This is a genomic window from Nocardia anocheti, from assembly GCF_029675105.1.
In the GTDB taxonomy this organism is placed as follows: Bacteria; Actinomycetota; Actinomycetes; order Mycobacteriales; family Mycobacteriaceae; genus Nocardia.
Genome location: NZ_JAQQFV010000014.1, coordinates 1 through 56,494, shown reverse-complemented (window position 1 = coordinate 56,494; position 56,494 = coordinate 1). Strand labels below are relative to the sequence as shown.

Genomic DNA, 56,494 nt, shown 5'->3' with positions numbered 1-56,494 from the left:
GTGAGGGTGTAGCCCGCCAGCATGCCGTTCATCTGGTCGATATTGGACTTGCGCGCCTCGCCGTTGACGATCAGCTTCGACTTGTCGTCGGTGGACACCGCCGGGTCGCCGAACTTCACCAGCGTCTCCTTCAGCGTCTCGGCCGTCGGCGCCCCGGCGGTCTGGCCGGACGGGGCCGGAGTTGCCGAATCGCTGGACGGAGCGGCCGCGATACTGGTACTGCTGCTGGTGGTCTTCGTCGAGGAATCATCGGAGTCGCCGCAACCGGTCAGCCCGATGGTCACGGCGAGTGCCGCAGCGGCGGTAGCTACGGTGACACGGACTGTACGGGGAGGAAGGAGCATGCTCAGCAACCTTTCGGCTCGATGGCGAGCGCACTCGCCTGGTGCCCCGGCATCGGGGTGTTAGGGGAGCCTAACATGTGGGGAGACGGGGGCGGATAGGCTCGTCACCGTACAAGATGTGATCACGACGAAACCATGTCGGAAAGCGAGAACGGACCGCGCCCGGTAGCGTTGAAAGACCGGGACTGGGAGGAGCAGCATCATGAGCCCCAACGAGAATTCGGATTCGGCGGCCTGGCGAGAGCTCGAGGCGGTACGCGCCGAGGCGGCTGCTCTTCGCAGACAACTCGCCGACTCGCCGGATCGCGCACGCGAATTGGAAGCACGGATCGATTCGCTGACCATCCGCAACGGCAAGTTGATGGACACGCTCAAGGAAGCGCGTCAACAGCTGATCGCCCTGCGTGAGGAAGTCGATCGCCTCGGACAGCCGCCCAGCGGCTACGGCATCGTCATCCACACCTACGAGGATCAGACCGTCGACGTCTTCACCTCCGGTCGCAAGATGCGCCTGACCTGCTCGCCCAACATCGACGTCGCCACGCTCGAATACGGCCAGACGGTCCGCCTGAACGAGGCGCTCACCGTGGTCGAGGCGGGCAACTTCGACGCCATCGGCGAAATCGGCACGCTGCGTGAGATTCTCGACGACGGCCGCCGCGCGCTGGTGGTCGGTCACGCCGACGAGGAACGCGTGGTGTGGCTGTCGGGCCCGCTGTCCAAGATCGCCGAGTACGACGACATGGACGACCCCGATTCCCCCATTCGCAAACTGCGCCCGGGTGATTCGCTGCTGGTCGACACCAAGGCGGGCTTCGCCTTCGAGCGGGTGCCCAAGGCCGAGGTGGAAGACCTTGTCCTGGAAGAGGTTCCCGACGTCGACTACACCGACATCGGTGGCCTCGGCCGACAGATCGAGCAGATCCGCGACGCGGTGGAACTGCCCTTCCTGCACAAGGATCTGTTCCGCGAGTACGCGCTGCGCCCGCCGAAGGGCGTGCTGCTCTACGGTCCGCCCGGCTGCGGTAAGACCCTGATCGCCAAGGCCGTGGCCAACTCGCTGGCCAAGAAGATCGCCGAAGCCCGCGGTGAGGACGCCAAGGAGGCCAAGTCCTTCTTCCTCAACATCAAGGGCCCCGAGCTGCTCAACAAGTTCGTCGGCGAGACCGAGCGTCACATCCGGATCATCTTCCAGCGGGCGCGCGAGAAGGCCTCCGAGGGCACCCCGGTGATCGTGTTCTTCGACGAGATGGACTCGATCTTCCGCACCCGTGGTTCGGGTGTCTCCTCCGATGTGGAGACCACCGTTGTGCCCCAGCTGCTTTCGGAGATCGACGGTGTCGAGGGCCTGGAGAACGTCATCGTCATCGGCGCCTCCAACCGCGAGGACATGATCGACCCCGCGATCCTGCGGCCGGGCCGCCTGGACGTGAAGATCAAGATCGAGCGGCCGGACGCGGAGTCGGCGCAGGACATCTTCTCGAAGTACCTCACCGAGACGCTGCCCCTGCACGTCGACGACGTGCGCGAGTTCGACGGCGACAAGGCCGCCTGCGTGGACGCGATGATCGAGAAGGTCGTCGACCGGATGTACGCCGAGAGCGACGACAACCGCTTCCTGGAGGTCACCTACGCCAACGGTGACAAGGAGGTCCTGTACTTCAAGGACTTCAACTCCGGCGCCATGATCCAGAACATCGTGGACCGGGCCAAGAAGTACGCGATCAAGTCGGTGCTCGACACGGGCAACCCGGGTCTGCGCATCCAGCACCTGTTCGACTCGATCGTCGACGAGTTCGCCGAGAACGAGGACCTGCCCAACACCACCAACCCCGACGACTGGGCACGGATCTCGGGCAAGAAGGGCGAGCGGATCGTCTACATCCGCACCCTGGTCACCGGCAAGAACGCCTCGGCCAGCCGGGCGATCGACACCGAGTCCAACACGGGTCAGTACCTGTAACCTCTACCGACCAGGCAGGCCGTGTTCCGCACCGGAACACGGCCTGCCGTCGTTTCGTTCGTTTATTTTCCGGAAAACGCTGCGCTCCCAAGTGTGGATAGGACATGCTTCACATGTTCGTCCCACCTGATGAGGACTCGTACCCGAGGAGTGTTGCCATGACCGGTTCGGCCGCCGATTTCCTGACCGAAGTGATCCTGCTGACCATCCAGAACCTGTTCAGCTCGATCAGCGCGGGCTGATCCCGCCCCAGCCACGACGAGGGCCGCGACTCCCAGCCGGGAGTCGCGGCCCTCGTCGTTCTTCTCAGCCCTGGGTGGTGGTCACCGCGTCGAAGACCACGTCGGCGACCGGGGTGCCGTCCGGTCCGCCGCCGACCACACCGGCGTCGGCGATGGTGGTGAGCGCGTCCAGGCCGCCCGTCACGCGGCCGAACGGGGTGTAGTTCGGGGGCAGCTGGGTGTCGCGGTAGACCAGGAAGAACTGGCTGCCGTTGGTGCCGGGGCCCGCGTTGGCCATGGCGACGGTGCCCGCCGGGTAGACCGCCCCCGCGAGGTTCTCATCACCGAACTGGTAGCCCGGTCCGCCCCGGCCGGTCGCGGTGGGATCGCCGCACTGCAGCACGTAGATGCCGTCGGTGGTGAGTCGGTGGCAGCGGGTGTGGTCGAAGTAGCCCTCACCAGCCAGGAAGACGAACGAGTTGACCGTGCGCGGGGCGGACGCGGCGTCGAGGTCGACGGTCACGGGGCCGCAGGTGGTGTTCAGGGTGGCGGTGTAGGCGGCCGCCGGGTCGATGGTGAGCGGGGGCTCGACGGGCCACTGCTTGCCGTTGGGCTGGCCCGCGGCGGCGGGGACGCACCCGGGGATCACCGTCTGCTGGACGGGCGCGGTGTGGGCGGCCGGTGCCACGGCCACCAGGGTCGCCACGGCGGCGGCGAGGCCGAAGACGGCGCGGCGGAGGGATCGGGCCTGCGATGGGGTGCTCACCTGGACGGTGTCTCCTCGGGCTGGGGTGGAACCGGACGATGTACCGCGCATCCTGCCAGTAGCCGCCGTCACACGCGCGCGGACCGTCGGATCGTCACGAGGCCGCAGCACGACGGGCCACTACGCTGGGGCCCATGACGTCTGGGCACACCGAGATCTGGCACAACCCGCGCTGCTCCAAGAGCCGCAACGCCGCCGCGCACCTCGACGCGACCGGCGTGGACTACACCGTGCGCCGCTATCTCGACGATCCGCCGACCGTCGAGGAACTGCGCGCGGTGCTCGCGCGGCTGGGCGCCGAACCCTGGGAGATCACGCGCACCGGCGAGGACGTCGCCAAGGAACTCGGCCTGAGCGGCTGGGGCCGCACCGAGGCCGATCGGGAGCGGTGGCTGGCCGCGCTGGCCGAGCATCCGAAGCTGATCCAGCGCCCGATCGTGCTCACCGCCGACGGCGGCGCGGTGGTCGCCAGGGACGAGGAAACCCTGCGCGGCCTGGACCGATAGGGGATTTCCCGGCGGGTTTCACGTGGTGAGTCCGTCGTGTCGGTCGCTGTGGTCGGCCAGCAGGTCGGTCAGCAGCAGGCGGGTGTCGGGGACGAACGGCCACGTCGGATCCCGCAGCAGCGCACGGAGTTCGGCGATCTCGCACCACCAGCCCGCGGCGATCTCGGTGGGCTGGTGGTGGATCGGCCCGTCATAGCGCACCTCGTAACCGAACAGGTGACAGCGCAGCGCGCGGCCCGCCCAGTCGCCGTCCCAGGACACGCTGGCGCGCAACGGCAGTCGGGTGTGCGCGGGCAGGGTGATACCGAGTTCCTCGCGCAGTTCGCGCACGGCGGTGTCGGCCGGGTCCTCCCCGGCGTCCACCACGCCACCGGCCAGGCAGTCGTGCAGCCCGGCGAACACGAGTTTGCTGTCGGTCCGCCGGTGGACGTACACGCGGCGGCCGTCACCGGACCGGACGAGCACCCCGGCGCTGGCGTGCCAGAGTCCGTCGCGGTAGACGGTGCCGCGCTCGGCGGCACCGATCACCGTCCCGGCGGCGTCGTAGACGGCGAGCAGTTCCGATTCCGGGTGCGCGGACACCGCCCGAGGGTAACGCCGTTCACCGACGGCGCGGTTTTGCTCCCGGTCGCGGCGCGCTGGCCCGGGCCGCTGCGGTGGCGGCGACCGCCGCGGCGGTGGCCTCCGCGGCGAGCACCCGCCGGATGACGTACTGCTGCGCGCACGTCCACACGGCATTGGTGGCGAAATACACCAGCACGACCACCGGCATGATCGCCCCGCTCACCAGCGCGCCCGCCGGGAACACCCACAGCGAGAGCACCCGCATCACGGCGGCCGTGCCGTCGGTGCCGACCGGCGCGAGCCGGGCCGTGAGATGGGTGGCCACCGCCGCGAGCAACGCCAGCGGGACGGCCAGCGCGGCCACCGAGAACAGCAGATCGCCCGCGCTGGAGACGGTCGCCGACAGGGGAGCGCCGAAGAGATGGGCGTCGAGGAAGGCGCGGACCTCGGGAGCGCCGAACAGGTAGTTGGCGGTGGCGCGATTGGCCTCGTCGGTCAGCGGACTGCTGGTCGAGGCGAAGGGGCCGAGGGCGGAGGCGTGAGTGCGGTCGAAGGAGCGCAGGACGTGGAACAGCCCGAGGAACACCAGGGCCTGGCCGAGCAGCGGGAGCAACCCGGCGAACAAGCGCACGCCGTGCTCACGGTGCAGGGCGCGGATACTGGTGGCCTGCGCGCGGGGGTCGTCGCGGTGGGCGGCGCGCAGGCGCTCCACGCGTGGTTGCAGTGCGCGCAGGGTGGCCTGGGACCGGGCCTGACGTAGCGCCGGGACGATCAGCAGCGCGCGCACGGTGACCAAGAGTGCCACCACGGCCAGCAGCCAGGCGAGCCCGTCGGCCGGGCCGAAGGGGAGGGCGAAGAGCCGGTGCCAGCACCACAGGAGGGCGGAGACCGGGATGTAGACGATATCGAGCATGACGCAACGACCTGTCCGGACGGCGTGCGGGAACGCACGGAAGAGGGAGGGATCACGAATCCGACAGGGACGCCGTAGCGGCCTGTCAGCGGTGATCGGCTCCCGGGGCCCGTGGTCGGGGACGGCCGGGGGAGTCCGGATTGCTCTGCGGCAGGAAGGATCCGCGCAGTCTGCGCTGGGCGGAACGGGGTGGACCGGCGGTGGCGACCCGCAGCGGCAGGTGGCGGTAGGTGGTGATCGCGGCGAGCGCGCAGACCATGGCCGCGGCGACAGCACCGACGGCCAGCGCGCGGGCGGCCTCCCCGCCCGGTACGGTGAGCAGCACGAAGGCGGGCAGCAGGCACGCGAGTACCGCGTACGCCATCACCATCGCCCGGGTCCGCATGTCGCCGAGCATACCCGGCCGCGACCGACGCCCCGGTTTGCTGGAACACGATGTCACGGGCACCGGCCGTCCGCGTATCGTGGGGGCTGTGACTGCACCTTCCGCCCATGCCGAGCAGCCCGTCGGCGACGGGCGCGCCACCCGCTGGCACGGGCACAAGGCCCGCCGCCGCGCGGAGATGATCGACGCCGCGGTCGAGGTGATCGAACAGCACGGCGTGGAGATCTCGGTGCAGCTGATCGCCGAGCACCTCGCGCTGCCCCGGCCGGTGGTGTACCGCCACATCGGTGGTCGCGCCGAACTCGACGCGCTCGCCCGCAGGCGCATCCTCGAACTCCTGCTCGCCGAGTTGCTGCCCGCGCTGCAGCCCAACGGCACCCTCAAGGACGCGGTGCGCGGCGCCATCGGCACCTACCTCGACTGGATCGAGCTGCATCCGAACCTGCACCGCTTCCTCGGCGACGCGCCCCAGGAGGGCGGTGCGAGCCTGTCCGGCGCGGGTCGCGAGGTCGGCGGTCAGCTGGCCGACATGTTCGCCGCCACCCTGGCCCGCTTCGGCATCGATCCGGCCAGGGCCCGGCCGATGGCCTTCGGGATGGTCGGGCTCGTCGACGGAGTCGTCGCGAGCTGGCGGGCGGAGCCGGAACCGGTGCTGGGCGCCGAGCAGATCCAGGGCATTCTCACCGAGTCGGTGCTCTCGCTGTTCGAGGGCAACGCACGCAGTCTCGGCGTTCCGCTGCAACGGGATTCGCTGGTCGCCGATCTGCTGGTGGCCCCGGACGCGGCCCCGCCGCCCGAGGCCCGCCTGCGCTGATCAGCCCGCCGGTGCCACCAGGCGATAGGTGCGGTGCCACAGCCATTCCACCGGCCCGCGCTCGAAGCGGCGCAGCCACAGGTGGGCGAAGGCGGTGATCGCCAGGATGACCACCAGGTAGATCGCGAGGGTGAACGGCACCCGCGCGTCGACGGACACTCGCGCGGCGAGCCCGAAACCCCAGCCGTAGCACAGGATTCCGGCGATCAGATTCTGCAGGATGTAGCAGCTCAGCGCGGTGCGGCCGACCTCGCTCAGGCGCGTGCCCGCGAAACCCAGCCGTGGCCTGCGCAGATAGAAGGCCGCGACCGCGGCGAGGATGCCCAGCGAGACCAGCGGCGCGGTGCCGTAGCGGGTGAACAGGACCAGATCGCCGCCCACGAAGACACCGACCACGAAGTCGATCGGGGCCGCGATGCCGAAGCCGACGATCATGAGCCACCGGCGGATTCGCGCGCCCTCGGGACGGAAGACCCCGGCGCGGAAGAGCCGGGCGCCGATCAGGAACAGGGCCACCGACATCGGGAAGATGAAGATCGCCTCCACCCGGAACGCGGCGGCGTGGTGGAGGCGGAACAGCACCAGATCCCAGAACGAGCCGTCCGCATAGGGATTCGGGTCGGGCACCGACGAGGCGCCGCTCTGTCCGGCCGGTTCGAAGGCCAGGGCCACGGCGATGAGGGTGAGCAGCGTGAGATGGATCGAGGTCGCGACGATCACCCAGCGGCGCTGGGCGCGTTCGCTCGTCGCCAGCAGGTAGGCCACCACCAGGCCGGTGACCGCGTAGCCCATGAGCACGTCGAACTCCGCGACCAGCAGGAAGTTCAGCAGACCGTCGAGGAACAGCAGCGCCGCGCGCCACGGGTAACCGCCCGGCCACCGCCTGCCCGCCCGCTGGGCCGAGGACTGCTGGATGGCCAACCCGATGCCGAACATCACCGTGAGCAGTCCGAGGAACTTGCCCTGCACGAGCTGCTGGAGCACCCGCTCCGACCACATCCAGCCGTTCTCCGCGGTCGCGCCGAGCCCGTCGATGTAGCCGAGGAGTCCGCCCGGGTCGGTGAAGATCCAGATATTGGTCCCGAGGGTGCCCAGAATCGCGATGCCGCGCAGGACATCCAGGGCGAGCAGGCGGCCGGGCCGGTCCGGGCGGACGGCGGCGAGGCGGGGCGCGGTCTCGGTCATGGATCGAGTATCGCGACGGCTCGAGCGGGCCGGATCGCCCGCGAGGACCACCGCGGGGTCCCCCCAGCGGCGGACACCGGATCGATCGATCTGCCGAGTGCGCCGGGCTGAGCTGGGCGGGGAGGGCGCTCGGAGCGAGATGCGGGTGCGGGCCGGGCGCGTCGCCTAGGCTCGACAGCATGCAGCGCATCATCGGAATCGAGGTCGAGTACGGCATCTCGACCCCCACGGAGCCGACGGCCAACCCGATCCTCACCTCCACCCAGGCCGTGCTCGCCTACGCGGCCGCCGAAGGGGTGCCGCGAGCCAAGCGGACCCGCTGGGACTACGAGGTGGAATCCCCGCTGCGTGACGCGCGTGGTTTCGACCTGAGCCGGATGAGCGGACCCGCTCCCGTGATCGACGCCGACGAGGTCGGCGCCGCCAACATGATCCTCACCAACGGCGCCCGGCTCTACGTCGACCACGCCCACCCCGAGTACTCCGCGCCCGAGGTCGTCGACCCGCTCGACGCGGTGATCTGGGACAAGGCCGGTGAGCGGGTGATGGAGGCCGCCGCCCGGCACGCCTCGAGCGTGCCCGGCGCCCCTCGGCTGCAGCTGTACAAGAACAACGTCGACGGCAAGGGCGCCTCCTACGGCACCCACGAGAACTACCTGATGAGCCGTGACACCCCGTTCAGCCACATCATCGCCGGTCTGACCCCGTTCTTCGTCTCCCGGCAGGTCATCTGCGGGTCCGGCCGGGTCGGTATCGGGCAGTCCGGTGACCACGCGGGCTTCCAGCTGTCCCAGCGCGCCGACTACATCGAGGTCGAGGTCGGCCTGGAGACCACGCTCAAGCGCGGCATCATCAACACCCGCGACGAGCCGCACGCCGACGCCGACAAGTACCGGCGCCTGCACGTGATCATCGGCGACGCCAACCTGGCCGAGATGTCGACCTATCTCAAGGTCGGCACCACCGCGCTGGTGCTGGATCTGATCGAGGCGGGCGAGGACCTCTCGGAGTTCCAGCTGGCCCGCCCGGTCACCGCCGTGCACCAGATCAGCCACGACCCGAGCCTGCGCGCCACCGTGGCGCTGGCCGACGGCCGCGAGCTGACCGGCCTTGCGCTGCAACGGCTCTACCACGAGCGGGTGGCCAAGTTCGTCGACCGCGAGGGCAACGACGACCCGCGCGTGCGCGACATCGTCGACAACTGGGCGATGGTCTTGGACCTGCTCGAGCGCGACCCGATGGAGTGCGCCAACCTGCTCGACTGGCCCGCCAAGCTGCGCCTGCTCGAGGGCATGCGCAGCCGCGAGGGGCTGGGCTGGGCCGCGCCGAAACTGCACCTGATGGACCTGCAGTACTCCGATGTGCGCCTGGACAAGGGTCTCTACAACCGTCTGGTCGCCCGGGGCTCGATGAAGCGCCTGGTCAGCGAGCAGCAGGTGCTCGACGCCATGACCAAGCCGCCCACCGACACCCGCGCCTACTTCCGCGGTGAGTGTCTGCGCCGTTTCGGCGCCGATATCGCCGCCGCCAGTTGGGATTCGGTGATCTTCGATCTCGGGGGCGATTCGCTGGTGCGCATCCCCACCCTGGAGCCGCGCCGGGGCACGAAAGCCCACGTCGGCAAGCTGCTCGACGCCGCGGAATCGGCCGCCGAGCTCGTCGAACAGCTCACCCACTGAGGCGATTCCCGGCACGGTAGGGCGACAATCCGATCGCTAATAGACCACCTTGTCGGATCCGCTCGGTAGGGTTGAGGGACTGGCACGAACATCGTGATGAGGAAGAGGAGGTCGGCGGCCATGGCACAAGAGCAGACCAAGCGCGCCGGGGGTGGCGACGAGGACGAGGGCCCCGAGGGCGTCGACGCGGCCGGGCAGGAGCGCCGCGAGAAGCTGGCGGAGGAGACCGACGACCTGCTCGACGAGATCGATGACGTGCTCGAGGAGAACGCCGAGGACTTCGTGCGGGCATATGTGCAGAAGGGCGGCCAGTGACCTCAGGTGATCCGTTGCGCCTCCACGCGGGGCAGGCTCTCTCCTCGTTCACCGAACATCTGCGCATGCACGCACCGGACCTGTTGCCCGGCAACAGGTTCGGTGCGTCCGACATGACCGCCTCGGCGGATTTCGCGCCGCACGGCACCACCATCGTCGCGGTCAGCTACCGCGGCGGCGTGCTGATCGCGGGCGACCGCAGGGCCACCCAGGGCAACCTGGTGGCCTCGCGCGACATGGAGAAGGTGTACATCACCGACACCTTCTCCGCGGCGGGTATCGCGGGCACGGCCGGGCTGGCCGTGGAGATGGTGCGGTTGTTCGCGGTGGAGCTCGAGTACTACGAGAAGATCGAAGGTGTGTCACTGACCTTCGACGGCAAGGCCAACAAGCTGTCGAAGATGGTGCGCGACAATCTCCCGGCCGCCATGCAGGGGCTGGCCGTGGTGCCGCTGCTGGTCGGATTCGACGACCAGGTCACCGACCCGGACAGGGCCGGGCGGATCGTGTCGTTCGATGTGGTGGGTTCACGCAGTGAGGAGCGTTTCGGCTACACCGCGGTCGGTTCCGGCTCGATGTTCGCCAAGTCCTCGCTGAAGAAGACCTACCGGGCCGGTCTCGACCACGAGCAGGCCCTGCGGATCGCGGTCGAGTCGCTGGTCGACGCCGCCGACGACGACACCGCCACCGGCGGGCCGGACCCGCTGCGCGGGATCTACCCGACGGTGGTGCTGATCGACGCCGAGGGCGCGGTGGAGGTCGGCGAAGACGAGCTCGCCGCGGTCGCCACGGCGATCGCGGTCGACCGGGCGGCCGCACAGAACGGGGGTGCCAGCGCATGACGCTGCCTTACTACGCGTCCGCCGAGCAGATCATGCGCGACAAGACCGAGCTCGCCCGCAAGGGCATCGGGCGAGGTCGCAGCGTGGTGGTGCTGGTGTACGACAATGGCGTGCTGTTCGTCGCGGAGAATCCGTCGGCGACCTTGCACAAGATCAGTGAGCTCTACGACCGCATCGGGTTCGCGGCCGTGGGCAAGTACAACGAGTTCGAGGCCCTGCGCCGCGGCGGCATCCTGCAGGCCGACCTGAAGGGCTACCAGTACGACCGGCGCGATGTCACCGGCCGTGGCCTGGCCAACCTGTACGCGCAGAGCCTCGGCTCGATCTTCACCGATCAGCTCAAGCCCTACGAGGTGGAGCTGTGCGTGGCCGAGGTGGGCTATCCGGAGCAGTCGCCGACCTCGGTGCTGTACCGGATCACCTTCGACGGCTCGATCGTCGACGAGCGCGAATACGTCGTGATGGGTGGCACCACCGAACCCATCGTGACCGCGCTCAAGGCCGCCTACAAGCCGGGATTGTCGCTCGACGCCGCCCTGAAGGTGGCGATCGGCGCGCTCCAGACCGGGCAGCCGGAGGCCGACAAGGACAAGCGCGCTCTCGGTGTGGCCTCCCTCGAGGTGGCCACGCTCGAGCAGGCACGGCCCCGACGGGCCTTCCGTCGGCTGCAGGGTGCCGCCCTGGAGAAGGCGCTGGGCAGCGCGCCGAAGGCCAAGCCCGTGAAAGACGCGAAGCTGCCCGAACCCGAGGACGACGCGGGGGAGTAGCCCGCCGTCATGATCACGCCGGGCCCGCGAACCACCACGGTTCGCGGGCCCGGCGTCGTGCGTGCGACCGGCCGATGACACTGTCCGAATCGTTGTGAACACGTATGCGAATGGGTTGTCCGGAGCGCCGCGCGGGCACTGCTCATGGCTGTAGTGTCGATGGTGTGCAGCGACGAATCATGGGGATCGAGACCGAGTTCGGTGTGACATGCACCTTCCACGGTCACCGTCGGCTGTCCCCCGACGAGGTAGCCCGGTACCTGTTCCGCCGGGTGGTGTCCTGGGGCCGTAGCTCTAACGTTTTCCTTCGCAACGGTGCCAGGTTGTACCTCGACGTCGGATCACACCCGGAGTACGCGACCGCGGAATGCGACAGCCTGGTGCAGCTGGTCACCCACGACCGCGCCGGTGAGCGGGTCCTGGAGGACCTGCTGATCGACGCCGAGCAGCGCCTGGCCGAGGAGGGTATCGGCGGCGATATCTACCTGTTCAAGAACAACACCGACTCCGCGGGCAACTCCTACGGCTGCCACGAGAACTTCCTCGTGGTGCGCGCGGGCGAGTTCTCCCGGATCTCGGACGTGTTGCTCCCGTTCCTGGTCACCCGCCAGCTCATCTGCGGTGCGGGCAAGGTGTTGCAGACGCCCAAGGCGGCCACCTTCTGCCTGTCCCAGCGCGCCGAGCACATCTGGGAGGGCGTCTCCTCGGCGACCACCCGCTCGCGCCCGATCATCAACACCCGCGACGAGCCGCACGCCGACGCCGAGAAGTACCGGCGCCTGCACGTGATCGTCGGCGACTCCAACATGGCCGAGCCGACCACGATGCTCAAGGTGGGCACCGCCTCGCTGGTGCTGGAGATGATCGAGGCGGGCGTGTCGTTCCGCGACTTCGCCCTCGACAACCCGATCCGCGCGATCCGCGAGGTAAGCCACGATCTGACCGGCCGTCGTCCGGTCCGGTTGGCCGGTGGTCGGCAGGCCAGCGCGCTCGAGATCCAGCGCGAGTACTACGCGCGCGCCGTCGAGCACCTGCGCAATCGCGATCGCGATCCGCAGGTCGACGCGGTGGTCGACCTGTGGGGCCGCACCCTCGACGCGGTCGAGGCGCAGGACTTCGCCAAGGTCGACACCGAGATCGACTGGGTGATCAAGCGCAAGCTGTTCCAGCGCTACCAGGACCGCTACAGCATGGAGCTGTCCGATCCCAAGATCGCCCAGCTGGACCTGGCCTACCACGACATCAAGCGCGGTCGCGGGGTGTTCGACCTGCTGCAGCGCAAGGGTCTGGCCAAGCGGATCACCGAGGACGAGGCCGTGGACGCCGCGGTGGAGACCCCGCCGCAGACCACCCGGGCCAAGCTGCGCGGTGACTTCATCACCGCCGCCCAGGAAGCGGGCCGCGACTTCACGGTCGACTGGGTGCATCTGAAGTTGAACGATCAAGCGCAACGCACGGTGTTGTGCAAGGATCCCTTCCGGTCGGTCGACGAGCGCGTCGACCGGCTGATCGCCTCGATGTAGGCGAACCCCCGAGACGGGGGGTGTCGACGGGACCGGTGGCGCATGGGAGCGATGCGTAGGCGCCACCGGTCCCGTCGTGTGTCCGGGGCCGCTCAGGCGGTGCCGACCACGCTGGCGTAGGTGCCGCGCAGTCCGGCGACGAACGCGGTCAGGGCCAGCTCGAAGCTGTCGTCGTCGATCTCGTCGGCCACCGCGCGCAGCAGGTGCGCCTGGTTCAGGTGCGGATAGCGGTCCCGGTAGACCTGCACGTCGTCGGCGAAACCGCCCGCGAACGAGCCGACGGTCGAGCCCATCACCAGGTAGCGGGTGGCCGCGCCGATCATGGTCGCGTAGCGCGGCGGCCAGCCCGCTCCGACCAGGGCGCCGTGCACGGCGTCGGCCGCGCGCAGGTTCTCCGCGCGACGGCCGGGGCCCGCGGCCAGATACGGCACGAAATTCGGGTGCGCGACCAGCGCCGCGCGGTAGCTGCGCGCCCAGGCGGTCAGGCCGTCGTCCCAGGGCAGGGTGTCGAAGCCCGAGGTGTCGACGTGGCTCATGATGCCCGTCGCGATGTCGTCGAACAGGTCGTCCTTGTTCGGGTAGTGGCCGTAGAGCGAGGCGGCCCGCACGCCCAGTTCGGCGGCCAGCTTGCGCATGGAGACCTCGGCCAGGCCGTCGCGGTCGACGAGGGTCAGCGCGGTGTCGCGGATGCGCTCGCGGCTCAACAGCGGTACGCGCGGCCTCGCCATGCGGGGGCTCCTTGTCTGCTCCGGGATCGGATCCGAACGCTATCACCGATCTCCGAGGCGGCTCTTGCATAACCGAACGGCGTTAGGTTACCGTGCCACCGGTAAAACTAACACCGTTCGGTTCAGGAGTCCGCCCGATGGATCTCGCACTCAGTCCCGCCCATCACGATCTGCGTGAACTCGCCCGCACCTGGGTGGACAAGGAGGTCGTGCCGTACGCCACCGAGTGGGATCGGGCCGAATCGGTCGACCCCGCGATCGTCGGCAAGCTCGGCGCGCTGGGCTTCCTCGGCATCGGGATCGACGAGCAGTACGGCGGCTCCGGCGGCGACGCACTGGCCTACTGCGTGCTGCTCGAGGAACTCGGCCGGGGCGACAGCGCGGTGCGCGGCATCGTCTCGGTGTCGCTGGGGCTGGTCGGCAAGTCGATCGCGGCCTACGGCACCGAGGAGCAGAAGCACCGCTTCCTGCCGCCGCTGTGCGCGGGCGAGCGGCTGGGCTGCTTCGCGCTCACCGAGCCGGGCAACGGCTCCGACGCCGCGAACCTGATCACCCGCGCCACCCGCGACGGCGACGACTGGGTCATCGACGGCACCAAGATCTTCATCACCAACGGCACCTGGGCCGATGTCGCGCTGGTGTTCGCGCGCACCGGCGGTCCGGGGCCCAAGGGTGTCACCGCCTTCCTCGTCCCGACCGACGCGCCGGGCTTCGGTCGCACCGAGATCAAGGGCAAGCTCGGCCTGCGCGGGCAGGCCACCGCCGAACTCGTCCTCGACGGGGTGCGGGTGCCCGACGCGCTGCGCCTGGGCGCGGAGGGCGAGGGGTTCCGGATCGCGATGGCCGCCCTGGACAAGGGCCGGATGGGGGTGGCCGCAGGGTGCGTCGGGGTGGCGCGGGCGTGCCTCGAGGCCGCGGTGCGCTACGCGGGGGAGCGCGAGCAGTTCGGCAAGCCCATCGCGGGGTATCAGCTCGTCCAGGAGTTGCTCGCCGATATCGCGGTGGAGACCGAGGCGGCCCGGCTGCTGGCCTGGCGCGCGGCCGATCTGGTCGACCGGGGCGAGCCGTTCGGCACCGCGGCCTCGATGGCCAAGCTGTTCGCCTCCGAGACCGCGGTGAAGGCCGCCAACAACGCGATCCAGGTGTTCGGCGGCTACGGCTACATCGACGAGTACCCCGTCGCCAAGTACCTGCGCGACGCGCGCGTGCTGACCCTCTACGAGGGCACCACCCAGATCCAGAAGCTGCTCATCGGTCGCGCCCTCACCGGCGTCAACGCCATCGTCTGACCCCAGGAGTAACCCACCATGACCCGTAGAACCGCCTTCGTCACCGGCGCCGCGCGCGGCATCGGCGCCGCGACCGCCGCCCGGTTGGCCGCCGACGGCTGTGCCGTCGCCGTCGTCGACCTCGACGCCGACGCGGCCGTGCTCACCGCCGGGAAGATCAACGCCGCCGGTGGCACCGCGATCGGCCTCGGCTGCGATGTCGCCGACGAGGACGCCGTCGCCGCCGCGGTGGCCCGCACCGTGGCCGACCTCGGCGCGCTCGACGTGCTGGTGAACAACGCCGGTGTGCTGCGCGACAACCTGCTGTTCAAGATGTCGGTGGACGACTGGGACACCGTCATGTCGGTGCACCTGCGCGGCGCGTTCCTGTGCAGCAGGGCCGCCCAGAAGCACATGGTCGAGCACGGTGGCGGCGTGATCGTCAACACCTCGAGCGTGTCGGCGCTGGGCAACCGCGGCCAGGCCAACTACGCCGCCGCCAAAGCGGGCATCCAGGGCCTGACCAGGACCCTGGCCATGGAACTGGGCCCGTTCGGTATTCGCGTCAACGCGGTCGCCCCCGGGTTCATCGCCACCGAGATGACCGCCGCCACCGCCGCCAGGGTCGGCCTCAGCGCCCACGAGCTCCAGGACAAGACGGCCGCGGTGACGCCACTGCGGCGGGTCGGGGTCCCGGAGGACATCGCCAACGTGGTGGCCTTCCTGGCCTCCGACCAGGCCGGATTCGTCACCGGCCAGACCGTGTACGTCGACGGCGGCCGCCGTCTCTGATCGACCGATTTCTCAGGAGTTCCCATGCAGCGCACTGTGTACAACGACGAGCACGACGCCTTCCGCAAGACCATCCGGTCGTTCATCGAGACGAAAGTGGTTCCGGTCTACGACGAGTGGTACCAGGCGGGCATCGTGCCGCGCGAGTTCTACCGTGAGCTCGCCGAACTGGGTGTCTTCGGCATCGAGGTGCCCGAGGAATACGGCGGCGCGGGCATCGAGTCGTTCAAGTTCCAGGCCCTGATCATGGAGGAGGGCGCCCGCGCGGGTGTCATGTTCGGTGGCTCGGGTGTCCATGTCGGACTGTGCCTGCCGTATCTGAAGAGCCTGGCCACCGCCGAGCAGAAGCAGCGCTGGCTGCCCGGATTCGTCACCGGGGAGACGATGTTCGCCATCGCCATGACCGAACCGGGCACCGGCTCGGACCTGGCGGGGATGCGGACCACCGCCGTGCTGTCCGAGGACGGCACCCACTACGTGCTCAACGGCGCCAAGACCTTCATCACCGGTGGCGTGCACGCCGACCGGGTGATCGTGTGCGCCCGCACGGCGGCGCCCACCGAATCCGATCGCCGCCACGGTATCTCGCTGTTCGTCGTCGACACCGCCTCGCCGGGGTACACGGTCGGGCGCAAGCTCGACAAGCTGGGCCTGCGGGTCTCCGACACCGCCGAGCTGTCGTTCACCGACGTGCGGGTGCCGGTGGCGGACCTGCTCGGCGAGGAGCACAAGGGCTTCACCTACCTGGGTCGCAACCTGCCCCAGGAGCGGCTCTCCATCGCCGTCGGCGCCTACGCGCAGGCCAAGGCCGCCATCCGGTTCGCCCTCGAATACACCCGGGGCCGGACCGTTTTCGGTCAGCCGGTCGCGGCGTTCCAGAACACCAAGTTCGAGCTGGCCGCCTGCCGTGCCGAGGTCGACGCCGCCGAGGCCGTGGTCGACCGGGCGCTCGACGCGCTCGACGCGGGCACCCTCACTCCCGCCGACGCCGCCTCGGCCAAGCTGTTCTGCAGCGAGGTCGCCTCCCGGGTGATCGACCGCTGCCTGCAGCTGCACGGCGGCTACGGCTACATCAACGAATACCCGGTGGCGCGCCTGTACGCCGACAACCGGGTCAACCGGATCTACGGCGGCACCAGCGAGGTCATGAAGACCATCATCGCCAAGGACATGGGGCTGTAGATGGGCGTGGCGTACCTGGTCGACGGCGTCCGCACGCCGTTCGGCCGCTACGGCGGGGCGCTGGCGGCCGTGCGGCCCGACGATCTCGCGGCCCACGCGATCGCCGCGCTGGTCGCCCGGCTGCCCGGCGTGGACTTCGGCGCCGTGGACGATGTGGTGCTCGGCTGCGCCAATCAGGCCGGGGAGGACAACCGCAATGTCGCCCGGATGGCGGCGCTGCTGGCCGGGCTGCCGGTGACGGTGCCCGGCGTGACGGTCAACCGGCTGTGCGCCTCGGGACTGGACGCGGTGGCCTACGCGGCCAGGGCGATCCGGGCCGGGGACGCCGAGTTGGTGATCGCGGGCGGTGTCGAGTCGATGACGCGGGCGCCCTATGTGGTGCCGAAAGCCGCGTCGCCGTGGGATCGTGCGGGCGAACTGGCCGACACCACCCTCGGCTGGCGGCTGGTGAACCCGCGCATGCGCGCCGAGTACGGCACCGATTCCATGCCGGAGACCGCCCAGCACGTCGCCGACGAACACGGCGTCGGCCGGGCCGATCAGGACGCGTTCGCGCTGCGCTCGCAGCGGCGCGCGGCGGCGGCCGTCGAGCGTGGACGCCTCGCCAGGGAGATCGTCCCGATCCCGGTGCCGCGCCGCCGGGGTGAGCCGGTGCTCGTCGAGCGCGACGAACACCCCCGGGCGACCAGTGTCGACGCGCTCGCGGCGCTGCGACCCGTCGTCGCGGACGGGTCGATCACCGCGGGCAATTCCTCGGGCATCAACGACGGCGCCGCCGCGCTGCTGCTGGCGTCGGAGACGGCCGTGCGGCGCTACGGCCTCACCCCGCTGGCCCGGATCGGCGCGGTGACGGCGGCGGGCGTGCCACCTCGGACGATGGGCATCGGACCGGTGCCCGCCGTCGAGAAACTGCTGGCCCGAACAGGTCTCGCCATCGGCGACATCGACGTCGTCGAACTCAACGAGGCCTTCGCCGCCCAAGCGCTGGCCGTCCTGCGCGGCCTCGGACTGCCCGACGACGCCGAACACGTCAACCCCAACGGCGGCGCCATCGCCCTGGGCCATCCGCTCGGGGCCAGCGGTGCGCGCCTGGCCCTCACCGCCGCACTCGAACTCGCCGACCGTGACGCCCACCATGCCGTGGTCACCCTGTGTGTGGGCGTCGGCCAGGGACTCGCCGTGCATCTCGCACGCTGACCGCTCGGCCGCCGACTGTTAGGAACCCCGTGAACGCCACTCTCTCCCTGGCGAGCATCCTCGCCGAACCGGCCCGGCGCCGACCCGACCACCTGGCGCTGATCGAAGGCGATACGCGCGTCACCTTCGCCGACCTCTGGCGGCAGGCCCGCGCGCAGGCCGGGGCGCTCGTCGCGCGCGGGGTCCGCCCCGGCGACCGGGTCGCCCTGCTGTGCCCCAACACCGCCGACTTCCCGCGCGCGTACTTCGCCATCCTGGCGGCGGGCGCGACGGTCGTGCCGGTGCACCTGCTGCTCACCGCTCCCGAAATGGCGTATGTGTTGCGCGACAGCGGCGCCACCCTGCTCCTCTGTCATCCCGTCGCGGCCGAGAACGGCGGCGCGGCCGCCCGCGAGGTGGGCATCGACGCCGTGGCGCCCGACGAGCTCGTCGGCGACCCGATCGAATCGTTCGTCTCGCGGAGTCCCCTCGACACCGCGGTGGTGTTCTACACCAGCGGCACCACCGGAACCCCCAAGGGCGCCGAGCTCAGCCATCTCAACATGGTCCTGTGCGCGACGGTGAACACCTTCGACGCCAACGAGATCCACCGCGACGACATCGCCCTCGGCGCGCTGCCGCTGTTCCACGTCTTCGGGCAGACGGTGTCGATGAACTCGCACTGGCGCGTCGGCGGCACCCTGGTCCTGTTGCCCCGCTTCGACGCGGAGCGGGCGCTCGCGCTGATGGCCGCCGAAGGGGTGAACCTCTTCCACGGAGTACCGACGATGTACCGCGCGCTGATCGAGGCCGCCGCGCACGCGCCCGCGCTGCCCGCGCTGAAACTGTGCGTCAGCGGCGGCGCCGCCCTGCCGCCCTCGGTGCTCGAGGAATTCGAGCAGCTCTACGGCGCACCGGTGCTCGAGGGGTACGGCCTGTCGGAGACCTCGCCGACGGCGGCGGTCAACCAGCCGATCTACGGTGCCGAGGCGGGCAGCGTCGGGCATCCGGTGTGGGGTGTCGACGTGGAGATCGCCGATCCGGCCGTCACCGACCGGATCGTGCTGCTGCCGGTGGGCGAGACCGGCGAGGTGGTGGTGCGCGGGCACAACGTGTTCAACGGCTACACCGGCAGGCCGGAGGCGACCGCGGCCGCCGTCGTCGACGGCTGGTTCCGCACCGGAGACCTGGGCACCCGCGACGCCACCGGCCGCATCCGGATCGTGGACCGCATCAAGGAGATGATCCTGCGCGGCGGCTTCAACGTCTATCCCACCGAGGTGGAGGCCGCGCTGCTGCGGCATCCACGGATCGCGCAGGTCGCGGTGATCGGGGTGCCCGACGCGCACTACGGTGAGGAGATCGTGGCCGTGGTGGTGGCCGACGGCACGCTGACCGAGCACGAGGTGATCGAGTTCGGCAGGCAGCAGGTCGCCCGGTACAAGTACCCGCGCCGCGTCGAGTTCGTCACCGAGCTCCCGCTCGGACCCACCCACAAGGTGCTCAAGCGCGAACTGCGCCGACGTTTCGGAGGACAGGAATGACCACGGATTTCGCCGATTTCGACGCCCTGCGCGCGGCCGCGGGGACCGAGCTCGGGCCCTCGGAGTGGATCACGATCGACCAGGAGCGCATCGACCGGTTCGCCGAGGCCACCGGTGACCACCAGTGGATCCACATCGACGCCGAGCGCGCCGCGGCGGGCCCCTACGGCACCACCATCGCGCACGGCTTCCTCACGCTGTCGCTGATCGTGCCGATCACCCAGCAGATCATGACCGTCAGCGCGGCGAGCGCGGCGATCAACTACGGCCTGGACCGGGTGCGGTTCCTCACCCCGGTGCCGGTGGGCTCGCGGATCCGGGGACGGCTGACGCTGACCGAGGTCACCGACGTGCCCGGCGGCGTACAGGCGCATCGGCGGGTCACCGTCGAACTCGAGGGTGCCGAGCGGCCCGCCTGCGTGGCCGACGCCATCGCCCGCTTTCTGCGCTGACCCGGCGGCGGCGTCGGTGCACAACTGTGCGCCGACGCGCCGCCACCCGGGCACGACCATTACCCTCTATCGCGTGGCGATATCCAAGGTCGAGCGGCTGATGAATCTGGTCATCGCGCTGCTGTCGACCCGGCAGTTCCTCAGCGCGGAGCGTATTCGCGCCAGCGTGGCCGGTTACGAGGACTCCGCGACCGACGAGGCGTTCAGCCGGATGTTCGAGCGCGACAAGAACGAACTGCGCGACCTGGGCATTCCGCTCGAAGTCGGCCCGGTCGGGCGGTTCTCGACGCTCGAGGGGTACCGGATCAACCGGGACGCCTACGAGCTGCCCGACATCGACCTGTCCAGCGAGGAAGCCGCTGCCGTCGCGGTCGCCGTGCAGATGTGGGCCTCACCCGAGCTCGCGGGCGCGGCCGAGGGCGCGCTGCTCAAGCTGCGCGCGGCCGGTGTCACCGTGGAGACCGACAATGTCGGCGTCTCGGTGCCCGCCGTGCCCGCGCGCACCCGGGGCTCCGAGCCGGTGCTGCGGGCGCTGCTCGCCGCGATCGACGCCGGGCGGGCCGTGCGCTTCGGCCATCACAGCGCCATCACCGATCCGTTCGTCACCCGCGATGTCGAGCCGTGGGGCGTGGTGACCCGGCACGGGCGCTGGTATCTGGTCGGCCACGACCGCGAACGCGACGCGGTGCGCACCTTCCGGCTCTCGCGCATCGGCGGCGAGGTGACGCCCTACGGTCCGGACAATGTGGTGCGCAAGCCCGAGCACACCGATCTGCGCGCGATCGTCGACCGGGTCACCGGGGACGCGCCCGTCACCGGCACGGCGACGGTGTGGGTCGCCAAGGGGCGCGGCCGGGAACTGCGCCGCATCGGCACCGAACGCGAGTCCCGCGATCTGGGTGGCCGCTCCGGCACGGTGGTCGAGGTCCCGGTGCGCTCCCGCGACTGGGTGGCCCGGCTGATCACCGGCCTGGGCCCCGATGTTCTGGTCCTGGAACCACCGGAACTGCGCGCCGACGTGATGGACCGGCTACGGTCGGTACTCGACCACACGGAGGTGACGTCGTGAGTTCGCGCCTGTCCCTACGCCTTTCACGCCTGCTGAACATGGTGCCGTACCTGCTCGCGCACCCGGGCATCAGCGCGGCCGAGGCGGCCGCCGAACTCGGCGTGACCACCAAACAGCTGATGAGCGACCTCAACCAGCTGTGGATGTGCGGGCTGCCCGGCTACGGTCCCGGCGACCTGATCGACCTGTCGTTCTCCGAGGAGAGCATCGAGGTCACCTTCTCCGCGGGCATCGAACGCCCGCTGCGGCTCACCTCCACCGAGGCCACCGCGCTGCTGGTGGCGCTGCGCTCGATCGTGGAGATGCCCGGCATGGTCGACCCGACCGCCGCGCACGCCGCCATCGCCAAGATCGAATCGGCCATCGCCAGCGGCGACGCCGCGGTGGCGGGCAAACCGGCCGCCGCCCCGATCGAGGAGCCCGTCGTGGCGACCGTCCGGGCGGCACTGGCCGACGCGCACGCGCTGCGGCTGGTCTACTACTCGGCCAGCCGCGACGAGGTCTCCGAGCGCATCGTCGACCCGATCCGGGTGGTGCTCGTCGACAACAACAGCTACCTGCAGGCCTGGTGTCGTCAGGCCGAGGGCGTGCGGCTGTTCCGCTTCGACCGTATCGAGGACGCCACCGAACTCGACGAACCCGCCCGTCCGCCCAGCCACGCCGCCGCCGACGCGGCCGCCCTGGACCTGTTCCAGGACGACCCCGACGTGCCGCTGGCCCGCCTGCGCATCCGCGCCGACTACGCCTGGGTGCTCGACCAGTACCCGATGCACCGCATCGAGTCGCGTCCCGACGGCAGCATCGAGGCGGGCATGCGCTTCGCCTCGCCCGACTGGATGGCGCGATTACTCCTGGGCTTCGGGACCGGGGTGCGGGTGCTCGGTCCCCCGGAGCTGGTCGCGGCGGTGCGCGACCGCGCCGACGCGGCCTTGGCCGCCTACGCGGCCGCGGGCTTGTCCGGGGAGAACGAACCGGCGTGAACCAGCGTGTACTCGTCCTCGGCGCGGGCAGCGTCGGGGTCTACCTCGGCGGTCATCTGGCCGCCGCGGGCATGGAAGTGATCTTCGTCGGCCGTCAGCGGGTGCTCGACGACATCGCCGAGCACGGGCTGCGCCTGACCGACCTCGACGGCGGCGAGACCGAGGTCGCCCCGGACCGCTTCGGGCTGGCCCTGGCCCCCGACGAACCGGAGAAGGCCGACCTGGTGCTGGTCACCGTGAAATCGGCCGCCACCGCGGCGGCGGTGCGCTCGGTCGCCGGGCGGCTGCGTCCCGGTACGCCGGTGGTGAGCCTGCAGAACGGCATCGGCAACGACACCCTCATCCGCGAGATCCTGCCCACCAGCCTGGTGATGGCGGGCATGGTCATGTTCAATGTCGTCCACCGCGGCCAGGGTCGGTTCCATCGGGCCAGCGACGGCATCGTGGCCATCCAGGACGACCCGGTGGTCGACCGGTTCGCCGACCAGTTCCGTGCCGCGGGCGTGCCGCTACGCCGCTACCGCGACCTGCGCCCGGTGCAGTGGGCCAAGCTGCTGCTCAATCTCAACAACCCGATCAACGCGCTGTCGGGCAAGCCGTTGCGCGAGGAACTGAGCGAGCGCGACTACCGGCGCTGCCTCGCGCTGGCCCAGTCCGAAGCGCTCGCGGTGATGAACACTGCGCGAATTCGGCCCGCCCGGCTGACCCCCGTGCCGCCCGAACTGATGGTGCGGCTGCTGCGGGTGCCCGACCCGATCTTCCGCCGGGTCTTCGGTCGGGTGCTGGCCATCGACCCGCTCGCGCGCTCGTCGATGGCCGACGATCTCGCCCTGGGCAGGCGCACCGAAATCGCGTGGTTGTGCGGGGAAATCGTGCGGCTCGGCGAGATGGTCGGCAGGCCGACCCCGGTCAACCGGCGGCTCGTCGAACTGATCCGGGTGGCCGAATCCGGTGACCCCGGCCGCTTCGGTGGCAGCCGTCTGCTGGCCGAGCTGACCACGGCCGTCGCACCGCTCGCGGTTGAACGCGTGGCGAACACCGCTGCGGCCACGCGTCCGCGCCGGTGGCGATCCGGGTAGCATCGGTACTCACCACAGTCTTTGGAGGTAACTGATAATGGGCACGTTCAGCTGGACGCACCTGCTGATCATCGCGTTGCTGTTCGTCCTGCTCTTCGGCGCGAAGCGGCTTCCGGACGCGGCGCGTGGACTCGGCCGCTCGCTGCGCATCTTCAAGAGCGAGGTCGGGCAGATGCAGTCGGAGTCGACCACCCCGGCGCCGCAGGCCGCCACCCCGGCCGCGCCGCAGCAGCTGCCCGCGTCCGCACCGCAGGCGCAGGCACCGATCGCCGACCAGCAGCAGAGCCACAAGACGCTCTGACCTCGGCGTTCTCCCCGGGGTGGCCACCGACCGCTCCGGGGTCGAGTGCTGTTTCGCGAGCATCCGCCGACGTCGAGGGTTAGAGGCCACCACCCACCATGCGCATTCCGTTCGATCCCCGGCGCAGCAAGCGCAGGACGAATCCCGACGGCACCATGTCGTTGGTCGAGCACCTGCAGGAATTGCGCACCCGGCTGTTGCTGGCCCTGGCCGCCATCGCGGTCACCACCCTCATCGGCTTCTTCTGGTACGCGCACTCCTTCCTCGGTATCGAGAGCCTGGGCGAGATCCTGCGCGGCCCCTACTGCGCGCTGCCGGAATCGGCCCGCGCGAGCCTGAGCCCCGACGGCGCCTGCCGCCTGCTGGCCACCGCGCCGTTCGAACAGTTCATGCTGCGCTTGAAGGTCGGTTTCACCGCCGGTGTGGTGCTGGCGGCGCCGTTCTGGCTGTATCAGCTGTGGGCGTTCATCACCCCGGGCCTGTACGCCAAGGAGCGCCGGTACGCGGTGGGCTTCGTGGTGTCGGGCACGGTGTTGTTCGCGGCGGGCGCGGTGCTGGCCTACCTGGTGGTCTCGCACGCGTTGGCGTTCCTGCTCACCATCGGTGACAACGTCCAGATCACCGCGCTCAGCGGTAGCGAGTACTTCGGGCTGATCATCCAGCTGCTGATCATCTTCGGCGTGAGCTTCGAGACACCGCTGGTGATCATCGGGCTCAACCTCGTCGGTGTGCTGCCCTACACCAAGCTCAAGGCGTGGCGGCGCGGCATCATCTTCGGCCTGTTCGTCTTCGCGGCCATCGTCACCCCGCAGGACCCGTTCTCGATGCTGGCGCTGGCCGTCGCGCTGACGGTCCTGTTCGAGTTCGCGGTGCAGTTCGCCCGGATCAACGACGCCCGCCGGGCTCGCCGCGCGGGCAGCGAGGAGTGGGGCACCCTCTCCGACGAGGAAGCCTCCCCGCTGGGCACCCCCGACCCGGTGGCGCCCGCCCAGTCGGTGGACGACCCGACGAAAACCCCGCGCCCGGTGTCGGACTACTCCGATACGCTCTGACGGGTGACCGATTCTCCCGCGCGGGCCAACGAGTTGGCGCAGTTCGCCAGCGAAATCTCCTTCGAACTGGACCCGTTCCAGCGGACCGCGTGCGCGGCGCTGGAAGACGGGCACAGTGTGCTCGTCTGCGCCCCGACCGGTGCGGGCAAGACCATCGTCGGTGAGTTCGCGGTGCACATGGCGCTGGCCACCGGCGGCAAATGCTTCTACACCACGCCCATCAAGGCCCTGTCGAACCAGAAGTTCGCCGACCTGACCGCCCGGCACGGCCGCGACAGTGTCGGCCTGCTCACCGGCGACCAGTCGATCAACCCCGACGCCCCCGTGGTCGTGATGACCACCGAGGTGCTGCGCAACATGCTCTACGCGTCCTCGGACTCGCTGCACGGCCTGTCCTATGTGGTGATGGACGAGGTGCACTACCTGGCCGACCGGTTCCGCGGCGCGGTGTGGGAGGAAGTGATCCTGCACCTGCCCCCGGACGTGCGGCTGGTGAGCCTGTCGGCGACGGTGTCCAACGCCGAGGAGTTCGGCGCCTGGATGGAGACCGTGCGCGGTGACACCGCCGTGGTGGTCGACGAGACCAGGCCGGTGCCGCTGTGGCAGCACGTCATGGTCGGGCGCCGGATGTTCGACCTGTTCGACACCAAGTCCAGCGACCAGAAGGTGCTCGTCGACGAGGACCTCGTGCGGTTCATCCGCCAGCGCGAGGCCGCCGACCGGATGCAGGGCTACGGTGGCCCGCGCGGTCGCGGCGGCCGGGGCAATTTCCGGCCGCTGCCGCGCCCGGAGGTGCTGGCCCGGCTCGACGAGGAAGGGCTGCTGCCCGCCATCACCTTCATCTTCAGCCGCGCGGGCTGCGACGGCGCGCTGGCCCAGTGCCTGCGCGCGCGCCTGGATCTGAGCAGGCCCGGTGACGCCGAGCGGGTCGACGAGATCATCGAGAAGCACACTGGCGACCTGCCCAAGGGCGACCTCGAGGTGCTCGGCTACTGGGAGTGGCGCGAGGCGCTGCACCGCGGCCTGGCCGCCCACCACGCCGGGATGCTGCCCGCCTTCCGGCACACCGTCGAGGAACTGTTCGTCCAGGGCCTGGTGCGCGCGGTCTTCGCCACCGAGACTCTGGCGCTGGGCATCAACATGCCCGCGCGCACCGTCGTGCTCGAGCGGCTGGTCAAGTTCAACGGTGAGTCGCACGCCGAACTCACCCCGGGCGAGTACACCCAGCTCACCGGCCGCGCGGGGCGGCGCGGCATCGACGTCGAGGGCCACGCGGTGGTGCTGTGGCAGCCCGAGGTCGACACCAGCGCCGTCGCCGGTCTGGCCTCCACCCGCACCTACCCGCTGCGCAGTTCCTTCCGGCCCGGCTACAACATGTCGATCAACCTGATCGACCGGATGGGCGCCCAGGAGGCCCGCGCCCTGCTGGAGCGGTCCTTCGCCCAGTTCCAGGCCGACCGTTCCGTCGTCGGGCTGGTCCGTGGCATCGAGCGCAACCAGGGCGCGATGCGCAAGCTGGAGAGCCAGCTCGGCGGCGTCGACGGCGGGTTCATGGAGTACCTGTCGCTGCGCGAGCGCATCAAGCAGCGGGAACGCGAGATCCAGCAGCAGGGTCGAGCCGATCGGCGCGGCGCCGCGGTCAAGGCGCTCATCGAGCTGCGCCGCGGTGACGTGGTGGCCATCCCGTCGGGTAAGCGGGCCGGGCTGGCGGTGATCCTGGAACCGGATCAGACCCCCGGCGACCCGCGTCCGCTGGTGCTCACCGAGGACCACTGGGCCGGTCGGGTCTCGGCCGCCGACTTCCCCGTCCCGGCCGAGGCGCTCGGGCACATGCGTCTGCCGCGCCGGGTCGACCACCGCACCGCGCGCATCCGCCGCGATCTGGCCTCGGCGCTGCGTGGTACCGGCATCTCCGCGCCGGGCAGGCGCAGGCGCAACGACCACACCCGCGGCGGCGAGGACCGCGAGCTGTCGACGCTGCGGCGCAGTCTGCGCTCGCATCCCGCGCACAGCAGGCCCGACCGCGAGCAGCTCAGCCGGATCGGGGAGCGCTACAGCAGGCTGGCCAGGGAGACCGAGACGATGCGCCAGAAGGTTGCCGCGACGACGAATTCGCTCGCGCGCACCTTCGACCGGATCGTCGGGCTGCTCGAGGAGCGCGGTTTCGTCGCGCACGGCGAGGTCACCACCGAGGGCAGGCGCCTGGCGCGGATCTACGCCGAGAGCGATCTCGTGGTCGCCGAGAGCCTGCGCCAGGGGCTGTGGCGTGGGCTCGGTCCGGCCGAACTGGCGGCGGTGGTGTCGGCGCTGGTCTACGAGTCCCGTTCGGAGAACGGCTACCTGACCGCCGCCGGTCCCACCGAGCCGATCCGGCGCGCGGTCGGTGCCACCATCGCGGTGTGGACGCAGCTGCGTTCCGACGAGGCCAGGCACAAGCTGCCGCCGACCCGCGAGCCCGATCTGGGCTTCGTGACCGGGGTCTACAAGTGGGCGCGCGGGGACGCATTGGCCGAGGCGTTGCTGGCCAGCGGCGACCAGGGCAATCCGCTCTCGGCGGGCGATTTCGTGCGCTGGTGCAGGCAGGTGATCGACCTGCTCGACCAGATCCACAACACCGCCGACGACCCGGAGATCGCGGCCACCGCGGCCAAGGCCGTGCGCGCGGTCCGGCGGGGTGTCGTCGCGGTGGACGCCGCGTGATCCGGGCGGCTGTGATTTGATTTCCTGGCGTACCGACCGTGATGGCGGAGTCGTGCGAATGCGGCTGGCCTGGCGCGGGGGGCTACCGTATGTACAACGATGCGAGTGGAGGCGAGTGGATGAGCGGCCCGTACGGACCGAACGGCCCAGGGGAGGGAAGCAACGATCCCACCCAGCACTGGGGGGGTCAGCAGGGGGCCGGTGGCGCCGGTCCCACGCAGCACTGGGGTGGTGCGGCCCAGCCGCCGCAGCAGGCGCAGCCCACCCAGCACTGGGGTGACCCGAACGCACAGCAGCCCCAGCAGCAGTGGGGTCAGCCGCAGCAGCCCGCGCCGCAGCAGCAGTGGGGACAGCCGCAGCAACCGCAGCAGCCGACCGGCCCGCAGCAGCAGTGGGGGCAGACCCAGCCGCCGCCGCAGGACTGGAACTCCCAGGCCGCCAACGCCCAGCAGCAGTGGGGGCAGCAGCCCCAACAGCAGTGGGGTCAGCAGGGCGCGCCGCAGCAGCAGTGGGGCCAGCAGCCGCCGCCGTCCGGTGGCAAGAGCAAGGGCCTGCTGATCGGGCTGATCGTGGCCGGTGTGCTCGTGGTCGCCGCCGTGATCGGGCTGCTGCTGGTGCTGCTGTCCTCCGACGAGCTCGACAACGCGGCCGTGCAGGACGGTGTCGCGCGCGTGCTCAAGGATTCCTACGGCATCGCCGACGTCTCCGATGTGTCGTGCCCGTCGGGTCAGGCCGTCGAGGTCGACGCGACCTTCACCTGCGACCTGAAGGTCAGCGGTGAGGCCAAGCAGGTCACCGTGAAGATCACCAAGGACGACGGTACCTACGAGGTCGGCCGCCCGAACTAGGCTGTCGCACCGCGCTTTCCGGGCCGCCCACGTACGCGTGGGCGGCCCGGTCGCGTTCAGAGCTCGAGCGCGGTGATCAACCGGGCGACCGGGCTCTCGGCGTTGTAGGCGCTGCCCAGCGCCAGCAATGCCGCGCGGTCGGCGGGTCCGGTGGGCAGGGTGTCCGGGCGCGAGAGGATCACCTCGGCGTCGCGCACCACCCGTACCACCGGCGCGGCGACCTCCAGATAGTCCTGGGCGGCGACGAGTTTCGCGCGCACGCCCTTTGCCAGGTCGGAGGCGGGATCGTCGACGGCGGCCAGTAGGGCGTCGAGCGAACCGAAACGGGAGATCAGCTGCGCGGCGGACTTGTCGCCGATGCCGCTCACGCCGGGCAGACCGTCGGAGGCGTCGCCGCGCAGGGTGGCCATGTCGGCGTAGGCCGGGCCCGCGTTCTGTTCCGGCACACCGTACTTCGCCGACACCTCCGCCGGGCCGAACAGTTCGGCCTTGGCCAGGCCGCGGCCCGCGTAGAGCACCCGCACCGGCGGGGTCGGCTCGTCGCGCACCAGCTGGAGCAGGTCGCGGTCGCCGCTGACGACGATCACCGGATCGGTGCGCTCGCGGCTGGCCAGGGTGCCCAGCACGTCGTCGGCCTCCAGACCCTCGGCGCCGCCGGTCGCGATCCCGGCGGCCGCGAGCACCTCCAGGATCATCTCGACCTGCGGGGTCAGAGTGTCGGGCACCTCCTCGGCGCCCGGCGCCGCGTCCCCGCTGGTGTCGAGGCGGTGCGCCTTGTACGAAGGCACCAGCGCCACCCGGAACGGCGGCCGCCAGTCCAGATCCAGCCCGACCACCAGCCTGCTCGGCCGGTGCTTGGTGATCAGCGAGGCGACCATGTCGGTGAAGCCGCGCAGCGCGTTCACCGAGCGGCCGTCGGCGGCGCGCAGCTTGTCGGGGATCGCGTAGTAGGCGCGGAACCAGAGGCTGGCGCCGTCGAGGATCAGCAGGGGGCCGGGGGAGGTCTGGTCAACGGTCACACCGGTGATTGTGCCCCGTGGCCGGGCGCCGGTGCGGGCGCGACCCGGACCCGACCGCGTGGCACGATCCGGTCACCGATTCTGCGAGCGGCGCCCTCGCGCGGGTAACGTCGCCTGCTATGAGCGCGCACACGGAGGCAAGGTTCGCGGCGGAGGTCTACGCCAGGCGGCTGGAACAGGCGGTCGAGTCGATGCGCGCGGCGCATCTGGACGCCCTGCTCATCACGCCGGGCCCCGACCTGCAGTATCTGATCGGTTCCCGGGCCCAGTCCTTCGAACGGCTCACCTGTCTGGTGATCACCTCCGACGGCGCCACCCCCTCGGTGGTCATCCCGAAGCTCGAACTGGCCTCGCTCGAGGGTTCCGCGGCCGGGGAACTGGGGCTGCGGGTGCTGGACTGGGTCGACGGCGTCGATCCGTATCAGCTGGTCCACTCGACGCTGCACGCCGGATCGCGCATCGCCGTGGCCGATGCCATGCCCGCGCTGCACCTGATTCCCCTGGCCGAGTCCACCACCGGCCTGCCCGCCTCGGCCACCCCGGTGCTGCGCCGGTCGCGGATGATCAAGGACGAGGCCGAGATCGAGGCGCTGCGCCGGGCGGGCGCGGCCATCGACCGGGTGCACGCGCGGATGGGCGAATTCCTGCGTCCCGGCCGCACCGAGGCCGAGGTCGCCGCCGACATCACCGCCGCCATCGTCGAGGAGGGTCACACCGAGGCCGCCTTCGTCATCGTGGGCAGCGGCCCGCACGGCGCCGACCCGCACCACGAGGTGTCCGACCGCACGATCGAGTCCGGCGATGTGGTCGTCATCGATATCGGTGGGCCGGTCGAGCCCGGCTACTACTCGGATTCGACCCGCACCTACGTACTGGGCACCCCGAGCAAGCAGGTCGCCGACCAGGTGGCCCTGCTCGAGCAGGCGCAGGCGGCCGCCGTGGCCGCGGTCCGGCCGGGGGTGACCGCCGAATCCATCGACGCCGCCGCCAGGACCGTGCTCGCCGAAGCGGGCCTCGGTGACGCCTTCGTACACCGCACCGGCCACGGCATCGGCCTGTCGGTGCACGAGGAGCCCTACATCGTGGCGGGCAACGACCTGGTGCTCGAACCGGGCATGGCCTTCAGCATCGAGCCCGGCATCTACTTCCGGGGCCGCTGGGGCGCGCGCATCGAGGACATCGTGGTCGTCACCGAGGACGGGGTGGAGTCGATGAACCAGCGTCCGCACGGCCTCACCACGCTGTGACCCCTTCCGCGACGGCCTATTTCAGCGTGCTCGACGAGAGCACCCGGCGCACCTGGATCGCGACGACCACGCGCGTCGGGTTCTCCCTGGGCACCCGGTAGCGGGCGGTGTAGCGGCGCACGGCCTCGGCCACGTCCGCCGAGGCGTCCAGCACCGTCGCGGGCCCTTCGAGGGTGAGCCACCGCGGGCCCTCGACCTGGCTGACCGCCGCGTACCCGCCGCGCGCCGCGTTGCGCGCCTTCACCGAGGCGCCGTCGGTGATCACCCGCGCGATCCCGCTGTCGGGGTCCCAGGTGAAGCCCACCGCGACGACGTGCGGGGTGCCGTCGGCGCGCAGGGTCGTCAGGGTGGCCAGGTGGCGTTCGGTGACGAAGTCGAGGGCGGCGGGGGAGAGCTGGGCGGTGGTCGTCGGCATGGGACGACGGTAGCCCCGGCGGGCAGCGCGGCGCCGCGCGGGAGCGGGCAACGAGCGCAGTCCGAAGTGTGGCAGCGCGTCGGCGGCCGATGCTCGGGGTGACAGACTGGGCGCATGGGAAAGCAGATGGACGGTCCGGTCCTGGTTCTGGGCGGGCGCAGTGAGATCGGCCTGGAGATCGCGCGCAGGCTCGCGCCCGGTCGCGTGGTGATCCTCGCGGCGCGGCGCGCCGAGGCGCTGACCGAGGAGACCGAGCAGGTGCGCGCCGCCGGGGCGAGCGCGGTGCACACGGTCGAATTCGACGCCGACGACACCGCCGCCCACGCCCCGCTGCTGGAGAAGATCGCCGCCGAACACGGCGGGATCGGCACCGCGGTGCTGGCCTTCGGCGTGCTGGGCGATCAGGCCCGCGCCGAACAGGACCCGGCGCACGCGGTCGCGGTGGTGCACACCGACTATGTCGCCCAGGTCAGCGTGCTCACCACCCTCGCCACCCTCCTGCGGGCCCAGGGCAGCGGGCAGATCGTGGTGTTCGGCTCCATCGCCGGGGTGCGGGTGCGCCGGGCGAACTATGTCTACGGATCGGCCAAGGCGGGCCTGGACGGCTTCGCCAGCGGCCTCGGTGACGCCCTGCACGGCACCGGTGTCCAGCTGCTGCTCGCGCGGCCCGGCTTCGTGATCGGCCGGATGACCACCGGCATGGACCCCGCCCCGATGCCGAGCACCCCCGGCCAGGTCGCCGACGCGGTGGTCCGTGCCCTGGGCAAGGGCGCGACGCGGGTCGCGATTCCCGGCCGTCTGGCCCTCGTGTTCTTCGTGATCAAGCTGGTACCACAGTCCATCTGGCGCCGGATGCCACGGTGACCGAACCCTGGACCGGTCACCCCATCGTGGTGACCGGGATCGGCGCGGACGGCTGGTCCGGTCTGGGCGAAGCGGCCAAGGCGGCGATCACCGGCTGCGAGGTCGTGTTCGGCTCACCGCGTCAACTGGCCTTGCTCCCGGCGGGCCCGGCCGAACGGGTCCCGTGGCCCACCCCGCTGCTACCCGCGCTCGCCGAACTCTTCGCCCGGCACGACGGCCGCCGTCTCGGCGTGCTCGCCAGCGGCGATCCCATGTTCTACGGCATCGGTGTGACCCTGGCCCGCCGCTTCGGCGCGCACGCGCTCCGGGTCTTCCCGCAACCCTCCTCGGCCTCCCTGGCCTGCGCGCGACTCGGCTGGCCGCTGGCCGAGACACCCGTCGTGAGCGTGGTCGCCCGGCCATTGCCCACGGTCCTGCCCGCACTGGCCGACGGTGGTCGCGTGCTGGTGCTCAGCGAGGACGCCGACACCCCCGCCCACCTCGCGCGGCTGCTGCGCGACAACGGATTCGGCGCCTCGACCCTGACCGTGCTCGACCAACTCGGCGGCCCGGCCGAGGCCGTCCGCACCGGCACCGCCGCCACCTGGGCGCATCCGCCCGGCGACCCCCTCAATCTCGTCGCGATCGACGCCGTCCTCGATCCGGGCCACCGCCGCGACACGCGCCTGCCCGGCCTGGCCGACACCGCCTACACCGGCGACGGTCAACTAACGAAAGCCGAGGTCCGCGCCCTGACCGTCACCGCCCTGGCGCCCGCGCCGGGCGAACTGCTCTGGGATGTCGGCGGCGGTTCCGGCAGCATCGCCATCGAATGGTGCCGGACGAATCCACGGTGCCGGGCGGTCACCTTCGAACAACTGCCCGCGCGCCGCGAACAGATCACGCGCAACGCGCACGCGCTCGGTGTGCCGGGAATCACGGTGCGCGGCGAGGTGCGCGCGGAGTTGACCGAGACCGACTTTCCCGCGCCGGACGCGATCTTTCTCGGCGGCGGACTCACCCAGGACGGCCTGTTCGAGCGGTGCTGGCAACGCCTGCGACCTGGGGGAAGGCTGGTCGCCAACGCGGTCACGGCGGAATCGGAAGCGCTGCTGCTGGACTGGGCCGCCACCCACGGCGGCGCGCTGCGCAAATTCCAGGTCTACCGTGCTGAACCGCTCGGCGGGTTCACCGCCTGGCGACCGCACCTGCCGGTGGCCCAGTGGATTGTCACAAAAACCGCTGGTCGACCCCCTTTCGACGATCACGGGCAGATCACACGCAGATCACGGTGACCGCGTTCGCGCAGGGTCTCGCGGCCGTGAAAGTTACGAACCGAAGGTGTGAGTTGCGTGCCTCGGGGGTAGGGTCGGGGCCGTTCCGGGGAAATCCTCCCGGTTCGATTTCCGTGATGGGGAGAGACATGAAGTATTCGAAGCTCGCCGCCCCCGCGCTGCTGGCCGTCGCGGCGACCGGCATCGCCGCCGCCCCCGTGGCCGCCGAACCCGCCGCTGCGGCCCCCGCCGTGCAGGAGCAGGCCGCGCCCGCCGTGCGGGGCACCGACCGTGGCATCGACTATCGCGCCGAGATCGTCGACGCGGGCGCCTCGGTCGTGACCACCGTCACCGGTGGCGCCTTCGCGCTGGCCGCCGACGCCGCCTCGGTCACGCTGACCAACGCCGCGGGCGAGGTCGTCGCGACCGTGCCGCTGTCGGGCACCGTCGAGGGCGCCGCCACCGAGATCGCCGCCACCGTCGACGCCGAGGGTACCCGCCTGACACTGACCCCGAAGACGGTCGCCGCCAAGGACATCGGCTCGCAGCAGTGGTTCATGGCCGAGCTGCAGCGCGCCTCCACCGGCGCCCTGGTCGGCGCGATCATCGGCGCGCTGCTGGGCGCGATCGGCATCGTCACCATCATCCCGGGCGCCATCATCGGCGGCGTGATCGGCCTGCTCGTGGCCGGTGGACCCTCGCTGATCGACGCGGGCTCGGCCTACTTCGGCGGGCAGCCCTGAGGGTCCTGATCCTCGGCGGCACGGGCGAAGCCCGGGAGCTGGCCCGGATCGCGTCCGGCGAACAGGGACTCGACATCGTGTCCTCCCTCGCCGGGCGGGTCGCCAATCCGCGGTTGCCCGTCGGTCCGGTACGTGTGGGTGGGTTCGGTGGTGTCGAGGGCCTCCGAACCTGGCTGCGCGAGAACGCGATCGATGCCGTCGTGGACGCGACCCATCCCTTCGCCGCCCGGGTGAGCGCGCACGCGGCCACCGCCGCGCGCGATCTCGGCATTCCCGCGCTGCACCTGCGGCGCCCGGAATGGGCCCGGCGGCCCGGCGATCTGTGGACCCGGGTGCCCGATCTCGCGGCGGCGGCCGCTGTGCTCACCGCCTACGACGAGAACGTGCTGCTGACCATCGGCCGCCAGGGCGTCGGCGCGTTCGCCGCGTGCGCCGGGCACCGGTTCGTCATCCGCTCCATCGACGCGCCCGAGGCACCGCTGCCCGCGCGCTACGAACTGCTGCTGGCGCGGGGACCGTTCACCTTCGACGAGGAACTGGTGCTGATGTCGCGCCACCGCATCGACGTGCTGGTCACCAAGAACAGCGGTGGCGAGCAGACCGAGGCGAAGATCGCCGCTGCCCGCACCGCCGGGCTGCCGGTGATCATGATCGACCGGCCCGCCCTGCCCGCCGGAGCGATCGCGGTGGACGAGGTCGCCGGGGCGGTCGACTGGCTGCGGGCCACCGCCGCGCACGCGGTGTCGTAGCGTCAGCGCGGGTGGGTTCCGGCGAAGATCGTCGGCAGCCGGTCGAACCACTCCAGGACCGCGCGCTCGTAGGCGATACCGAACTCGAGCGTGGCGCGCTGATTCGGGGCCAGACCGGTGGGGTCCTCGTCGAGGTAGCGGTCGAGGCGATCCTGGTGGATGTTCTTGTTGGCGGCGATGATCCGATCGCGGTGCACCGGGTCGAGGTGCTCGCCGAAGGACAGCGTGAGCAGCAGCGGCACCCGGATGGTCTCGGCGCCGGGGTCGCGCGCGATCCATTCGGCGAACGCCTCGCGACCGTCCTCGGTGATCCGATACGGGGTGCGTTCGCGGGCGCCGCGTTCCCCCTTGGTCACCAGGCCCGCGGTGTCCATGCTGGACAGCTCGCGATACACCTGGCTCTGGGTGATGGTCCAGAAGTCGCCGATGCGTTGCTGGGCCTGGGTCGCCAGGTCCCAGCCCGACATCGGGCCCTCGTGCAGAAACCCGAGTAGCGAGGCCGCGGTGGAGTTCAGCGGGCGGCGTCGAGTCGCGGTGCCGGTCAACGGTCGTCTCCCTTCGAACTACATTCCTATGTGGAACGTTACGCCTGGTACCTCCGGGACGTGAACACCCGGGTGCCCGCCGGGGTGTCGAACGCGGTGGTCGTGGACGCGCCGATGATCAGCAGGGTACGCATGTCGACCTCGTCGGGGTCGAGTTCGCCCAGGGTGACCACCCGCACCGACTCGGTCGGTCCGCCCACATCGCGGCCGACCACCACCGGCGTCTCGTGCGCCCGGTGCGCGAGCAGGATCTCGCGCATGGCCGCGACCTGGTGGCGTCGCTGCGAGGATGCCGGGTTGTAGATCGCGATGGCCATATCGGCCGCGGCCACCGCCGCGAGGCGCTGGGCGACGACCTCCCACGGCTTGAGCCGGTCCGACAGCGAGATCATCGCGTAGTCGTGTCCCAGCGGCGCGCCGACCCGGCTCGCGACCGCGTTGGCGGCGGTCAGGCCGGGCAGCACCCGCACCGGGACGCCCTCGAACTGTGGTTCGGCCGAGACCTCGAGCACCGCCGCGGCCATGGCGAACACGCCCGGATCACCCGAGGACACCACCGCGACCCTGGCCCCGCGCTTGGCCAGATCCAGGGCCATGGCGGCCCGTTCGGACTCGACCTTGTTGTCGCTGGCGTGCCTGCGCTGGCCGGGGCGCTCGGGGACGCGGTCGATGTAGGTGGTGTAGCCGACCAGATCGGTTGCCGCGGCGAGCGCCTCGGTGACCTGGGGGGTGGTCCAGGCGGTGTCGCCGGGGCCGAGCCCGACGACGACGACCTCGCCGATCGGCGCGGGCGCGGTATCTGGATCGGCGAGGGCCGGATCGGACGACGCGGGCTGGGCCGACACCGAATCGGACGCCGCGGCAGGCGGTGTCGTCACGGCGGCGGTGGCGTGTGCGCGCGGGGCGGTCCGGGTGGCGATGGGCAGTGTCGGGGCCGGGCCGGGTACCACCGTGATGGCGAAGTACGGCACGTCGGACTCGTCGACCTCGGCCGCGGCGAGCACGCGTTCGCGCGTGCTGCTGGCCCGTTCGACGTAGTAGGCGTCGGCGAGCCGACCGGAATCCGAGAGTGCCTGGCGCACACCGGGAAACGTGCGCCCGAGCTTCATGATCGCGGCCGCGTCGGTGTGGCGCAGCCGCTCGGTGAGCTCGTCGACGGGCATGGTGCCCGGCAGCACCGTGAGGACCTGCTCGCCCTCCACCAGCGGCGTCCCCAGCGCGGCCGAGGCGGCGCTGACCGAGGTGATGCCGGGCACGATCTCGGCCTCGAACCGGTCGGCCAGGCGGCGGTGCATGTGCATGTAGGAGCTGTAGAACAGCGGGTCACCGGCGGCCAGCAGCGCCACGCTGCGACCCGCGGCCAGGTGCACGGCCAGGCGCGCGGCGGCCTGCTCGTAGAACTCGTCGATGGCGCCCTGGTAGCCGCCGGGATGGTCGGTGGTCTCGGTGGTCACCGGGTAGACCAGGTGCTCCTCGAGCTGGCCCGCCCGCAGGTACGGCGCGGCGATGGCGCGGGAGATGCTGCGGCCGTGGCGGGCGGAGTGGAAGGCGACCACGTCGGCCGCGCCGATGATCCGGGCGGCCTTGACCGTCACCAGTTCCGGGTCGCCGGGACCCAGGCCGATACCCCAGAGTTTGCCGGTGCTGATCTCGCTCACTCCTGTTCGCTCGCGATCGCGTTGAGTGCCGAGGCGGTGATCGCGCTGCCCCCGCGCCTGCCGCGCACGGTCAGGAACTCCACCCCGCCGAAGTCGACGAGGGCCTGCTTGGATTCGGCGGCGCCGATGAAGCCGACCGGAATGCCGATGATCGCGGCCGGTTTCGGTGCCCCGGCGTCGAGCATGTCGAGCAGGTGGAACAGGGCGGTGGGGGCGTTGCCGATGGCGATCACCGCGCCGTCGAACTGCTCGCGCAGCAGATCCAGCGCGGCCACCGAGCGAGTATTGCCCAGGCGTGCGGCGTGCTCGGGGACGCGCGGGTCGGCGAGATTGCACAGCACCGGGTTGTCGGCGGGCAGGCGCTTGCGGGTGACACCGGAGGCCACCATGTTCGCGTCGCACAGGATCGGCTTGCCCGCGCGCAGGGCGGCGCGCGCGGCGGCGACCACGCCGGGGGTGTAGGCGATGTCGGCGGCGAGGTCGACCTGTCCGCAGCCGTGGATCATCCGGACCACCACGCGTTCGACGTCGGCGGGGAACCCGGCGAGATCGGCTTCGGCGCGGATCGTCGCGAACGAGCGCCGATAGATCTCGGCCCCGTCGGTGAGGTAGCTGGCACGCACGTCGGACATGCGCACAACCCTAGAACCTGGGTGTCGCGCGCCGGATCTCAGGTGCGCGGCCGCTCCAGGATGCGCGACATCACCAGCGAACTGCGGGTGCGCCCGACCCGCGCGTTCTCCCTGATCCGTTCGACGGTCACCTCGATCTCGGCCATGTCGGTGGCCATCACGTGCACGAGCGCGTCGGCCTCGCCCGCGATCGTCCACACCCCGACGACCTGGGGGATCGGCTCGAGTGTGCGGCGCAGTTCGGCGGGGGAGATGTTGTCGCGGTAGTACACCTCGACATAGGCCTCGGTGGTCCAACCCAGCGCCGCCGGATTGACCTGGGCGGTGAATCCGGTGATCTGGCCGCTGGCCACCATCTTGTCCACCCGTCGTTTCACCGCGGGCGCCGACAGCCCCACGACCGAGCCGATCTCCTGGAAGGAGGCCCTGGCGTGGGTGAGCAGTTCGGCCAGAATGCGTCGATCGATGTCGTCCACGTCGCTCCTCGAGGGTCGAACGCAATATTTCGCCATTTTCGCATCGATATCCGCAATGAATCGGTGTTCCTGGTGCAACGCGGCGACATTTATCGTCGAAGTCATCGATCCGCGCAGCCACCGGGAGCCCTGATGACCGCCGCAGCCCCTCTTCGTCGACCGGTCGCCGCGCGGGTGGCGACCCCGCGCCGCTATGTCATGTGCAGGCCCGACCACTTCGCCGTCACCTACGCGATCAATCCGTGGATGAATCCGGCCGAGCCGGTGGACCGACCACGGGCGCTGGCGCAGTGGGAGATCCTGCGCGCGGTGCTCGAGGAGCACGGGCACAGCGTGGAGACGGTCCCCGGCGAGCCGGGCCTGCCCGACATGGTCTTCGCCGCCAACAGCGGCATCGTCATCGGCGGGCACGCCCTCTCGGCCCGCTTCGCCCACCCCGAACGCGCCGCCGAAGGACCCGCGTTCCACCGCTGGTTCGCCGCCAGGGAACTGCGCGAACTGGCCGCCGCTAGGGAGACCAACGAAGGCGAAGGCGATTTCACCTTCGCGGGCACCCGCATCCTGGCCGGGTCCGGATTCCGCTGCACGGTCGCCGCGCACGCGGAGGTGCAGCGGTTCTTCGGCTTACCGGTGGTCTCGCTCGAGCTGGTCGACCCGCGCTTCTATCACCTCGACACCGCGCTGATGGTCCTCGACGACACCACCGTCGCCTACTACCCGGCCGCGTTCTCCCCGGCCTCGCGGCGGGTGCTGGCGACGCTGTATCCCGACGCCGTCCGCGCCGAGGAGGCCGACGCGATGTCGTTCGGGCTCAATGGCGTCAGCGACGGCCAGCACGTCTTCCTCGACCCCGGCGCCACCCGACTCGGCGCGGCCCTGCGCGAGCGCGGCTACACCCCGGTCCCGGTGGACATGTCCGAACTGCGAAAGGGCGGCGGCGGGGTGAAGTGCTGCGTGCTCGAACTGCACTCCCGCCGCGACACGACCGCGAGCTAGCCGCGACGCGCCCTTACCCGGCCACATACTGGGCGGGTGGCACACCCGGAGCCGACCACCGCCGAGCGGCGCGCGAGCTGGACCGAGCTGTTCTTCGACCTGGTCGCCGTCGCGGGCATCGGCCAGCTCACCCACCTGCTGCACCGCGGTCCGTCCTGGGGTGAGTTCGGGCTGTATGTGCTGCTCTACCTGGCGTTCTGGGTGGTGTGGGCGTGCGTGACCGTCTACAGCAATGTGGCGGGGGACCAGGCGCGCACCGCCATGGTGTTCGGTTGCATGTTCGGGCTCGGGGTGATGATGGCCGCGGTCGCGGGCGTGCCCGACGAGCACGTGAACGCCTTCGCCGCGATCTATGTGCTGGTGCGGCTGGTGTCGTCGTGGGCGTGGGGACGCGGGCAGCTGGTGGTCGACTGGCCGATCGCGCAGATGGGTCCGGGGATCCTGCCGTGGATCGTGTCGCTGTGGGTGCCCGCGCCGTGGAAGTTCGTGCTGTGGGGCGTCGGCCTCGCCATCGACCTGTGGATCATGTTCGCCGTCGACGCCGAGAGCTATCTCGCCGAGGCCCAGCGCCGGATGACCGCGCGGCTGCGTCGGGATCGCCGCGGCCGCGATCGGCGCCGGGGACGCGGGCCAGCGCCGCGACTCACGGCAGTGCGCACCGATCCGGCGCATCTGGGGGAGCGGTTGGGGCAGTACCTGATCATCGTGCTCGGCGAGGGGGTCATCTCGGTGATCGCGGCGGTCTCGGCCGAGGACTGGACCGTCGGGGTGGCGGTGATCGGGGTGGGGGCCTTCCTGAGCCTGATCGCCATGTGGGCGCTGACCCTGCACTACGGATTCGTGCCCCGGATGATGTCGGCGGCACCGTCGACGGTCGACGTCTCCCGACACCGGGTGATGGCCAACCACTGCGCCCTGAGCGGTGCGGTGGCCACGGTCGCCGCCGGACTCGGGCTCGTCGCCGCGCACCCGTCCGGACATCTGCCCGCCGGGATGGGCTGGGTACTCGCCGGGGGCACGGCGGCGTTCTTCCTGGTGTGCGGGGTGGGTGGGCTGCCGAGCGCGGGCCCGCGCTGGCTGCTGCGCTGGCCATTACCGTGTCTGCTGGTCGCCCTCGGGTTGGGTTGGGCGGCACCACATCTCGGCGCGGTGTGGCTGGTGCTGGGGGTGATGGTCGTGCTCACGACGGCGGTGGTGTCGGAGACCGTGCGGGCACGGGGAGCTCAGGAATGGCCCGAGGTTCGGTAGGCGACTGGCCGTAGAGCGCCTCCGCGTGCACCGGATGACACTGACCGGCGCACGCGGAGGATGGATCACTCGAACTCGGTGCCGCCGTCGCGCAGGAGGTAGGCGTCGGAGACGATCTTGCCGATGGCGCGGCCGCCGAGTTCGGGGGCGTGCCGTTCGGTTGCCGGACGGACGACCAGGCCCTCGCGGATATTGGCGCCGTCGCCGCTGACGGTTTCGGTGCCCTCCGCCAGTTTCAGCAGCAGGTCGGCGTCGTAGGGGCCTTCGTAGAGGACCGGGACGCGGGGTACCGCCAGGTCGAGATCATCGAGCAGCGCGCCGATCTCGTGGTGGTCGAGCCAGCGCACCGGCTCGCCGTCGCGGTCGACGGCGATGTCGAACAGGCCGAAGCCGAGCGATTCGTCGTGCGCGGCCGAGGCACCGTAGTGCAGGTCCTGCACTCCCGCGCCGTACACCTCGCCGAAGAGCCCGACCCGGTCGGCGCCGAGCACGGCCGCGATCTCGCGGGCGGCCGCGTCGAGCCGGTGCGCGCGCACGGCCCGCCAGTACAGGTTGCCGTCGGTGGGCGCCAGCGCCAGCGACCGGCCGCCGACCCCCTTGGACGACACCAGGATCCGGTCCTCGTCGCGCACGAAGGTGAGCAGGCAGGCGGTGCCGTGGATCTTCTCCGTGGCCACCACCGGCTCCCCGGCGGCGAAGATCCCGGGAAAGCGCTTGATGTTCTCGACATCCACCCAGCGCAGCAGCTCCGGCGCCGACTCGACCTGCCCCGACATCGAAACCGGCACCGGCGGCACCCATTTCACCACCCCGAGCCGCTCCGCGAAGTCGGTGCGCGCGGTCGCCGCCGCGGCCAGATCGACCCCGGCCAGGGCGGCGGGTGTGCAGACGATGCCCTGCGAGACCTCCCCGCGCAGTCGCACCGCCTTCACCCGATCCCGTTGCGAGCCAGCGAGTTTGCCGGTGAGTCCGAGTTCGGCGATGAGCGCCTCGGGTAGCACCGACTGTTCGGGAATGTAGACCGCGTGATCGCCGGTCGCGAACTGCCCCTTGGCGACGACGGCCCGGTACAGCCCGACCTGGGCGAGCTCGAGCCGATCGGCGTTCGGATGCGGAAGGACGACGAGCCGTTCGGCCGTGACCTGCAGTGTGGACATGGATACCCCCTCGTGGACGAGAGGATCAGCGTAGGGAGCCCAGGGAGGCCGTGTCGACCCAATTCCGCCCGGGTGGGCAACCTCGGTGGTCACGACTGTCGGCACGGTGGTTTCGGCGGATTGCTCTGTGCCGCCGCGCTGTTCACTCCGTGGGCGGGTCGGCGCGCTCGAGCCGGTAGTGGTCCTCGTCGGTGGCGATCACGTCGGTCACCGGTCCGGTCGGCCTGCCGCAGCGGCGTTCGCACCCGGACCAGTGCTGGCGGCCCGCCACGGTGACCTCCGCCGTCGGCACCAGCAGATCCACCGGGGTGTCGCCGTCGCGGACCCGGCCGGACTCGAGGGCCGCGGCCAGATCGGCCCGCACATCGGTGTGGGACTTGGCGCATCCCGGCTGGCCCGCGCACGCGCTGACCCGCAACCAGGGCGAGCTCGCGTCGAAGATCAGGCCCATGGGCGCGAGGACCCGGACGACCGTCTCGGCCGGTCCCTCGTCCAGATCGGTGATCACCACGCTGCGCCACGGCGTCACGTACACCGGATGGTCGATGGCGGCGAGGAATTCGGCGGTGCGGGCCGAGAGCGTGCCCAGCGGAACACCGGCGCCGAGGGTGACCCGCCCGTCCTCCTGATCGAGCCACCCGATCGGGATCTCGTGTGTCGCCCCGAGTTCCAGCGCCCCGGCGTCGGGGGACAGGCGCAGCACCTCGGTGACCTTCTCGACGCCGCCCGGGATCTCGTGCAGCCGCCACTGACCGGTCTCGCCGGTGCCGCGCAGGTCGAGGAAGCCGCGCGCCGCGTCGAGCATCACCTCGACGGCCGCGCTCGCGTCGACCCGCACGCCGGTGTCGGCGCCCGCCAGCAGCAGCGCGAACCGGTCGGCGGCCACCGCCTGGATGCCGATGTCGCCGCGCAGGGTGCTCACATCGCCCCGGCCGTCGTCGAGGGTGAACAGCACCCGGCCGGGCAGGTCGGCCAGTCGCGGGTCGTCGCGCAGCCCGGAGTCGAGGTCGGCGGCGAGCCCGTGCACCTCGGCGAACCCGCCGACCCGGCCCGACAGCGGCGAGGCGACGATATTGCGCACCCGCTCGTGGGTGGCGCTGGGCAGCAGCCCGGCGGCGTCGAGTCGCGAGGCGAGTTCGGCGGGGTCGCGGACCCGGCGCAGTTGGATGTTGCCGCGCGAGGTGAGTTCGAGATTGCCGTTCCCGAGGTCGCGGGCGGCGTCGGCCAGCGCCTGCACCTGTTCCGGTGTCAACCGGCCGCCGGGCACCCGGATGCGCGCGAGCGGCCCGTCGGCGGCCTGATGCAGGCGCAGCACACCGGGGCAGGAATCGGGAGTGCTCCTGGTCATGGTCCATCCAGCCTACGACTCCGGGATCTGCCCACAGCGACGCGCCCGAGCGTTCCGGTCGCCGTCGCGCCTCCCGTCCGAGACGCGTCGTCACCGCCGCTCGCGGGACCCCTGGAGACCGATTCGCCGGTGCGCGCAGTCTGTGCGCGGGCTCGTGCCGTCCGCTGGTCGGAGGAGAGGGTCGGTCGACGACGGAGGCGGTGGCTGGTTGGTCGCGCTGGGAGTGGGTAGGTCACCTGACATGTGCGCGCTCCCGGTTCCGGGGGCCGCGCTCGCCTAAGGTGGACAGCGGTCCACCGCCTGGGTTGTCGCTCGAGGAGAGGTCGTCGCATGCTGCGTGAGTTCGTGGACAAGCGGGTCGTTCCCGCGCTCGATCGGGTCGCCCACGCACAGGCGCCGGTGGTCGGGCGGTACGTCGACTGGCTCGCCGAGCGGCATCCCGACGACGCGCCCGTCGAGCTGCTGCAGCGGCTCTCGCGGCAGTATCTGGTGGTGGTGACGGCCAGCGGCGTCGCCGTCGGGCTCACCGCCGCCGTGCCCGGCATCGGCACGCTGCTGAGCCTGGCCGCCACCGGCGTGGACACCGCCGTGTTCCTGGAGGCCTCGTCGGTGCTGTCGGTCGGCGCCGCGGCGGCCTACCAGGTCGACCCCGACGATCCGCGCCAGGCGCAGCTGGTCTCCAAGGTGGTTCTCGGCGAGGCCGGGACCAAGCTGCTCGACGAGACCGCCGGGCACAAGACCGGCCAGTGGCTCGGCGTGGTCACCGACCACATTCCCGGCCTGGCGAGCATGCCCGATTCGCCCGCCAAGCGATTCATCGTCAACTACCTGGTCAAACGCACGCTGCTGCTGTTCGGCACGATCATCCCCGCCGGAATCGGCGCCGTCATCGGCGGCGTGGGCAACAACGCGCTCGGCCAGATGGTCGTCGCCAACGTGTACCGCAATCTGGGGACCGGCTCGCCGGAAATGGTCGGGCGCGGCACCGGCCCGCAATGAGCGGCTTGACCTTCGAGTCACTCGAACCCCGATGATCGCCCGGTGCCCGAATCCGAGCTGATCACCATCGGCGCCTTCGCCCGCCTGTGCGGGCTGAGCGCCAGCGCCCTGCGCTTCTACGCCGACGCCGGGGTGCTCGTCCCCGCCGTCGTCGACGAGGCCACCGGCTACCGCTACTACACCCCCGACCAGGCGACCACCGCCGCGGTGATCCGCCGCCTCCGCGCCGTGGACATGCCTCTGCCCGGCGTCACCGCCCTCCTCACCGAACCCGACCCCCACCGCGCCACCGAACTCCTCGACGCCCACCTCACCGCCCTCGACCACCACCTCACCACCCTCCGCACCGCCGCCGAAGCCGCCCGCGCGGCCACCGCCGCCTACACGGGGAGCGCGCAGCTCGACGGGGCCGACGAGGTCGAGCGACCCGGAGGTGCCGCCGCTGCTGCCGGGGCGCGCGCCCAGGACGCGGTTCGGGTGCGGGGGCCGGTTCTCGCTGCGGCGATCGACCAAGTCGCCACCGCCACCGTCAGCGATCCGCGGCATCCGGTTCTCGACAGCATCCATTTCGCGGCCGACGGGGATGATCTGGTGCTCACCGCGACCGACCGCTACCGCCTGGCCACCCGCACCGTGCGGGTCGCCGGGGCATCGTCGGTGTCCTGGGCCGCCACCGTCGACGCGGCCGACCTGCGCTCGACGGTCTCCTGGCTGCGCAGACAGCACACCGTCACCCTGCGGCCCGACACCGCCCACCTGCGGTTCACCGCCGCGGACGGAGAACGGGATGCGGTGCGGGCGAACGGGATCGGTGCGGAACCGGATCGGCTGTGCCGGTACGGGGCCGAGGATTTCCCCGACCACCGGGCGATGCTGGAGGCCCTGCCCGAGGTTCGGGTGCGCGTGGTTCTGGACAGGGCCGCGTTGCTGACCGCACTCGAATCGGTGCACGCCGCCACGGTGACCCTGCGTCTGTCGCCGGGCCAGCTCCGGCTCACCGACGAGTCGATCGACCGGACCCTCACGGCCGCCGTCACCGGCCCGGCCATGACGATCCACTTCGCCGTCACCACCCTCTACCCGGCGGTCGCGGGCGCGATCGGTCCCGACCTCATGCTCGACCTCATCGCCCCCGACCAGCCGGTCCGGATCCGCTCCGCCGACGACGGCACCCTCCTCACCCTGGCCATGCCCCGCCGCCCCGAATCCAGCGGTCCGACAACCCCGTAGCCGCGTCGCCCGCCGATCCGCTGTCGGCGCTCCGGTGCGCCCGCGCCGGGTCCGGCATGCGGCCGGTGTCGACCAGCCCCCTCTCGTCGTCCTGAACTTCCCCCGCACCACCGAAAGGAAACCCTCATGAGCACCGCGACCACCGACCCCATGATGACCCGCATCACCGAGGCCGTCACCGAATCCTGTTCGGGCGACACCGATTCCGCCCGCACCACCCTGATCGCCCTGTGGTCCGAGATCGGCCCGTCCGGCGATCCCCTGCACCGCTGCACCCTGGCCCACTACCTGGCCGACCTCTACGAGCACCCGGCCGAAGCGCTCGCCTGGGACGTGCGCGCCCTCGACGCCGCCGACGCCCTGACCGACGACCGGCTCACCGCCTACTACGCGGACCTGCGGGTCGCCGGGTTCTACCCGTCCCTGCACCTCAACCTCGCCGACAACCTCCGCCGCCTCGGCGCCTTCCCCGCCGCTACCCGCCATCTCGACGCCGCCCGCGCGCGCGTCGACGCCCTCGCCGACGACCCCTACGGCACCATGATCCGCCGTGCCCTCGACGAAGTCGCCGAAGCCGTCGCCGCCGGGGACACCACCGCGCGCCCGACGCCTTGATCGAGCGTGGTGATCGGCTGTCCAGGAATGGGACGCGGGCTGGAAAGTTGTGGCGGGGGTGGGGCCGTTACCATCGTCATGCTCGGCGGGCGTCGAGGAAACCGGTGGAAATCCGGTGCGGTCGCGCCACTGTGAACAGCCAGACCCTCTCCGGCGAGCACACGACTGACAACCCGTTGGGCGCGTCACCCGAGGAAGGTCTCACCCTGTGATCCTGCTGCTGTCCACCTCCGACACCGATCTGCTGAGCGCGCGCGCGAGCGGCGCCGAGTACCGGTGGGGCAACCCCGCCCGGCTGCTCGTGGCGGACCTGCCGGAGCTGCTCGACGGTGCCGACCTGGTGATCGTGCGCATCCTCGGCGGCAAACGCGCCTGGGAGGAGGGCCTGGACGCGATCCGGGCGAGCGGGGTACCCATGGTGGCCCTCGGCGGCGAGATCGCCCCCGACGCCGAGCTGATGGAATGCTCCACGGTCCCGGTGGGTGTGGCCGCCGACGCGCACAACTACCTCGCCGCCGGTGGTGCGGAGAACCTGCGTCAGCTGCACCACTTCCTGTCCGACACGGTGCTGCTCACCGGTCACGGTTTCGAACCGCCGGTGCAGCTGCCGAGCTGGGGTGAGCTCGAGCGCGCGGCCCGCATCCTCGAACCGCACGCCCCGACCGTCGCGGTGGTCTACTACCGCGCCCAGCACCTCGCGGGCAACACCGGCTACATCGACGCGCTGTGCACCGCCATCGAGGCCAAGGGCGCCCGCGCGCTGCCCGTCTACTGCGCCTCGCTGCGCACCGCCGAACCGGAGCTGCTCGAACTGCTCGGTCGCGCCGACGCGCTGGTCGTCACCGTGCTCGCCGCGGGCGGCAGCAAGCCCGCCACCGCCTCGGCCGGGGGCGACGACGAAGCCTGGGACGTGGACGCCCTGGCCGCCCTGGACGTGCCGATCCTGCAGGGCCTGTGCCTGACAAGCGGTCGCGCCCAGTGGGAGGACAACGACGACGGCCTGTCCCCGCTCGACGTCGCCACCCAGGTGGCGGTGCCGGAGTTCGACGGCCGCGTCATCACGGTGCCGTTCTCCTTCAAGGAGTTCGATGCCGACGGCCTGTCGACCTACGTGCCCGATGCCGAACGCGCGGCCCGGGTGGCCGGTATCGCGGTGCGCCACGCGCGCCTGCGCCACATCCCGGCCGCCGACAAGCGCATCGCGATCATGCTCTCGGCCTACCCGACCAAGCACGCCCGCATCGGCAATGCCGTCGGCCTCGACACCCCCGCCTCGGCCATCCGTCTGCTCACCGAGCTGCGCGCCGCGGGCTACGACCTCGGCGAACCCGGCGAGATCCCCGGCCTCGAGCAGGCCGACGGCGACGCGCTCATCCACGCCCTGATCGCCGCGGGCGGCCAGGACCCCGACTGGCTCTCGGCCGAACAGCTCGAGGGCAACCCGATCCGCATCGGCGCGGCCACCTACACCCGCTGGTTCGACTCCCTGCCCGAGGATCTGCGCGAGGCCGTGGTCGAGGCGTGGGGCCCGCCGCCCGGCGAGCTGTACGTCGACCGCTCGGCGGACAAGGACGGCGAGATCGTCATCGCCGCCCTGCGCTTCGGCAATGTGGTGCTCATGGTGCAGCCGCCCCGCGGCTTCGGCGAGAACCCCGTCGCCATCTACCACGACCCCGACCTGCCGCCGAGCCACCACTACCTGGCCGCCTACCGCTGGCTGCAGGCCCCCGACGGTTTCGCCGCCGACGCCATGGTCCACCTCGGCAAGCACGGCAACCTGGAGTGGCTGCCCGGCAAGACCCTGGGCATGTCGGCCTCCTGCGGCACCGACGCGGCGCTGGGCGACCTGCCGCTGATCTACCCGTTCCTGGTCAACGATCCGGGCGAGGGCACCCAGGCCAAGCGCCGCGCCCACGCCACCCTGGTCGACCACCTGATCCCGCCGATGGCCCGCGCCGAGAGCTACGGCGACATCTCCCGCCTCGAGCAGCTGCTCGACGAGCACGCCAACATCTCCGCCCTCGACCCGGCCAAGCTGCCCGCCATCCGCCAGCAGATCTGGACCCTCATGCGCGCGGCCAAGATGGACCACGACCTGGGCCTGGCCGAACGCCCCGAGGAAGACGTCTTCGACGACATGCTGCTGCACGTCGACGGCTGGCTGTGCGAGATCAAGGACGTGCAGATCCGCGACGGCCTGCACATCCTGGGCCAGGCCCCCGAAGCCGAGATGGAACTCGACCTGGTGCTGGCCATGCTGCGCGCCCGCCAGCTCTGGGGCGGCGAACAGAACGTGCCCGGCCTGCGTGAAGCGCTCGGGCTCAGCGAAGCCGGTGACGAGGCCCGCGAGCGGGTCGATGTGGTGGAAGCCCGCGCCCGCGAACTCCTCGGCGCCCTCCAGGCCACCGACTGGGCGGCCGATGCCGTCGACACTCTCGTCGGGGACTACGCGACCGCGATCCTCGCCGGAGGTGACCCCCGCGCCACCACCACGACCGCCGCCGCCACCGCGACTGTCGCCGCCGCTGCCGACGACGACGCTGCCGCCGTGACCGCCGCCGCCGATGCGTCCGATGCCGACATCGTCGCCGCGATCGGGACCACGTCCTCGTCCGAAGAGACCGCGCGACTGGACGCGGTCAAGACCGTGCTGCGCTTCGCCGCCACCGAAGTCGTCCCCCGACTGCGCGAGACCAGCGTCGAGATCGCCCGCGTCCTGCACGCTCTCAACGGCGGCTTCATCCCCGCGGGCCCGAGCGGTTCGCCCCTGCGCGGCCTGATCAACGTCCTGCCGACCGGCCGCAACTTCTACTCCGTGGACCCCAAGGCCGTCCCCTCGCGTCTGGCCTGGGAGACCGGTCAGGCCATGGCCGAATCGCTGCTGGCCCGCTACCGCAGCGACCACGGCGAATACCCGAAGTCGGTGGGTCTGTCGGTGTGGGGCACCTCGGCCATGCGGACCTCCGGCGACGACATCGCCGAAGTCCTCGCGCTGCTGGGTGTGCGGCCGATCTGGGACGAGGCCAGCCGCCGCGTCACCTCCCTGGAGGTCGTCTCCCTCGAAGAACTCGGGCGCCCGCGCATCGATGTCACCGTGCGGATCTCCGGCTTCTTCCGCGATGCCTTCCCCCACGTGCTCGCGCTGCTCGACGACGCCGTTCGCCTGGTCGCCGACCTCGACGAGCCCGCCGAGTCGAATTACGTGCGCGCGCACTCCCAGTCGGACCTGGCCGAGCACGGCGACACCCGCCGCGCCACCACCCGCATCTTCGGTTCCAAGCCGGGCACCTACGGCGCGGGCCTGCTCCAGCTCATCGACTCCAAGAGCTGGCGCACCGACGACGACCTCGCGCAGGTCTACACCACCTGGGGCGGCTACGCCTACGGCCGCGACCTCGACGGCGCCCCCGCCGCCGACGACATGCGCACCGCCTACAAGCGGATCGCGGTGGCCGCCAAGAACACCGACACGCGCGAACACGACATCGCCGACTCCGACGATTACTTCCAGTACCACGGCGGCATGGTCGCCACCGTGCGCGCGCTCACCGGCAAGAACCCCGAGGCCTACATCGGCGACTCCACCCGTCCCGACGCCGTGCGCACCCGCACGCTCTCGGAGGAGACCGCCCGTGTCTTCCGCGCCCGCGTGGTGAACCCGCGCTGGCTCGAGGCGATGCGCCGTCACGGCTACAAGGGCGCCTTCGAGATGGCGGCGACCGTCGACTACCTGTTCGGCTACGACGCCACCACCAATGTGGTCGCCGACTGGATGTACGAGAAGCTCACCGAGAGCTACGTCTTCGACGACGTGAACCGCAAGTTCATGGAGCAGTCCAACCCGTGGGCGCTGCACGGCATCGCCGAACGGCTCCTGGAAGCCGCCGAGCGCAAGCTCTGGGAGCAGCCCGAGCCCGAGACCCTGGACCGGCTGCGCCAGATCTACCTCGAGACCGAGGGCGAACTGGAGTAGCTTGCCGCCGGACTGGAATGCGTTCTAGTGTGGGCGTATTACGGCGTAAGAAAGGGTGGCGATGAGGGATACCTCTCCGGCGTACTTCACGCACGTGGACGGCGTGTTCCGGCCGACTCCGTTCTCGATGAGCCTGTGGGCACCGAGCACCCTGTCCGGGCCGCCGGTGTGCGGGTTGATGGCGCGCGAGGTCGAGGCGCGCTATCGCACCGGCGGCTTCGTGCCCGCGCGCCTGACCGTCGACCTGCACCGGGCGGTGCCCGCGCTGCCGCTCACCGTCCACAGCGAGGTCATCCGCGACGGCAAGCGGGTGCGCGCGGTCGCACTCGAGCTGCGCGCCGAGGACGCGGTGGTGGCGCGGGGCAGCGCGCTGTTGCTGCAACGCTCCACCCAGCCGCCCGGCGAGGTGTGGCGGCCCGAGCGTGATCGGCCGCTGCCCCCGCCCAGCGCGCTGGCCCAGATCGACGAGGCCATGCACCTGTTCGGCAGCGACGGTCACGCCGAGGGCTGGTCACCGAAGATGACCGAGCACCAGAACGACACCCGTAAACGCAAGTGGGTGCGCAATATCCCCGTCGTCGACGGTGAACCGGCCTCGCCGTTCTGCTTCGCCGCCATGACCGGCGAGCAGACCAGCCTGGTCACCAACTGGGGCACCGAGGGCATCGGCTTCATCAACACCGATGTCTCGATCACGTTCTCGCGCATGCCGATCGGGGTCGACATGGGGATCGAGGCGGAGAGCCATCTCAGCGACGAGGGGATCGCGGCCGGTGCCGCGGTGCTCTACGACGAGCAGGGCGCCTTCGGGATCTGCACCACCACCGCGCTGGCCAACGAGCACCGTCAGATCCGCGGCGCGGTGATCGACGACCTGGCCGACACGATCCTGGCCGCCGGGCAGCCGGTCACACCGGATCGAGGCCGCTGAAGGCCAGCCCCACCGTGGTCGCGCACAGCACGGTGCCGACCGCGGTGGTGGCGAGCAGATAGCCCAGCGCGAGCAGGCGCGCGGGTGGTAGCAGGGCCAGCACCACCGCCGGGACGAGCAGCACCGCCAGCGTGGCCGCCCAGCTGAGCCAGAACGAGGTGGCGATCGGTTCGAGTTCGGCGAAGGCGACCGGGCGCGGCACCGGGACCTGCCAGGCGTCCTGCACCGCGAAGGTCGCCGGGACCAGCACGAACACCGCCACGAACACCCCGAGCCCGACACCCCAACCCGCCCGCCACCTGACCTGCTCCACCCGCGCCACCTTCCCATCCCACACCGGCCCGTCGCTGCCATGCTGCCTCGAGCGGGCCCGTCGCGCGCGAATCCACCCGTGCGGTGGCGATTCCCCCGCGTCGCTCAGGCGAGGGTGACCAGCAGTTCGTCGGCGACGGTCTCGACCTTCACCATGCCCTCGGTGAGGTAGAGCGTGGCGGCCCGGGGACGGCCGTCGGCGAGCGAGACCACCGACACCGCCTCGATCCGGGCGCCGGTGAGCGCGATATACGGCTCCTCACCGGTGACATCGAAGGCGGTGTACTTGCCCGAGGCGGCCACGTACTCGATATTCACGGGATCGACCAGCGGCTCGAACGGGTCCCGCCACGGCGCCACCCCGATCCGCAGTTCCTCACCGTCGAGCCCGGCGTCGAGCAGCAGCGTGGACCCGTCGTGGAAGGTGAACTCGATCGGCCCCTCGGTGCGATCGATGTCGGTGCCCAGGACGTAGAACATCCGGCGCACGGCGACGATGGTCGCGTCGACGGCGGCGTTGAGCGCGCCGCGGCCGTGTTCGTCGTTGTCGGACACGGGTTTTCCCCTGACGGTCGATCTGCGCGCGGACGAGTCATCATGTCGCCGCGGCTCACCGCCGCGCAACTCCGCCCCGGCGTGTTCGGACGGCGCCGCGGAGCGCTCGTAGAGTGGATCCATGGCGGACTCCACCCCGGACGACACCGCGCTGCGCCGCGCGAGCGACCTGCTGGCCGGGCGCAGCCTCGCGGTGGTCACCGGTGCGGGCCTGAGCACCGATAGCGGCATCCCGGATTACCGCGGGCCCGACTCGCCGCCGCGGACCCCGATGACCTATCAGCAGTTCGTCGGCGACCCCGAGTTCCGGCAGCGGTACTGGGCCCGCAACCACCTCGGCTGGCGCCGCATGGACGCCGCCCGCCCCAACCCCGGACACCGAGCCCTCGCGCGCCTGGAACGGGCCGGTGTGGTCGCCGGAGTGATCACGCAGAACGTGGATCTGCTGCACACCAAGGCGGGGGCGCGGCGGGTGATCGACCTGCACGGCACCTACGCCCGGGTGTGCTGCCTGCGCTGCGGCGCCCTGATCTCCCGGATGACGCTGGCGCACCGCCTCGAAGCCGCCAATCCCGGCTTCGCCGAAGACCGCACGGCGACCGGGATCGAGGTCGCGCCCGACGCCGACGCGGTGGTGGCCGACACCGCGTCGTTCCGCATGCTCGACTGCGCGGCCTGCGGCGGCATGCTCAAACCCGACATCGTCTACTTCGGCGAGACCGTGCCGCCCGAGAGGGTCGCCGCCGCCTTCGATCTCGTCGACGGCGCGCAGGCGCTGCTGGTCGCGGGTTCCTCGCTGACGGTGATGTCGGGCCTGCGGTTCGTGCGCCGGGCCGCGAAGAACGGCACACCGGTGGTGATCGTCAACCGTGGCCGCACCCGGGGCGACGAGCTGGCCACGCTGCGTATCGACGCGGGCTGCTCGGAAACGCTGTGCGCCTTGGCCGATCGGCTGACCGCCGCACCGGCACCGGACCTCACGGCACCCGCCGCCGGGTACTGAACGAGCCCTCGCCCAAAGGTCCGACCCGCTCGTCGGCAACGGCCGATCCGGGGTGAAATCGGCGGTCACTTGATCCCTCCGTGTCGGCCCCGGACGCGGCGTGGGTAAGCTCGGCGCACCAGTGCATGAAGAGTTCCACCCACGGCGCGATGTTTTCCTCGCGGCGGGGTTGTCGGCCCTCGTGTGGGCCGAATGATCGACCCCCACCTGCCAGCCGATCAGAACCAGGGCTTCTCCATGACCGATACCGTCGTTGCCGAACCACGCCTCACGCACCGCCAGACACTCACCATCCTGTCGGGCCTGCTACTGGGGGTGTTCCTCGCCGCGCTCGACCAGAACATCGTCAGCGTCGCGATCGTGCGGATCGCGAACAGTCTCGACGGGTTCGACGAACAGGCGTGGGCGACAACGGCGTATCTCATCACCGCCACCGTCACCACCCCGCTCTACGGCAAGCTCGCCGATATCTACGGGCGCAAACCGTTCTATCTGATCGCGATCGCGGTGTTCGTGATCGGTTCGGCGGCCTGCTGCTTCGCCACGACGATGTACCAGCTGGCCGGGTGCCGGGCGGTGCAGGGGATCGGCGCGGGCGGGTTGATGTCGTTGGCGTTCACCATCGTCGGCGATATCGTGCCCGCGCGCGAAAGAGTCCGCTACCAGGGCTATTTCCTCATGGTGTTCGGCATCGCGACCGTGCTCGGGCCGGTGGTGGGTGGGTTCCTGTCCGGCTACGAGAGCCTCGGGGGGATCGAGGGCTGGCGCTGGGTGTTCCTGGTGAACGTGCCGGTGGGCGTGATCGCGTTCCTGGTCGTGGCCCGGGTGCTCAACGTCGCGCACGTGCGCAGACCCAGCCGGATCGACTGGTTCGGCGCCCTGACCCTGGTGGTGGGGGTGGTGCCATTGCTGATCGTGGCCGAGCAGGGGCGCATGTGGGGCTGGACCTCACAGAAATCGCTGCTCTGCTACGGGATCTGCGCGGTCGGACTGGTGCTGTTCCTGCTGGTGGAGTACGTGATGAAGGACGCGGCGCTGATCCCGCTGCGGCTGTTCCGCAGCTCCACGTTCAGCATCGCCATCCTCGGCGGATTCCTGGTGGGCGTGGCGATGTTCGGCGCGATCACCATGGTGCCGCAGTATCTGCAGGTCGTGCGCGGCTTCTCGCCGACCGAGGCGGGCCTGCTGATGCTGCCGCTGGTGCTGGGCATCATGGTGGGTTCGCAGCTGTCGGGCCTGATCACCAAGGCGACCGGGCGCTACAAGGTGCTGCCGGTGCTGGGCGCGTTGATCCTGGCCATCGGCTGCGCGCTGTTCGCCCGGGTCGACTTCGACGGGCCGCTGTGGCAGCCGCTGGCCTACAGCACCATCATGGGTTTCGGCCTCGGCGGCTGCATGCAGACGCTGGTGATCGCGGCGCAGAACGCGGTGGGGCGCACCGAGATGGGCGTGTCGACGGCGGCGGCGACCTTCTTCCGCCAGCTCGGCGGCACCCTCGGTGTCGCGGTGTTCCTGACCGTCCTGTTCGACCGGCTGCCCGGCTCCATCCTCGGCGCCTTCGGCGGCGAACTGCCCGCCGGTTTCGACGCCGGACAGCTCGCCGCCCTGCAGAGCAACACCAGCGGTATCGCCGCGCTGCCCGACGCATTGCGCGTCCCGATCCTCACCGGGTTCACCGACGCCATGCACAGCGTGTTCTTCCTCGCCGCCGACCTGGCCGTGGTGGCGTGCCTGGTGCTGGTGTTCATGAAAGAGATTCCGCTGCGCGAGGATCCGGTGCCCGAGGACGCCGAGGCCACCCTGCTGCGCGATGTGAGCCTGCACGACGCCCAGGAGATGGCGGGCCAGTTGCGGCCCGCCGCCACCGGTCGGGTGATTGCGGGGCTGCTGCGCCGCGACGACGCGCGTCCGGTCTCGGCGGCGATCCTCACCCTGATCGACCAGCACGGACGGCAGGTGGCACGCGGCAGTGGCGATGCCGACGGCGCCTATGTCATCGAGGCGCCGGAGCCGGGCAACTATGTGCTCATCGCGGCGGCGCCGGGGCATCAGCCCGAGGCGGTGAGCGTGTCGATGGGGGAGCGCGCCCAGCACGTGGACCTCATGCTCATCGGGGCGGGCGAGCTGACCGGGGTCGTGCGGTCGGCGCGTCGGGGTGAGCCGCTGTTCGGGGCGACGATCACGCTCACCGACGCCGAGGGCGATGTCGTCGGGGCGGCCATCACCGGGGAGGACGGGGTGTATGTGTGCCGCGATGTGGTCAGCGGGACCTACACCCTGGTCGCGGTGGCCGATCACATGCGTCCGGCGGCGGTCGCGTTGACCGTGCCCGACACCGGATCCCTGCACCACGACATCGATCTCGAGCCGATGGCCATCCTGGTCGGCTCGGCCTGGGTCGACGGTGACCGGCCCGTCGCCGATGTGCAGATCACCGTGCTCGACGCCGGGGGCGACCAGGCCGCCACCACCCGTACCGACGAGAAGGGCCGCTACCTGGTGCCGGACCTGCCCGAGGGCGAGTACACCGTCGTCGCCCGCGGTTACCCGCCGACCGCCAGTCAGGTGTCGGTCACCCGCGGCGAGATCACCCACGACGTCACCCTCGGCTACGACAGCGAGGAATCGGTGCACCGCCGCTGAGCGGTCACCCGCGGGCCGGTTCGAGACCGCGCAGCAGCCGGGCGCGGTAGGTCCGCACCGCCGCGACCACGGCGAACACCGCGGTGAGCGCGCCGAGGACGATGCGCACCGAGTGCGCGACCTCGATCTCCTGGACGGTTCGGCGCAGTTCTTCCACGGTGTGCTGGTCGCGCTCGTCGAACAGGATCGTCCAGCGCTCCCACAGGAACAGCGCCGACAACAGGAACAGCCCCGACACCAGCGACACCAACGACGCCACCGTCCAGGCCCGGGCGGTCCGCGCCCACACACTCACCGCGGTCGCCACGATCGCGGTCAGCGTCAGAACGGCGCCGAGCGGCCGCATCACGCTGCCCACCGACACCGCCGAGGTGAATTCGTCGGCCACGATCAACGATCGCGGAATGTCGTGGAAGTAGTTCGGATACAGGAACACGGTCTCGGCGAGCATGGTGCAGAACACGAGCGTCGCGAGCGCGGCATAGACGGTGGTGGCGGTCAGGGAGACGGTGAGCTTGCGCATGACTCCAGCAAAGCCCGAATCCGCCCCCGCCACATCCGGTGTCAGCCCTGATCCGCACTCGGGGTGTCCTAGGGGCGCGAGGCCGGACGCCAGGGAATCCGCCCGTTCCCGTCCCCGGTCGAGGTCCGCTGCTCGGACCAGTCCCACAGCGGCTGCAACGCTTCGGCGAGCAGCGCACCCTCGGTGGTGAGCTCATAGGCCCCCCGCGGCCCGTCCTTGCGCGTGAGCCCGGCCGCCTGCAACTGCTGAAGCCGATCCGACAACATGCTCGACGAACAATTCCCCATCCGCCTGCGCAGATCCAGAAACCCGAGCGGCCCCGGCTCCAACTCCCAGACCACCCGCAGCATCCACCGCTGCCCGAGCAGATCGATCGCGGCCAGAATCCTCGCCGACGGCTCGGCCGGGCCACCGTCGTCCGCTGTTGCGCTTCTCATTCAGAAGCACACGACGGTGGGAAGAGGCGATCGATGGAACAGGATGACCGGCGGGTCGTGGTGGTGACCGGGGCTTCTCGCGGGATCGGTGCCGAGGCCGCGGCGCAGTTCGCGGCGACGGGCGCGCACGTGGTGGTGAACTATCGCGAGAAGCGCAAGCGGGCGCAGGCGGTGGTGGACGCGATCGTCGCGGCCGGAGGAAGTGCGTCGGTGCTCGGCGCGGATGTGTCGGACCCGGCGGCGGTGGAGGCGATGCTCGTCGAGATCCGGCAGACCTTCGGGCGGCTGGACATCCTGGTGCTCAACGCTTCGGGTGGGCTGGAGCGTGATGCCGATGCCGGGTACGCGCTGCGGTTGAACCGGGATGCGCAGGTGCACCTGGCGGTTTCGGCGTTGCCGCTCATGGCGGTGGGTGGGCGGGTCGTGTTCGTCACGAGTCATCAGGCGCATTTCGTGCACGAGCAGGAGGACGTGCCTGCGGGGTACGCGCCGATCGCGGTGAGCAAGCGTGCCGGGGAGGATGCGTTGCGGGCGCGGATTCCCGAATTCCGGGAGCGGGGGGTGGGGTTCGCGGTGGTGTCCGGGGACATGATCGACGGGACGATCATCGTCCGTCTGTTGGAGCGCCGCGATCCGGACAGTGTCGCCGCGCGCCGCGCCGCCGGGCCGCTGCCGACGGTCGAGGAGTTCGCGCGGGTGATCGTTCGTGCGGGCACCGAACCCGCACCCGACGGCCGGACCTTCTACGTCGGCGGGGAGGACTTCCTCGTCGTGAAAGCCCGCTAGTCGCTGGATGGTTGATCACACGCTCTGGTGGCGGCATCGCCCGAGAGGACACCGCCACCAGGAGCGTGGTGATCGTTTTTCAGGTGGTGGTGGATTCGCGGTGGAGTTCGAGGGCGATGTCGATGAGTTGGTCTTCTTGGCCGCCGACGAGTTTGCGTTGGCCCGCGCGGACGAGCATG

At 70.9% G+C, this 56,494-nt stretch carries 57 protein-coding genes (1 of these 57 cut by a window edge); 37 read left to right on the top strand and 20 right to left on the bottom strand.

All coding sequences use genetic code 11. The features are described 5' to 3' along the window. Positions 1-344, bottom strand: partial view of a WKL family lipoprotein gene (locus QC180_RS29155; protein WP_474646558.1) — the 5' portion only. It extends 187 nt beyond the left edge of the window; 344 of the gene's 531 nt are visible here — the first part of the coding sequence; it begins with the start codon at positions 342-344; the stop codon falls past the left edge of the window. A 202-nt stretch (positions 345-546) separates the two neighbouring features. On the opposite strand from QC180_RS29155, the gene arc reads away from it, so the two are divergent. After that, positions 547-2,307: a proteasome ATPase gene (gene arc / locus QC180_RS29150; RefSeq protein WP_278266067.1), complete on the top strand. Its 1,761-nt coding sequence runs from the start codon at positions 547-549 to the stop codon at positions 2,305-2,307. A gap of 104 nt (positions 2,308-2,411) precedes the next feature. Beyond that, on the top strand, positions 2,412-2,549 hold the full coding sequence (locus tag QC180_RS29145) for a hypothetical protein (RefSeq protein WP_278266066.1): 138 nt from the start codon (positions 2,412-2,414) through the stop codon (positions 2,547-2,549). Between the two features lie 64 nt (positions 2,550-2,613). Here QC180_RS29145 and QC180_RS29140 read toward each other — a convergent pair whose 3' ends face one another. Next, complete coding sequence (locus tag QC180_RS29140) at positions 2,614-3,294, bottom strand: peptidylprolyl isomerase (RefSeq protein WP_278266065.1); 681 nt, start codon at positions 3,292-3,294, stop codon at positions 2,614-2,616. 134 nt (positions 3,295-3,428) lie between these two features. On the opposite strand from QC180_RS29140, the gene QC180_RS29135 reads away from it, so the two are divergent. After that, positions 3,429-3,800, top strand: a complete 372-nt coding sequence (locus QC180_RS29135) for an arsenate reductase family protein (RefSeq protein WP_278266064.1) — start codon at positions 3,429-3,431, stop codon at positions 3,798-3,800. An 18-nt stretch (positions 3,801-3,818) separates the two neighbouring features. Here QC180_RS29135 and QC180_RS29130 read toward each other — a convergent pair whose 3' ends face one another. The 3 genes from QC180_RS29130 to QC180_RS29120 all read right to left on the bottom strand — a co-directional run bounded on the left by QC180_RS29130 (position 3,819) and on the right by QC180_RS29120 (position 5,662). Continuing rightward, positions 3,819-4,382, bottom strand: a complete 564-nt coding sequence (locus tag QC180_RS29130) for an NUDIX hydrolase (protein WP_278266063.1) — start codon at positions 4,380-4,382, stop codon at positions 3,819-3,821. A 19-nt stretch (positions 4,383-4,401) separates the two neighbouring features. Further along, positions 4,402-5,277, bottom strand: a complete 876-nt coding sequence (yidC, locus tag QC180_RS29125; protein WP_278266062.1) for a membrane protein insertase YidC — start codon at positions 5,275-5,277, stop codon at positions 4,402-4,404. Positions 5,278-5,362: 85 nt separating this feature from the next. Next, positions 5,363-5,662 (bottom strand): DUF6412 domain-containing protein, encoded by a 300-nt coding sequence (locus QC180_RS29120; RefSeq protein ID WP_278266061.1) that lies wholly within the window; start codon positions 5,660-5,662, stop codon positions 5,363-5,365. 88 nt (positions 5,663-5,750) lie between these two features. Here QC180_RS29120 and QC180_RS29115 point away from each other — a divergent pair, with 88 nt between their 5' ends. Further along, a complete protein-coding gene (locus QC180_RS29115; protein WP_278266060.1) occupies positions 5,751-6,476 on the top strand; it encodes a TetR/AcrR family transcriptional regulator in 726 nt (241 codons plus the stop codon). Here the strand turns inward: QC180_RS29115 and QC180_RS29110 are convergent, their stop codons facing one another. Next, positions 6,477-7,661 carry a DUF418 domain-containing protein gene (locus QC180_RS29110; RefSeq protein ID WP_278266059.1) on the bottom strand — a complete coding sequence of 395 codons (1,185 nt, stop codon included), beginning with the start codon at positions 7,659-7,661 and terminating at the stop codon, positions 6,477-6,479. A gap of 179 nt (positions 7,662-7,840) precedes the next feature. Between QC180_RS29110 and dop the strand changes: the two genes are divergently transcribed. The 5 genes from dop (at position 7,841) to pafA (ending at position 12,787) form a co-directional block, all read left to right on the top strand. Further along, positions 7,841-9,340: a depupylase/deamidase Dop gene (gene dop / locus QC180_RS29105; protein ID WP_278266058.1), complete on the top strand. Its 1,500-nt coding sequence runs from the start codon at positions 7,841-7,843 to the stop codon at positions 9,338-9,340. 120 nt (positions 9,341-9,460) lie between these two features. Continuing rightward, entirely contained in the window at positions 9,461-9,655 is a 195-nt protein-coding gene (locus QC180_RS29100; RefSeq protein WP_019047503.1) for a ubiquitin-like protein Pup, read from the top strand. Continuing rightward, positions 9,652-10,497, top strand: coding sequence for a proteasome subunit beta (gene prcB / locus QC180_RS29095; RefSeq protein WP_278266057.1), 846 nt, complete (start codon positions 9,652-9,654; stop codon positions 10,495-10,497). The genes QC180_RS29100 and prcB overlap by 4 nt, the downstream gene beginning before the upstream one ends. Next, complete coding sequence (prcA, locus tag QC180_RS29090) at positions 10,494-11,264, top strand: proteasome subunit alpha (protein ID WP_278266056.1); 771 nt, start codon at positions 10,494-10,496, stop codon at positions 11,262-11,264. The genes prcB and prcA overlap by 4 nt, the downstream gene beginning before the upstream one ends. A 164-nt stretch (positions 11,265-11,428) precedes the next feature. Beyond that, entirely contained in the window at positions 11,429-12,787 is a 1,359-nt protein-coding gene (gene pafA / locus QC180_RS29085; protein ID WP_186817494.1) for a Pup--protein ligase, read from the top strand. 92 nt (positions 12,788-12,879) lie between these two features. Here pafA and QC180_RS29080 read toward each other — a convergent pair whose 3' ends face one another. Further along, complete coding sequence (locus QC180_RS29080) at positions 12,880-13,515, bottom strand: TetR/AcrR family transcriptional regulator (protein WP_278266055.1); 636 nt, start codon at positions 13,513-13,515, stop codon at positions 12,880-12,882. Positions 13,516-13,652: 137 nt separating this feature from the next. Between QC180_RS29080 and QC180_RS29075 the strand changes: the two genes are divergently transcribed. The 13 genes from QC180_RS29075 to QC180_RS29015 all read left to right on the top strand — a co-directional run bounded on the left by QC180_RS29075 (position 13,653) and on the right by QC180_RS29015 (position 27,958). After that, positions 13,653-14,804, top strand: coding sequence for an acyl-CoA dehydrogenase family protein (locus tag QC180_RS29075; RefSeq protein WP_278266054.1), 1,152 nt, complete (start codon positions 13,653-13,655; stop codon positions 14,802-14,804). A gap of 18 nt (positions 14,805-14,822) precedes the next feature. Next, complete coding sequence (gene fabG / locus QC180_RS29070) at positions 14,823-15,575, top strand: 3-oxoacyl-ACP reductase FabG (protein WP_278266053.1); 753 nt, start codon at positions 14,823-14,825, stop codon at positions 15,573-15,575. A 24-nt stretch (positions 15,576-15,599) separates the two neighbouring features. Further along, entirely contained in the window at positions 15,600-16,757 is a 1,158-nt protein-coding gene (locus QC180_RS29065; protein ID WP_278266052.1) for an acyl-CoA dehydrogenase family protein, read from the top strand. Continuing rightward, on the top strand, positions 16,758-17,954 hold the full coding sequence (gene pcaF / locus QC180_RS29060; RefSeq protein ID WP_278266051.1) for a 3-oxoadipyl-CoA thiolase: 1,197 nt from the start codon (positions 16,758-16,760) through the stop codon (positions 17,952-17,954). 29 nt (positions 17,955-17,983) lie between these two features. Beyond that, a complete protein-coding gene (locus QC180_RS29055; protein ID WP_278266050.1) occupies positions 17,984-19,477 on the top strand; it encodes a long-chain-fatty-acid--CoA ligase in 1,494 nt (497 codons plus the stop codon). Further along, entirely contained in the window at positions 19,474-19,929 is a 456-nt protein-coding gene (locus QC180_RS29050) for a MaoC family dehydratase (RefSeq protein ID WP_278266049.1), read from the top strand. The genes QC180_RS29055 and QC180_RS29050 overlap by 4 nt, the downstream gene beginning before the upstream one ends. A 73-nt stretch (positions 19,930-20,002) precedes the next feature. Beyond that, positions 20,003-20,998 carry a helix-turn-helix transcriptional regulator gene (locus tag QC180_RS29045; protein WP_278266048.1) on the top strand — a complete coding sequence of 332 codons (996 nt, stop codon included), beginning with the start codon at positions 20,003-20,005 and terminating at the stop codon, positions 20,996-20,998. After that, positions 20,995-21,978 (top strand): helix-turn-helix transcriptional regulator, encoded by a 984-nt coding sequence (locus tag QC180_RS29040; RefSeq protein WP_278266047.1) that lies wholly within the window; start codon positions 20,995-20,997, stop codon positions 21,976-21,978. The genes QC180_RS29045 and QC180_RS29040 overlap by 4 nt, the downstream gene beginning before the upstream one ends. Continuing rightward, positions 21,975-23,057, top strand: a complete 1,083-nt coding sequence (locus tag QC180_RS29035) for a 2-dehydropantoate 2-reductase (RefSeq protein WP_278266046.1) — start codon at positions 21,975-21,977, stop codon at positions 23,055-23,057. Before QC180_RS29040 ends, QC180_RS29035 begins: the two co-directional genes overlap by 4 nt. Before the next feature lie 37 nt (positions 23,058-23,094). Continuing rightward, the gene (tatA, locus tag QC180_RS29030) at positions 23,095-23,358 is read left to right on the top strand and encodes a Sec-independent protein translocase subunit TatA (protein WP_278266045.1); all 264 of its coding nucleotides are present in this window, start codon (positions 23,095-23,097) and stop codon (positions 23,356-23,358) included. A gap of 98 nt (positions 23,359-23,456) precedes the next feature. Further along, positions 23,457-24,410, top strand: a complete 954-nt coding sequence (gene tatC / locus QC180_RS29025) for a twin-arginine translocase subunit TatC (protein ID WP_278266044.1) — start codon at positions 23,457-23,459, stop codon at positions 24,408-24,410. Between the two features lie 3 nt (positions 24,411-24,413). After that, positions 24,414-27,110, top strand: coding sequence for a DEAD/DEAH box helicase (locus QC180_RS29020; protein ID WP_278266043.1), 2,697 nt, complete (start codon positions 24,414-24,416; stop codon positions 27,108-27,110). A 119-nt stretch (positions 27,111-27,229) separates the two neighbouring features. Further along, on the top strand, positions 27,230-27,958 hold the full coding sequence (locus QC180_RS29015) for a DUF4333 domain-containing protein (protein ID WP_278266042.1): 729 nt from the start codon (positions 27,230-27,232) through the stop codon (positions 27,956-27,958). 56 nt (positions 27,959-28,014) lie between these two features. On the opposite strand, the gene QC180_RS29010 is transcribed toward QC180_RS29015, so the two are convergent. Further along, positions 28,015-28,977, bottom strand: coding sequence for a 5'-3' exonuclease (locus QC180_RS29010; protein ID WP_278266041.1), 963 nt, complete (start codon positions 28,975-28,977; stop codon positions 28,015-28,017). A 119-nt stretch (positions 28,978-29,096) separates the two neighbouring features. Here QC180_RS29010 and QC180_RS29005 point away from each other — a divergent pair, with 119 nt between their 5' ends. After that, the gene (locus QC180_RS29005; RefSeq protein ID WP_278266040.1) at positions 29,097-30,224 is read left to right on the top strand and encodes a M24 family metallopeptidase; all 1,128 of its coding nucleotides are present in this window, start codon (positions 29,097-29,099) and stop codon (positions 30,222-30,224) included. 16 nt (positions 30,225-30,240) lie between these two features. Here QC180_RS29005 and QC180_RS29000 read toward each other — a convergent pair whose 3' ends face one another. Further along, positions 30,241-30,639 carry a TIGR03618 family F420-dependent PPOX class oxidoreductase gene (locus tag QC180_RS29000; protein ID WP_278266039.1) on the bottom strand — a complete coding sequence of 133 codons (399 nt, stop codon included), beginning with the start codon at positions 30,637-30,639 and terminating at the stop codon, positions 30,241-30,243. A 114-nt stretch (positions 30,640-30,753) separates the two neighbouring features. On the opposite strand from QC180_RS29000, the gene QC180_RS28995 reads away from it, so the two are divergent. From QC180_RS28995 to QC180_RS28980, 4 genes are all read left to right on the top strand, one after another. Continuing rightward, positions 30,754-31,503, top strand: coding sequence for a decaprenylphospho-beta-D-erythro-pentofuranosid-2-ulose 2-reductase (locus QC180_RS28995; protein ID WP_278266038.1), 750 nt, complete (start codon positions 30,754-30,756; stop codon positions 31,501-31,503). After that, positions 31,482-32,777: a precorrin-6y C5,15-methyltransferase (decarboxylating) subunit CbiE gene (gene cbiE / locus QC180_RS28990; RefSeq protein ID WP_278266079.1), complete on the top strand. Its 1,296-nt coding sequence runs from the start codon at positions 31,482-31,484 to the stop codon at positions 32,775-32,777. Before QC180_RS28995 ends, cbiE begins: the two co-directional genes overlap by 22 nt. Before the next feature lie 128 nt (positions 32,778-32,905). Then, positions 32,906-33,499 (top strand): DUF8020 domain-containing protein, encoded by a 594-nt coding sequence (locus QC180_RS28985; protein ID WP_278266037.1) that lies wholly within the window; start codon positions 32,906-32,908, stop codon positions 33,497-33,499. Next, a complete protein-coding gene (locus tag QC180_RS28980) occupies positions 33,496-34,248 on the top strand; it encodes a cobalt-precorrin-6A reductase (protein WP_278266078.1) in 753 nt (250 codons plus the stop codon). Before QC180_RS28985 ends, QC180_RS28980 begins: the two co-directional genes overlap by 4 nt. Positions 34,249-34,250: 2 nt before the next feature. Here QC180_RS28980 and QC180_RS28975 read toward each other — a convergent pair whose 3' ends face one another. Genes QC180_RS28975 through QC180_RS28960 form a run of 4 tightly spaced genes read right to left on the bottom strand, consistent with a single transcriptional unit; the run spans position 34,251 to position 37,595 of the window. Then, complete coding sequence (locus tag QC180_RS28975; protein ID WP_278266036.1) at positions 34,251-34,793, bottom strand: PadR family transcriptional regulator; 543 nt, start codon at positions 34,791-34,793, stop codon at positions 34,251-34,253. Between the two features lie 38 nt (positions 34,794-34,831). Beyond that, the gene (cobJ, locus tag QC180_RS28970) at positions 34,832-36,442 is read right to left on the bottom strand and encodes a precorrin-3B C(17)-methyltransferase (protein ID WP_278266077.1); all 1,611 of its coding nucleotides are present in this window, start codon (positions 36,440-36,442) and stop codon (positions 34,832-34,834) included. Between the two features lie 5 nt (positions 36,443-36,447). Next, a complete protein-coding gene (locus tag QC180_RS28965) occupies positions 36,448-37,083 on the bottom strand; it encodes a precorrin-8X methylmutase (protein ID WP_278266035.1) in 636 nt (211 codons plus the stop codon). A gap of 38 nt (positions 37,084-37,121) precedes the next feature. After that, entirely contained in the window at positions 37,122-37,595 is a 474-nt protein-coding gene (locus tag QC180_RS28960) for an Lrp/AsnC family transcriptional regulator (RefSeq protein ID WP_278266034.1), read from the bottom strand. Between the two features lie 96 nt (positions 37,596-37,691). On the opposite strand from QC180_RS28960, the gene ddaH reads away from it, so the two are divergent. Both ddaH and QC180_RS28950 read left to right on the top strand, forming a co-directional pair. Beyond that, positions 37,692-38,555, top strand: coding sequence for a dimethylargininase (gene ddaH, locus QC180_RS28955; protein WP_278266033.1), 864 nt, complete (start codon positions 37,692-37,694; stop codon positions 38,553-38,555). A gap of 36 nt (positions 38,556-38,591) precedes the next feature. Next, positions 38,592-39,803, top strand: a complete 1,212-nt coding sequence (locus tag QC180_RS28950) for a low temperature requirement protein A (RefSeq protein ID WP_278266032.1) — start codon at positions 38,592-38,594, stop codon at positions 39,801-39,803. Positions 39,804-39,868: 65 nt separating this feature from the next. On the opposite strand, the gene QC180_RS28945 is transcribed toward QC180_RS28950, so the two are convergent. Together QC180_RS28945 and cobG are read right to left on the bottom strand one after the other, a co-directional pair. Continuing rightward, on the bottom strand, positions 39,869-40,960 hold the full coding sequence (locus QC180_RS28945; RefSeq protein ID WP_278266031.1) for an RNA ligase (ATP): 1,092 nt from the start codon (positions 40,958-40,960) through the stop codon (positions 39,869-39,871). A 142-nt stretch (positions 40,961-41,102) separates the two neighbouring features. Further along, positions 41,103-42,308, bottom strand: coding sequence for a precorrin-3B synthase (gene cobG / locus QC180_RS28940; protein WP_278266030.1), 1,206 nt, complete (start codon positions 42,306-42,308; stop codon positions 41,103-41,105). Positions 42,309-42,638: 330 nt separating this feature from the next. On the opposite strand from cobG, the gene QC180_RS28935 reads away from it, so the two are divergent. From QC180_RS28935 to QC180_RS28915, 5 genes are all read left to right on the top strand, one after another. Next, positions 42,639-43,307, top strand: coding sequence for a hypothetical protein (locus QC180_RS28935; RefSeq protein ID WP_278266029.1), 669 nt, complete (start codon positions 42,639-42,641; stop codon positions 43,305-43,307). 42 nt (positions 43,308-43,349) lie between these two features. Continuing rightward, positions 43,350-44,537 (top strand): DNA polymerase III subunit beta family protein, encoded by a 1,188-nt coding sequence (locus QC180_RS28930; protein ID WP_278266028.1) that lies wholly within the window; start codon positions 43,350-43,352, stop codon positions 44,535-44,537. A 126-nt stretch (positions 44,538-44,663) separates the two neighbouring features. Continuing rightward, on the top strand, positions 44,664-45,152 hold the full coding sequence (locus QC180_RS28925; RefSeq protein WP_278266027.1) for a hypothetical protein: 489 nt from the start codon (positions 44,664-44,666) through the stop codon (positions 45,150-45,152). 208 nt (positions 45,153-45,360) lie between these two features. Beyond that, positions 45,361-49,125: a cobaltochelatase subunit CobN gene (cobN, locus tag QC180_RS28920; protein WP_278266026.1), complete on the top strand. Its 3,765-nt coding sequence runs from the start codon at positions 45,361-45,363 to the stop codon at positions 49,123-49,125. Between the two features lie 61 nt (positions 49,126-49,186). Next, a complete protein-coding gene (locus tag QC180_RS28915) occupies positions 49,187-50,056 on the top strand; it encodes an acyl-CoA thioesterase domain-containing protein (protein WP_278266025.1) in 870 nt (289 codons plus the stop codon). Here QC180_RS28915 and QC180_RS28910 read toward each other — a convergent pair. Together QC180_RS28910 and QC180_RS28905 are read right to left on the bottom strand one after the other, a co-directional pair. After that, on the bottom strand, positions 50,034-50,369 hold the full coding sequence (locus QC180_RS28910) for a hypothetical protein (protein WP_278266024.1): 336 nt from the start codon (positions 50,367-50,369) through the stop codon (positions 50,034-50,036). The two genes, QC180_RS28915 and QC180_RS28910, sit on opposite strands and share 23 nt — an antisense overlap. Positions 50,370-50,473: 104 nt before the next feature. Beyond that, positions 50,474-50,923: a hypothetical protein gene (locus QC180_RS28905; RefSeq protein ID WP_278266023.1), complete on the bottom strand. Its 450-nt coding sequence runs from the start codon at positions 50,921-50,923 to the stop codon at positions 50,474-50,476. A gap of 121 nt (positions 50,924-51,044) precedes the next feature. Here QC180_RS28905 and QC180_RS28900 point away from each other — a divergent pair, with 121 nt between their 5' ends. Next, positions 51,045-51,926 (top strand): NAD-dependent protein deacetylase, encoded by an 882-nt coding sequence (locus QC180_RS28900; RefSeq protein ID WP_278266022.1) that lies wholly within the window; start codon positions 51,045-51,047, stop codon positions 51,924-51,926. A gap of 237 nt (positions 51,927-52,163) precedes the next feature. Next, complete coding sequence (locus tag QC180_RS28895; protein WP_278266076.1) at positions 52,164-54,569, top strand: MFS transporter; 2,406 nt, start codon at positions 52,164-52,166, stop codon at positions 54,567-54,569. Between the two features lie 4 nt (positions 54,570-54,573). Here the strand turns inward: QC180_RS28895 and QC180_RS28890 are convergent, their stop codons facing one another. After that, entirely contained in the window at positions 54,574-55,092 is a 519-nt protein-coding gene (locus tag QC180_RS28890) for a hypothetical protein (protein WP_278266021.1), read from the bottom strand. Between the two features lie 68 nt (positions 55,093-55,160). Next, positions 55,161-55,529 (bottom strand): winged helix-turn-helix transcriptional regulator, encoded by a 369-nt coding sequence (locus QC180_RS28885; RefSeq protein WP_278266020.1) that lies wholly within the window; start codon positions 55,527-55,529, stop codon positions 55,161-55,163. Between the two features lie 33 nt (positions 55,530-55,562). Between QC180_RS28885 and QC180_RS28880 the strand changes: the two genes are divergently transcribed. Further along, positions 55,563-56,315, top strand: a complete 753-nt coding sequence (locus tag QC180_RS28880) for an SDR family oxidoreductase (protein WP_278266019.1) — start codon at positions 55,563-55,565, stop codon at positions 56,313-56,315. 79 nt (positions 56,316-56,394) lie between these two features. On the opposite strand, the gene QC180_RS28875 is transcribed toward QC180_RS28880, so the two are convergent. Beyond that, positions 56,395-56,494 (bottom strand): hypothetical protein (locus tag QC180_RS28875; protein ID WP_278266075.1); only part of this gene is annotated, 100 nt, incomplete at its 5' end.

What these genes read in the sequence shown, in the direction of transcription:
- pcaF (WP_278266051.1), top strand. Translation starts at nt 16,758, where the DNA reads ATGGGCGTGGCGTACCTGGTCGACGGCGTCCGCACGCCGTTCGGCCGC.
- QC180_RS29065 (WP_278266052.1), top strand. Translation starts at nt 15,600, where the DNA reads ATGCAGCGCACTGTGTACAACGACGAGCACGACGCCTTCCGCAAGACC.
- QC180_RS28960 (WP_278266034.1), bottom strand. Translation starts at nt 37,595, where the DNA reads ATGGCGAAATATTGCGTTCGACCCTCGAGGAGCGACGTGGACGACATC.
- tatC (WP_278266044.1), top strand. Translation starts at nt 23,457, where the DNA reads ATGCGCATTCCGTTCGATCCCCGGCGCAGCAAGCGCAGGACGAATCCC.
- QC180_RS28985 (WP_278266037.1), top strand. Translation starts at nt 32,906, where the DNA reads ATGAAGTATTCGAAGCTCGCCGCCCCCGCGCTGCTGGCCGTCGCGGCG.
- QC180_RS29145 (WP_278266066.1), top strand. Translation starts at nt 2,412, where the DNA reads ATGCTTCACATGTTCGTCCCACCTGATGAGGACTCGTACCCGAGGAGT.
- yidC (WP_278266062.1), bottom strand. Translation starts at nt 5,277, where the DNA reads ATGCTCGATATCGTCTACATCCCGGTCTCCGCCCTCCTGTGGTGCTGG.
- QC180_RS28885 (WP_278266020.1), bottom strand. Translation starts at nt 55,529, where the DNA reads ATGAGAAGCGCAACAGCGGACGACGGTGGCCCGGCCGAGCCGTCGGCG.
- QC180_RS29110 (WP_278266059.1), bottom strand. Translation starts at nt 7,661, where the DNA reads ATGACCGAGACCGCGCCCCGCCTCGCCGCCGTCCGCCCGGACCGGCCC.
- QC180_RS28935 (WP_278266029.1), top strand. Translation starts at nt 42,639, where the DNA reads ATGCTGCGTGAGTTCGTGGACAAGCGGGTCGTTCCCGCGCTCGATCGG.
- QC180_RS29050 (WP_278266049.1), top strand. Translation starts at nt 19,474, where the DNA reads ATGACCACGGATTTCGCCGATTTCGACGCCCTGCGCGCGGCCGCGGGG.
- QC180_RS29135 (WP_278266064.1), top strand. Translation starts at nt 3,429, where the DNA reads ATGACGTCTGGGCACACCGAGATCTGGCACAACCCGCGCTGCTCCAAG.
- QC180_RS29015 (WP_278266042.1), top strand. Translation starts at nt 27,230, where the DNA reads ATGAGCGGCCCGTACGGACCGAACGGCCCAGGGGAGGGAAGCAACGAT.
- QC180_RS28890 (WP_278266021.1), bottom strand. Translation starts at nt 55,092, where the DNA reads ATGCGCAAGCTCACCGTCTCCCTGACCGCCACCACCGTCTATGCCGCG.
- QC180_RS28900 (WP_278266022.1), top strand. Translation starts at nt 51,045, where the DNA reads ATGGCGGACTCCACCCCGGACGACACCGCGCTGCGCCGCGCGAGCGAC.
- QC180_RS29080 (WP_278266055.1), bottom strand. Translation starts at nt 13,515, where the DNA reads ATGGCGAGGCCGCGCGTACCGCTGTTGAGCCGCGAGCGCATCCGCGAC.
- dop (WP_278266058.1), top strand. Translation starts at nt 7,841, where the DNA reads ATGCAGCGCATCATCGGAATCGAGGTCGAGTACGGCATCTCGACCCCC.
- cobG (WP_278266030.1), bottom strand. Translation starts at nt 42,308, where the DNA reads ATGACCAGGAGCACTCCCGATTCCTGCCCCGGTGTGCTGCGCCTGCAT.
- QC180_RS28915 (WP_278266025.1), top strand. Translation starts at nt 49,187, where the DNA reads ATGAGGGATACCTCTCCGGCGTACTTCACGCACGTGGACGGCGTGTTC.
- QC180_RS28880 (WP_278266019.1), top strand. Translation starts at nt 55,563, where the DNA reads ATGGAACAGGATGACCGGCGGGTCGTGGTGGTGACCGGGGCTTCTCGC.
- QC180_RS28965 (WP_278266035.1), bottom strand. Translation starts at nt 37,083, where the DNA reads ATGTCCGACGTGCGTGCCAGCTACCTCACCGACGGGGCCGAGATCTAT.
- QC180_RS28925 (WP_278266027.1), top strand. Translation starts at nt 44,664, where the DNA reads ATGAGCACCGCGACCACCGACCCCATGATGACCCGCATCACCGAGGCC.
- QC180_RS29005 (WP_278266040.1), top strand. Translation starts at nt 29,097, where the DNA reads ATGAGCGCGCACACGGAGGCAAGGTTCGCGGCGGAGGTCTACGCCAGG.
- prcA (WP_278266056.1), top strand. Translation starts at nt 10,494, where the DNA reads ATGACGCTGCCTTACTACGCGTCCGCCGAGCAGATCATGCGCGACAAG.
- fabG (WP_278266053.1), top strand. Translation starts at nt 14,823, where the DNA reads ATGACCCGTAGAACCGCCTTCGTCACCGGCGCCGCGCGCGGCATCGGC.
- QC180_RS29100 (WP_019047503.1), top strand. Translation starts at nt 9,461, where the DNA reads ATGGCACAAGAGCAGACCAAGCGCGCCGGGGGTGGCGACGAGGACGAG.
- QC180_RS28945 (WP_278266031.1), bottom strand. Translation starts at nt 40,960, where the DNA reads ATGTCCACACTGCAGGTCACGGCCGAACGGCTCGTCGTCCTTCCGCAT.
- QC180_RS28895 (WP_278266076.1), top strand. Translation starts at nt 52,164, where the DNA reads ATGACCGATACCGTCGTTGCCGAACCACGCCTCACGCACCGCCAGACA.
- QC180_RS29075 (WP_278266054.1), top strand. Translation starts at nt 13,653, where the DNA reads ATGGATCTCGCACTCAGTCCCGCCCATCACGATCTGCGTGAACTCGCC.
- ddaH (WP_278266033.1), top strand. Translation starts at nt 37,692, where the DNA reads ATGACCGCCGCAGCCCCTCTTCGTCGACCGGTCGCCGCGCGGGTGGCG.
- QC180_RS28995 (WP_278266038.1), top strand. Translation starts at nt 30,754, where the DNA reads ATGGGAAAGCAGATGGACGGTCCGGTCCTGGTTCTGGGCGGGCGCAGT.
- QC180_RS29000 (WP_278266039.1), bottom strand. Translation starts at nt 30,639, where the DNA reads ATGCCGACGACCACCGCCCAGCTCTCCCCCGCCGCCCTCGACTTCGTC.
- arc (WP_278266067.1), top strand. Translation starts at nt 547, where the DNA reads ATGAGCCCCAACGAGAATTCGGATTCGGCGGCCTGGCGAGAGCTCGAG.
- QC180_RS29120 (WP_278266061.1), bottom strand. Translation starts at nt 5,662, where the DNA reads ATGCGGACCCGGGCGATGGTGATGGCGTACGCGGTACTCGCGTGCCTG.
- tatA (WP_278266045.1), top strand. Translation starts at nt 23,095, where the DNA reads ATGGGCACGTTCAGCTGGACGCACCTGCTGATCATCGCGTTGCTGTTC.